54 protein-coding genes (1 of these 54 cut by a window edge) are annotated in these 57,671 nt (G+C 39.2%); 16 read left to right on the plus strand and 38 right to left on the minus strand.

Going from position 1 to position 57,671, the window contains the following annotated elements:
* The 28 genes from BHECKSOX2_RS00250 to grpE all read right to left on the minus strand — a co-directional run.
* On the minus strand, positions 1–1,031 hold a 1,031-nt coding region (locus BHECKSOX2_RS00250), incomplete at its 3' end, for a hypothetical protein (RefSeq protein WP_218973219.1).
* A gap of 114 nt (positions 1,032–1,145) precedes the next feature.
* Positions 1,146–2,753: a hypothetical protein gene (locus BHECKSOX2_RS00255; RefSeq protein WP_139681977.1), complete on the minus strand. Its 1,608-nt coding sequence runs from the start codon at positions 2,751–2,753 to the stop codon at positions 1,146–1,148.
* 180 nt (positions 2,754–2,933) lie between these two features.
* Entirely contained in the window at positions 2,934–7,625 is a 4,692-nt protein-coding gene (locus BHECKSOX2_RS00260) for an FISUMP domain-containing protein (RefSeq protein ID WP_139681978.1), read from the minus strand.
* Positions 7,626–7,812: 187 nt separating this feature from the next.
* Positions 7,813–11,748: a cadherin domain-containing protein gene (locus BHECKSOX2_RS00265; protein ID WP_139681979.1), complete on the minus strand. Its 3,936-nt coding sequence runs from the start codon at positions 11,746–11,748 to the stop codon at positions 7,813–7,815.
* 744 nt (positions 11,749–12,492) lie between these two features.
* Positions 12,493–14,133, minus strand: a complete 1,641-nt coding sequence (locus BHECKSOX2_RS00275) for an autotransporter outer membrane beta-barrel domain-containing protein (protein ID WP_139681980.1) — start codon at positions 14,131–14,133, stop codon at positions 12,493–12,495.
* A 61-nt stretch (positions 14,134–14,194) separates the two neighbouring features.
* Positions 14,195–15,073, minus strand: a complete 879-nt coding sequence (gene tsf, locus BHECKSOX2_RS00280; RefSeq protein ID WP_139681981.1) for a translation elongation factor Ts — start codon at positions 15,071–15,073, stop codon at positions 14,195–14,197.
* A gap of 27 nt (positions 15,074–15,100) precedes the next feature.
* A complete protein-coding gene (rpsB, locus tag BHECKSOX2_RS00285) occupies positions 15,101–16,075 on the minus strand; it encodes a 30S ribosomal protein S2 (protein ID WP_139681982.1) in 975 nt (324 codons plus the stop codon).
* 229 nt (positions 16,076–16,304) lie between these two features.
* Complete coding sequence (gene rpe, locus BHECKSOX2_RS00290) at positions 16,305–16,979, minus strand: ribulose-phosphate 3-epimerase (RefSeq protein ID WP_139681983.1); 675 nt, start codon at positions 16,977–16,979, stop codon at positions 16,305–16,307.
* A gap of 26 nt (positions 16,980–17,005) precedes the next feature.
* Positions 17,006–18,544, minus strand: coding sequence for a 2,3-bisphosphoglycerate-independent phosphoglycerate mutase (gpmI, locus tag BHECKSOX2_RS00295; RefSeq protein WP_139681984.1), 1,539 nt, complete (start codon positions 18,542–18,544; stop codon positions 17,006–17,008).
* A 19-nt stretch (positions 18,545–18,563) separates the two neighbouring features.
* Positions 18,564–19,655 (minus strand): redox-regulated ATPase YchF, encoded by a 1,092-nt coding sequence (ychF, locus tag BHECKSOX2_RS00300; RefSeq protein ID WP_139681985.1) that lies wholly within the window; start codon positions 19,653–19,655, stop codon positions 18,564–18,566.
* A gap of 4 nt (positions 19,656–19,659) precedes the next feature.
* Complete coding sequence (pth, locus tag BHECKSOX2_RS00305) at positions 19,660–20,232, minus strand: aminoacyl-tRNA hydrolase (protein WP_139681986.1); 573 nt, start codon at positions 20,230–20,232, stop codon at positions 19,660–19,662.
* A 17-nt stretch (positions 20,233–20,249) separates the two neighbouring features.
* Positions 20,250–20,924, minus strand: coding sequence for a 50S ribosomal protein L25/general stress protein Ctc (locus BHECKSOX2_RS00310; RefSeq protein WP_139681987.1), 675 nt, complete (start codon positions 20,922–20,924; stop codon positions 20,250–20,252).
* A 119-nt stretch (positions 20,925–21,043) separates the two neighbouring features.
* Positions 21,044–22,639 (minus strand): ubiquinone biosynthesis regulatory protein kinase UbiB, encoded by a 1,596-nt coding sequence (gene ubiB / locus BHECKSOX2_RS00315; protein ID WP_139681988.1) that lies wholly within the window; start codon positions 22,637–22,639, stop codon positions 21,044–21,046.
* A complete protein-coding gene (locus BHECKSOX2_RS00320; RefSeq protein ID WP_090716326.1) occupies positions 22,639–23,118 on the minus strand; it encodes a ubiquinone biosynthesis accessory factor UbiJ in 480 nt (159 codons plus the stop codon). The genes ubiB and BHECKSOX2_RS00320 overlap by 1 nt, the downstream gene beginning before the upstream one ends.
* A 6-nt stretch (positions 23,119–23,124) precedes the next feature.
* The gene (ubiE, locus tag BHECKSOX2_RS00325; protein ID WP_139681989.1) at positions 23,125–23,865 is read right to left on the minus strand and encodes a bifunctional demethylmenaquinone methyltransferase/2-methoxy-6-polyprenyl-1,4-benzoquinol methylase UbiE; all 741 of its coding nucleotides are present in this window, start codon (positions 23,863–23,865) and stop codon (positions 23,125–23,127) included.
* A 17-nt stretch (positions 23,866–23,882) separates the two neighbouring features.
* Complete coding sequence (locus BHECKSOX2_RS00330; RefSeq protein WP_090716331.1) at positions 23,883–25,019, minus strand: citrate synthase; 1,137 nt, start codon at positions 25,017–25,019, stop codon at positions 23,883–23,885.
* A gap of 96 nt (positions 25,020–25,115) precedes the next feature.
* Complete coding sequence (locus BHECKSOX2_RS00335; protein WP_139681990.1) at positions 25,116–25,580, minus strand: PIN domain-containing protein; 465 nt, start codon at positions 25,578–25,580, stop codon at positions 25,116–25,118.
* Positions 25,577–26,734, minus strand: a complete 1,158-nt coding sequence (locus BHECKSOX2_RS00340) for an XRE family transcriptional regulator (RefSeq protein WP_139681991.1) — start codon at positions 26,732–26,734, stop codon at positions 25,577–25,579. The genes BHECKSOX2_RS00335 and BHECKSOX2_RS00340 overlap by 4 nt, the downstream gene beginning before the upstream one ends.
* Before the next feature lie 30 nt (positions 26,735–26,764).
* Entirely contained in the window at positions 26,765–27,127 is a 363-nt protein-coding gene (erpA, locus tag BHECKSOX2_RS00345; protein WP_090718422.1) for an iron-sulfur cluster insertion protein ErpA, read from the minus strand.
* 11 nt (positions 27,128–27,138) lie between these two features.
* Positions 27,139–28,176 carry an N-acetyl-gamma-glutamyl-phosphate reductase gene (gene argC, locus BHECKSOX2_RS00350; RefSeq protein WP_139681992.1) on the minus strand — a complete coding sequence of 346 codons (1,038 nt, stop codon included), beginning with the start codon at positions 28,174–28,176 and terminating at the stop codon, positions 27,139–27,141.
* The gene (locus BHECKSOX2_RS00355; RefSeq protein WP_139681993.1) at positions 28,169–28,633 is read right to left on the minus strand and encodes a hypothetical protein; all 465 of its coding nucleotides are present in this window, start codon (positions 28,631–28,633) and stop codon (positions 28,169–28,171) included. The genes argC and BHECKSOX2_RS00355 overlap by 8 nt, the downstream gene beginning before the upstream one ends.
* The gene (locus tag BHECKSOX2_RS00360) at positions 28,626–29,915 is read right to left on the minus strand and encodes an AAA family ATPase (RefSeq protein WP_180323587.1); all 1,290 of its coding nucleotides are present in this window, start codon (positions 29,913–29,915) and stop codon (positions 28,626–28,628) included. Before BHECKSOX2_RS00360 ends, BHECKSOX2_RS00355 begins: the two co-directional genes overlap by 8 nt.
* Positions 29,905–31,266 carry an acetyl-CoA carboxylase biotin carboxylase subunit gene (gene accC, locus BHECKSOX2_RS00365; protein WP_139681995.1) on the minus strand — a complete coding sequence of 454 codons (1,362 nt, stop codon included), beginning with the start codon at positions 31,264–31,266 and terminating at the stop codon, positions 29,905–29,907. The genes BHECKSOX2_RS00360 and accC overlap by 11 nt, the downstream gene beginning before the upstream one ends.
* A 12-nt stretch (positions 31,267–31,278) precedes the next feature.
* Positions 31,279–31,728, minus strand: coding sequence for an acetyl-CoA carboxylase biotin carboxyl carrier protein (gene accB, locus BHECKSOX2_RS00370; RefSeq protein WP_139681996.1), 450 nt, complete (start codon positions 31,726–31,728; stop codon positions 31,279–31,281).
* Between the two features lie 3 nt (positions 31,729–31,731).
* Positions 31,732–32,172, minus strand: a complete 441-nt coding sequence (gene aroQ, locus BHECKSOX2_RS00375; RefSeq protein WP_090718449.1) for a type II 3-dehydroquinate dehydratase — start codon at positions 32,170–32,172, stop codon at positions 31,732–31,734.
* A 78-nt stretch (positions 32,173–32,250) separates the two neighbouring features.
* Positions 32,251–34,476 carry a protein-disulfide reductase DsbD gene (locus tag BHECKSOX2_RS00380; RefSeq protein ID WP_139681997.1) on the minus strand — a complete coding sequence of 742 codons (2,226 nt, stop codon included), beginning with the start codon at positions 34,474–34,476 and terminating at the stop codon, positions 32,251–32,253.
* A 209-nt stretch (positions 34,477–34,685) separates the two neighbouring features.
* The gene (locus tag BHECKSOX2_RS00385; RefSeq protein WP_139681998.1) at positions 34,686–35,324 is read right to left on the minus strand and encodes an adenylate kinase; all 639 of its coding nucleotides are present in this window, start codon (positions 35,322–35,324) and stop codon (positions 34,686–34,688) included.
* 67 nt (positions 35,325–35,391) lie between these two features.
* Complete coding sequence (gene grpE / locus BHECKSOX2_RS00390; RefSeq protein ID WP_139681999.1) at positions 35,392–35,985, minus strand: nucleotide exchange factor GrpE; 594 nt, start codon at positions 35,983–35,985, stop codon at positions 35,392–35,394.
* A gap of 74 nt (positions 35,986–36,059) precedes the next feature.
* Between grpE and BHECKSOX2_RS00395 the strand changes: the two genes are divergently transcribed.
* Together BHECKSOX2_RS00395 and recN are read left to right on the plus strand one after the other, a co-directional pair.
* A complete protein-coding gene (locus BHECKSOX2_RS00395) occupies positions 36,060–36,878 on the plus strand; it encodes an NAD(+) kinase (protein WP_139682000.1) in 819 nt (272 codons plus the stop codon).
* Positions 36,879–36,887: 9 nt separating this feature from the next.
* Positions 36,888–38,549 carry a DNA repair protein RecN gene (recN, locus tag BHECKSOX2_RS00400; protein ID WP_139682001.1) on the plus strand — a complete coding sequence of 554 codons (1,662 nt, stop codon included), beginning with the start codon at positions 36,888–36,890 and terminating at the stop codon, positions 38,547–38,549.
* Positions 38,550–38,593: 44 nt separating this feature from the next.
* Here recN and BHECKSOX2_RS00405 read toward each other — a convergent pair whose 3' ends face one another.
* Both BHECKSOX2_RS00405 and BHECKSOX2_RS00410 read right to left on the minus strand, forming a co-directional pair.
* The gene (locus tag BHECKSOX2_RS00405) at positions 38,594–39,406 is read right to left on the minus strand and encodes a hypothetical protein (protein ID WP_180323588.1); all 813 of its coding nucleotides are present in this window, start codon (positions 39,404–39,406) and stop codon (positions 38,594–38,596) included.
* Positions 39,407–39,498: 92 nt separating this feature from the next.
* A complete protein-coding gene (locus tag BHECKSOX2_RS00410) occupies positions 39,499–40,785 on the minus strand; it encodes an NAD(P)/FAD-dependent oxidoreductase (RefSeq protein WP_139682003.1) in 1,287 nt (428 codons plus the stop codon).
* A 196-nt stretch (positions 40,786–40,981) separates the two neighbouring features.
* On the opposite strand from BHECKSOX2_RS00410, the gene BHECKSOX2_RS00415 reads away from it, so the two are divergent.
* The 10 genes from BHECKSOX2_RS00415 to BHECKSOX2_RS00460 are packed head-to-tail and all read left to right on the plus strand — an operon-like array spanning position 40,982 to position 48,434.
* The gene (locus tag BHECKSOX2_RS00415; RefSeq protein WP_180323589.1) at positions 40,982–41,323 is read left to right on the plus strand and encodes an ATP synthase subunit I; all 342 of its coding nucleotides are present in this window, start codon (positions 40,982–40,984) and stop codon (positions 41,321–41,323) included.
* Positions 41,323–42,198: a F0F1 ATP synthase subunit A gene (gene atpB / locus BHECKSOX2_RS00420; RefSeq protein WP_139682005.1), complete on the plus strand. Its 876-nt coding sequence runs from the start codon at positions 41,323–41,325 to the stop codon at positions 42,196–42,198. The genes BHECKSOX2_RS00415 and atpB overlap by 1 nt, the downstream gene beginning before the upstream one ends.
* A 25-nt stretch (positions 42,199–42,223) precedes the next feature.
* The gene (gene atpE, locus BHECKSOX2_RS00425) at positions 42,224–42,463 is read left to right on the plus strand and encodes a F0F1 ATP synthase subunit C (protein ID WP_066045805.1); all 240 of its coding nucleotides are present in this window, start codon (positions 42,224–42,226) and stop codon (positions 42,461–42,463) included.
* A gap of 31 nt (positions 42,464–42,494) precedes the next feature.
* Positions 42,495–42,965 carry a F0F1 ATP synthase subunit B gene (locus BHECKSOX2_RS00430; protein ID WP_139682006.1) on the plus strand — a complete coding sequence of 157 codons (471 nt, stop codon included), beginning with the start codon at positions 42,495–42,497 and terminating at the stop codon, positions 42,963–42,965.
* 9 nt (positions 42,966–42,974) lie between these two features.
* Positions 42,975–43,526 (plus strand): F0F1 ATP synthase subunit delta, encoded by a 552-nt coding sequence (locus BHECKSOX2_RS00435; protein WP_139682007.1) that lies wholly within the window; start codon positions 42,975–42,977, stop codon positions 43,524–43,526.
* A gap of 30 nt (positions 43,527–43,556) precedes the next feature.
* Positions 43,557–45,098: a F0F1 ATP synthase subunit alpha gene (gene atpA / locus BHECKSOX2_RS00440; protein ID WP_139682008.1), complete on the plus strand. Its 1,542-nt coding sequence runs from the start codon at positions 43,557–43,559 to the stop codon at positions 45,096–45,098.
* A gap of 6 nt (positions 45,099–45,104) precedes the next feature.
* Positions 45,105–45,968: a F0F1 ATP synthase subunit gamma gene (gene atpG, locus BHECKSOX2_RS00445; protein ID WP_139682009.1), complete on the plus strand. Its 864-nt coding sequence runs from the start codon at positions 45,105–45,107 to the stop codon at positions 45,966–45,968.
* A 36-nt stretch (positions 45,969–46,004) separates the two neighbouring features.
* Complete coding sequence (gene atpD, locus BHECKSOX2_RS00450) at positions 46,005–47,396, plus strand: F0F1 ATP synthase subunit beta (protein WP_090715074.1); 1,392 nt, start codon at positions 46,005–46,007, stop codon at positions 47,394–47,396.
* A gap of 1 nt (position 47,397) precedes the next feature.
* Complete coding sequence (locus tag BHECKSOX2_RS00455) at positions 47,398–47,814, plus strand: F0F1 ATP synthase subunit epsilon (protein WP_139682010.1); 417 nt, start codon at positions 47,398–47,400, stop codon at positions 47,812–47,814.
* A gap of 8 nt (positions 47,815–47,822) precedes the next feature.
* A complete protein-coding gene (locus tag BHECKSOX2_RS00460) occupies positions 47,823–48,434 on the plus strand; it encodes a hypothetical protein (RefSeq protein ID WP_139682011.1) in 612 nt (203 codons plus the stop codon).
* A 23-nt stretch (positions 48,435–48,457) separates the two neighbouring features.
* Here BHECKSOX2_RS00460 and BHECKSOX2_RS00465 read toward each other — a convergent pair whose 3' ends face one another.
* Genes BHECKSOX2_RS00465 through rpmH form a run of 8 tightly spaced genes read right to left on the minus strand, consistent with a single transcriptional unit; the run spans position 48,458 to position 52,998 of the window.
* Complete coding sequence (locus tag BHECKSOX2_RS00465; RefSeq protein WP_139682012.1) at positions 48,458–48,757, minus strand: MGMT family protein; 300 nt, start codon at positions 48,755–48,757, stop codon at positions 48,458–48,460.
* Positions 48,750–49,271 (minus strand): 3-deoxy-manno-octulosonate-8-phosphatase KdsC, encoded by a 522-nt coding sequence (gene kdsC / locus BHECKSOX2_RS00470; protein ID WP_139682013.1) that lies wholly within the window; start codon positions 49,269–49,271, stop codon positions 48,750–48,752. The genes BHECKSOX2_RS00465 and kdsC overlap by 8 nt, the downstream gene beginning before the upstream one ends.
* The gene (ampD, locus tag BHECKSOX2_RS00475) at positions 49,268–49,783 is read right to left on the minus strand and encodes a 1,6-anhydro-N-acetylmuramyl-L-alanine amidase AmpD (protein WP_139682014.1); all 516 of its coding nucleotides are present in this window, start codon (positions 49,781–49,783) and stop codon (positions 49,268–49,270) included. Before ampD ends, kdsC begins: the two co-directional genes overlap by 4 nt.
* Positions 49,776–50,660: a TauD/TfdA family dioxygenase gene (locus tag BHECKSOX2_RS00480; protein ID WP_139682015.1), complete on the minus strand. Its 885-nt coding sequence runs from the start codon at positions 50,658–50,660 to the stop codon at positions 49,776–49,778. Before BHECKSOX2_RS00480 ends, ampD begins: the two co-directional genes overlap by 8 nt.
* The gene (gene yidC / locus BHECKSOX2_RS00485) at positions 50,660–52,270 is read right to left on the minus strand and encodes a membrane protein insertase YidC (protein WP_139682016.1); all 1,611 of its coding nucleotides are present in this window, start codon (positions 52,268–52,270) and stop codon (positions 50,660–50,662) included. The genes BHECKSOX2_RS00480 and yidC overlap by 1 nt, the downstream gene beginning before the upstream one ends.
* Positions 52,271–52,291: 21 nt before the next feature.
* Positions 52,292–52,507 carry a membrane protein insertion efficiency factor YidD gene (yidD, locus tag BHECKSOX2_RS00490; protein WP_090717959.1) on the minus strand — a complete coding sequence of 72 codons (216 nt, stop codon included), beginning with the start codon at positions 52,505–52,507 and terminating at the stop codon, positions 52,292–52,294.
* Positions 52,508–52,516: 9 nt separating this feature from the next.
* Positions 52,517–52,858, minus strand: a complete 342-nt coding sequence (gene rnpA, locus BHECKSOX2_RS00495; RefSeq protein WP_139682017.1) for a ribonuclease P protein component — start codon at positions 52,856–52,858, stop codon at positions 52,517–52,519.
* Positions 52,858–52,998: a 50S ribosomal protein L34 gene (gene rpmH, locus BHECKSOX2_RS00500; RefSeq protein WP_090717975.1), complete on the minus strand. Its 141-nt coding sequence runs from the start codon at positions 52,996–52,998 to the stop codon at positions 52,858–52,860. The genes rnpA and rpmH overlap by 1 nt, the downstream gene beginning before the upstream one ends.
* Positions 52,999–53,069: 71 nt before the next feature.
* On the opposite strand from rpmH, the gene dprA reads away from it, so the two are divergent.
* The 4 genes from dprA to BHECKSOX2_RS00520 all read left to right on the plus strand — a co-directional run.
* Positions 53,070–54,194 carry a DNA-processing protein DprA gene (dprA, locus tag BHECKSOX2_RS00505; RefSeq protein ID WP_245391264.1) on the plus strand — a complete coding sequence of 375 codons (1,125 nt, stop codon included), beginning with the start codon at positions 53,070–53,072 and terminating at the stop codon, positions 54,192–54,194.
* Positions 54,195–54,200: 6 nt separating this feature from the next.
* The gene (locus tag BHECKSOX2_RS00510; RefSeq protein WP_139682018.1) at positions 54,201–54,692 is read left to right on the plus strand and encodes a Smg family protein; all 492 of its coding nucleotides are present in this window, start codon (positions 54,201–54,203) and stop codon (positions 54,690–54,692) included.
* Positions 54,692–57,019 carry a type I DNA topoisomerase gene (gene topA, locus BHECKSOX2_RS00515; protein WP_139682019.1) on the plus strand — a complete coding sequence of 776 codons (2,328 nt, stop codon included), beginning with the start codon at positions 54,692–54,694 and terminating at the stop codon, positions 57,017–57,019. Before BHECKSOX2_RS00510 ends, topA begins: the two co-directional genes overlap by 1 nt.
* 86 nt (positions 57,020–57,105) lie before the next feature.
* Positions 57,106–57,671, plus strand: the beginning of a protein-coding gene (locus tag BHECKSOX2_RS00520; protein WP_139682020.1) for an IS3 family transposase. Its footprint extends 649 nt past the window's final position; only the first 566 of its 1,215 coding nucleotides appear in the window; it begins with the start codon at positions 57,106–57,108; its stop codon lies off the right edge, out of view.

The raw sequence follows: 57,671 nt of genomic DNA on the forward strand, positions 1-57,671 counted from the left end.
ACATTATTTGCAATCTCATTATATTCTCCTTCTACATCAGGGGATACAGTTCTTATTCTAGCATCGGCGGTAGCACTTGATAAATCCCCCGATCCACCAGCTATCTCACTATCAGGCACCATATCCTGTTCATTAATGTCGGCGTAAAGATGTCTATCACTGGTTCCAGAATAAGGACTTTCCTCGATAGCATCCCCGATAGTCTCCTCAACACTTCCCACTTGATCTTCTAGTTCAGGTTGAGTATGAACCGCATCTATATATCTTGGATCAGAGTCGTCTGCTGAAAAATATTCACTGTCTGTAGAACTTGAATCAATTGTCACATTATCTAAATCCACCTGAGGATCTGTATTGGTAATAGGAGTGATATAATTGTTAGCCCCAAAATTCATTTCATCAGGAGTTAGGTACCCACCATCCATGGATGTTTCAATTGTTCCTGTGTTTGGGTTAATGGGAGCAAGATATCCATCTTCATTCACTTCGATTACATGTGGGTTTGAGTTGGCGGGAGCAAGATATCCATCTTCATTCATTTCGATTGTATCTGTATTTGAAGTGTTGCCCGATGGATCTCTTTTAAATCTTTTAAATACAAAATAGCCAATCGGTGTACCAATAGCCACTACAGAAAGCACGCTAACAGGTATTGCCCATTCAGCTACCGATAGTTTTGTGTCGTCTTTTGATATGACGCACTGCAACCGAAATTCTGGGTCTTTTTTTGCTAAACTTGGAAATGGCTCGGCAAAACCATTATGACTAGTATCATGATCTGGAGGGTCTACTATTTTTCCCGTAGGGATAGAGGGGCTAAACTCATACCCTGATCTACATTTACAGGTTGCAGTATTACTTTCAGGTATATACGAAAAAACTGATGAACTGACAGGATAGGAGGGTATTCGTGATGATGTCTTCCCATCTTGGCTAAAAATGCTGAGATCAATAATATTACAAGTAACTCCTAGCACATTAAAACTACTGATCAGCAACAAACCTAAAGCATACAATTTTATTATTTTCATTTTTTCCAATTATAAATTAAACAAACTTAACATCTATAGAGCGCTCTAAAAAACCCAACACAATTTATGTATTCCTCTAAATCGCACTAGGATTTCTGGAGCACCCTATAAAAACTATTTCTTATTACTCTCATTAAACGCTTTCGCCTTTTTCCTAACAGAAAACAAAAGATTTGACTTGACACCAAGAAGTATGCTGGTAAACGATTGAGCAGTATTTGATATATCAAGAAGCGGAGAAATAGGATCTCTGTTTAAGAATTTGGCAAATGCTACATAATCGTCGCTTTTTCCAGCAAGACATTCTTCTATTTGAGTATCTATCAAAGGGGGTAAAGTATCTATGCTTTTAAGGATATTAATAAGAACCATATCTTTGTTTGGGTGGTAAGGAACAACAACACAATCATAAACAGGATAGTTATGACCTGTATAACCTGATTTGTCCCAGCAAAGGGCATTCATGTTTTGCCCTTGATTGTTAAGATTATACCGCTCTCTAAACATTTTTTCTGTCGCTTTGCGTGCTTGTTGTTTTGCTTTTACTAGAAATTTTTCTGCAAAATCTTTTGCTGAACGACATATTTTCTCTCTCCCTTGTTTTCTTTGCTTATAAAAAGCATTGGCATAAGAAATCTTCATATTGCTTAAGAAGAAATTATAAGTTTTTACATAACTGCCTAAAAACTCAGAAAAAGGGTAATTTTTATCGGTTTCTGTATAAGGAGGTTTTTTAGATGAAGTATCTGGTGATTTGATTGTAATTGAATCCTCTAGTTTATAGGCACTAAAATGCGTTTTATAGTCATAAAAAATATTACCTAAACATCCTTTTATTTGCCCGGGATTCATATCTTTAAAGGATAAAACATGGTTACTATCAGTATTAATGCCACATAATTCAAGTGTTGAATTAGACAAAATACTGGGTGGTGTAGTTATCATCCCTTTAATTGAGTGATCCAAGAACTCCTCTAAAGCAACAAACTTTGGAGAGCCTTTCATCCATTGGGCTGAATATACTTTTGTCAATAATGCTTGTAATTTTTTAACAGATGTAAAATATTGCTTCCTGTAGGTGACAAACAAATCCCGTCCATGTTCGGAATAAATTTTTTCTAAACCTTCTGTATTGTTCATTCCTGAGATCAGAAGGTCATGAACTTTTGATGCAAATTTAGTCATATCTTGAACCTCTGCCTTAGGGGATTCATATATATAACCACCATTAACAGTTTTTAATATTTTATTCAATTTTTCCTCTTCTCTGTCTGTTGGAGAAGGTCCAAAATCAGCAATTATATTAAATGGTAATGTCCAATTATAAAAAGATGCTATTTTATCTGCGGTTGTTGCATTGGGATCTTCAAAAACCGTTACAATGTGATAAATTACCATTCCTACTGCTACAACTACACCGATAACCCCGATAACTTCTACTGCTACTTCTGCAGTCAGCATAGCCGTGTCCATTATTGGCGCCTCTAAAGCCCCAGTTGTCTCTGCTGCAGTGCTAGCAATATTCTCAGAAGCAGTGGTACCAATCTCATCTGTTGTAGGGATATCTTCTGTCTGGAGTTCTGGGTTGGTGCTATCTTGATTCGTTATGCGGTCATCAAATTCATCGTTATCTGGGGTGCATAAAGATCCTGCAGCATTGATATTAAATGTTATTAAGGCACTCAAAATTAATGTTAGAAAATTAAATTTTATTAGTTTCATATATACTCCAAATGTTCTTCAAACACATTTTTTGAAAAACTCTCTTTAAAATTAAAAAAATAGACTCTTGTTTTTTAAGGGTGAAAATGTATTTTGTGCTTATGCCATTTTCAAAAAAAATTGTCTTATTAACTACTTATATCTGTCTTAAGGTTTATAAAATAAGCATTTTTATACTCATTATGTTTTAGGAGACCCGAAAATAGTTTTCCAGAAATCCCAAACTGTATTCCAAACTGTATTCCAATCGGGGGTAGTAGGCGCCGGTTCAGATTTTATACAACGCAGAGCAAGACCAAGATTTGGAAGATCATCTTTAAAGCTGACCGAACCTGCTACACTATTAAAAACTAAACTGTTTGCTCTAAGTCCTATTTCTACATGCACTCTTGTACTTTTAGAAAATCCAAAGTAATACCAAGGATGAGTAATTACCGTTTTATACTCGGGCCTAGGAGAAGCAATACGACTTCTAGTCCAATACCGACCAGAATTGGTTTCTACAATATATATATCTTTATCAATACTTATCACTCTTTTACGCATACCTGTTAAAGGCAATTTTAAAGAGTTGTTGAAAGTAGTCGTCTTTAACCCTATTTTTTCATCTATAAACTCCTGCTTACTAGGGACAGAAAAACCAGCTGGGCAGACGCCACTATAATACCTATCAGTGCGTTTAAATCCATAAGTGTCAGTACTCGTCCAATCATAAAACAATTTAGATTGAAATCTAGCTCTTATGGCCATTCCTGATCCAGATCCATAATCTACTTGTTGGGATGAGGATTTTCCATAAAGTGTATCGTTAGATGGGGTTATCGATTTTGATAGACTTTTACCAAGATTATGATTAGAGCGCTTTTGATGCCCATCAGTAAAACGCCCAAACTGATACAAGCCACCAAGACACAATGGGTCTGTGGCATTTTCACAAACCATATCAGCATCCAAATTTCTATCTAGCCAAACTCGCCCTGTTGTTGGAGAGGTAACCGTGTTATAAATCTTGCCATTAAAAACCTTGGCAACCACTTGAATAGTCAAACTAGCAACAACATTGTTCCCATCTAATGAAGTTGCACTCAACACTACTGTGCCCTCACTAACACCTTTAAGTGTTGTGACGCCCTCTTTTGAAATGTGAATGGTTGCATTTTTAGAATTTAGCGACCATGAAACCTTTTGAATAGTAGCGTTGCTAGGGGTAAGTGCAACACTAACCTGAGCAACTTTACCTACTTCAAGAACATTTGTATCGCTTAATCGCTGAATGTCATGATTTATCTGAATACTGGTAACAGGCACGGCAACAGACTTTACGCTGATAGAAATCACTGCTGAACTTGTGCCCAAATCATTAGAAGCAGTAACGGTATAGAGAGCTTTTGGCTGTACTTTGGTCGGCACACCTGAAATTACGCCAGTTGTATAGTTCATTTTTAATCCAGCAGGAAGTCCATCAATTGACCACCTAGTGACATGGGCACCAAAATTAACGAATGTAATTGGGGTAATCTCTTCGCCAAAAGAAGCACTTAACACATCAATATTAGATTTAATAATAGGAGGGCCAACAGTATCTTTTATGCAACGCACTTGGTAACCTCTGGCACGCCCTTCATTTAAAAAATATTGTGCGCCATCTGCTCCAAATACAAGTGCAGTAGATCTGTGGTTCTTACTGTCAATAGATCTTGTCCAATAAGAACCCTTTTTATTTGCTTCCTCTAATATTCCATCAACATCACGATAACCACTTAACGGCAACATTCCATTAAATACTGAGGTGCTGCCCCCGCCTTCATTACTTAATTCCTTAGAGGTTGGTACGCTATAACCTTTCGGACAAATATCATTAACACCTTTATCGATCCAAGCAACTTTTCTGTTGTCGCCTTGATGGTCAACAAGTGCTGTTGTCCAGTCAGTTACGACAGCGGGCATATTAGTTATAAATTTTGCATTATTAGGGGTGATACTGCTTGCTAATTCTGAACTCGTTTTTGAACCTGCAATTTGGTGCCCATCTCTACCTCTGCCCCATTGATAAAAATCACCATAACAATTTGAATCTGTCCTAGTTTTACAAGCCTCAGATGCACCTAAGTTTCTATCTAGCCAAGACCTGCCTGTTTTTTTAGACAATATCTCTTTATAAGATTTATTATCAAAAACAATGGTAGGAACAACAAGTATTTCAAACTCATCTACCGCAGTGCCATTAAGTGCGATAGCTCTGACAGTGGATACGCCATCTTTGATGGCAGTAATTTTGCCTGTTGCTTGGTCAACACTTAGTTTGTCATCAACCTCCCACGACAAAGTTTTGTCGGTTGCATCGTTAGGACTAATCGCTACATGAAGTTGCATGCTTTCACCAATTGCTAAGACACTTTTAGCGCCTGATATTTTAATGCTATCAACCAATACTGGTAAAACTGTAATATAGACAGCAACATTCGTTGACCCTTGGCTGTTGCTAGCAGAAACCATATATATATTTCTGCTTTGAACCTTAGTAGGCGTACCTGAAATAATTCCTTTTTGATTGTCAAACACCAACCCTTTAGGAAGTGGAAATGAAGGAAGGATTGACCATTGATCAACACCGCCTGAGGCATAATTAATAAATTCAATTGGCTTCATTGGCCTACCAACAATAATGTTGTTTTCGACTGTGCTGGGTGCTATTTCTGGTGCAGTGTTATCTTGAAGACAACGCACACTGACATCTATTGTTTTAAGCATATCACCACGCCATAAATCCAACTCTGTTCTGCTCAGTAAAAATTCATGCTCCTTCTCGTTAGAAAACTGTATGGCAGTAATTCCAACAATATTAATGTCAGCATCGTCTCTAAGCTGTTGCAGTGTTTGAGAGGTATTCATTGAATTTTTAGAAAGAAAAACAACCAAACCTATGGCGGGTTTAACAAGTTTTCCTGTTGTTAAGTCTCGGATCTTGATACTGTCAATGATATATTCCGAACCTAAATCAATCAACACCCATCCATTGCCTGAAGGGCTCTTAGCACTGAAACCAAGATCGGTGCCATCAACAATATCAGCTGGATCGTTTTTACTATCAGTCCAAGTACTGCCGCCAGTGGAACTTTTTGCCGTCTTGTGTGATGCAACATCTACGCCATTACTGATTACTCCTACCTTACCTGTCAATAATGCACTCGGATCAGCGCTGAAACCAAGCTTGGTGTCATTAACAATATTAACCGAATTGTTTTCACTATCACTCCAAGTGTTAGTGAAACTTTTTACCGTCTTGTGTAATGCAACATTTACACCATCACTAATTACTTCTACTTCACCTATTGATAATGCACCTGGAAGTGATTGTTTAATTAACACAAAACGCATAGCATCTATTGGTACAGGTGCTATTTTACGGGCAATAAAGTGTTTGTCATTTTTGGTGCTACTAGAGCTACTAGAGCTAACAAAATAAGCCTCCTCTCCTACTTTCTTCATTTTATCGTCTTGGTAAAAACCTAGCAATTTAGCATTAAAGTCACTTTCATGAAGTATTTCGGCTTGTTTTCTGCCTCGATACGCATTATCTTTGTTTTGAAGGGCTTGACTCATGCCAAGATGGCCTTCTAATTTTTTCCAATCTGCATCTGATGGGATGTGCCAGCCAGAGGCACATATTCCTTGTGATCCTGATTTGGATTCGGCGTTCATAGCCCCTTTCCAATTATAAAACTTGAGATCCTCATTTTCGGCATGAACATTTTTTATGTGGGCAACACTTGGGTAATGAAGCATGTTCTCAACAGTCCATAGCTGATCACCAAACATTTTGGTTTTATACTTAGCAAAACCAACTGACATTTCTCTGTGGTAATTATGGGGATTGACAGTATCTTTGTCAGATCCGTCTTGGTCTTTGTCGGAGCCGCCTTTGTTTTTATCAGATCCGCCTTTGTCTTTGTCGGAGTCACCTTTGTTTTTATCAGATCCGTCTTTGTCTTTGTCGGAGTCACCTTTGTTTTTATCAGATCCGCCTTTGTCTTTGCCGAATCCGTCTTTGTTTTTGTCAGTCTTGTCTTTATCAGCCTTAGATTTTGGTGTTAGAATACGAGAAAATCCGGTTATTTTATAGCTTTCTTTCTTCCCTGTAATATTACTCTTAATCTCTAGCGTGCCAGAAAACTTACTACCAATATATACATTGGCAAAAACCCCCATAAAAACAATGTCGCCTTTAGACTGATTAGGTTGTAATGAATCAGTGTCGTAATCCCAAGTCATCCGTCTATCTTTAAAGGTTACATTGTAAACTGGTGTTCCATTGATAAAAACAGATCGGTCGGTTACCTTGCCATTTATGGATTCGGCTGCATTTGTTATGTAAATTTTTATTGATTTTTTGCCATTGTCGTATGTTAAATTAGTGGGGTATCTTCCAACCCAGAAAAATAAATTGTTAGCCTTTCTTTTTTCAAACTCAGTAGCGACTGTTTTTACCTTGCAAAGGCTACATTTACTGGTTAAGAAGCTTTGAAGTGTTTGAAGATTGTCGTTTAATGTTAGCGATATACGCAGATGTTTAACAAACTCCAAAAATAAGGTAGTTTTGCTAAAAACTTCATCTACAAACATTTCGGAGGCTTTTAGAACATCAGGGTTTTCGCTTGGTGTTACCTTGGAATCAGGGGCAAAAACAAGGGGCTTTGAGGAATTAGATTGATTGAGGTTGGCATTCAGGAGGTTGGCATTCAGATTAGGATTCGTTAAATTGGACAAGGAATCTGACTGAGTAGAAAAAGCATCAGGCGGCGTTGCTAGTATATTAACACTAGATAATAAGTAAATCAGTAAACCGATTGTTGATACTTTGATTGTTTGCATACATTAATTCCTAATAAATAAACCTAAATTCAAATTCTAAGTGCAACTTTTTTTTAGTTGGCTAATGATACCTATAATAAGACTCCTGCATAACACCAAAAAAAAGCCCCCTGCATTAACCCAATATATTTTATGGGCTTTATAAATTGTACTGGGAATTTTGGCTGGCCTTTTTTATAAACTCACATTAAAACTTCCATTGAATAGCACCTTCAATACCATCACTATGCGCTTTATTATTGGTAGATTGAATGCGCTCATAACTAACAGAAGCACTGGTGTTGTCTTTTTGATAATCCAGCCCCAGTTTTACGCTCACTTCTTGCTCGGCATTTTTGCTAAGGTAATCGCTAGTATCACGACGAATATCGGATTTGTATTCCACACTAACAAAGCGATTGAGTTGTCCATCTCGATAGTTCACTTGCTTATTAATCTCAATACCAAGGGCAATTGCCTCATTAGTGACAGTCTCGCTGTTGGTAAGTACATCACTCGCCTTCATCTTAATACGACTGATGTCGTAACGAATAAAAGGCGAAAGCTCTACGCCCTTGGTCTGTAAATCCACACGGTAAGCAATGCTGGCAAAAAAGCCATCGCTGTCTTGGTCGGCACTTGATGCATTGTTGACTTTGTGCGTGGCTTGGGCGACGCCTAGTACTGCCTCAATACTGCCTTTGTCATTGAGTTCTAATGCGCCGTAACTAGACAATGTGTATTGCGTGGTATCCACATCGCCTGAGAAATCATTGCCCGTGGCAGTGCGATCTTGCTTGCCTAAGCTAAGGGCAAAGCCAATAATTTTATCTTTGGCTATGCGTCTGTCCATACCCATATTGAGGGATTTAAGATTAAACTTAGTCTTATCTGCCCCTGTCCCGTTGCTTTTACCAATCACCACCTTGGCACTCGTCCAAGTATCCCAACGCTCAATCTTACGGCTGGAGGTGGGGATGACATTACTTAGCCCGTTGGCACTTAGTACATGGTTGATAAGGCTGTTGGTTTGACTATCGGCAAAACTGACCTGAATACCGCTAACAAAACCATTGGCACTAGAGCTGCTCTTTTGTTTGTCTTTATGACGAATATGCGATAAGCGCCCCATCAATGTTTTTCCGACTTTAAAGAGTAAGACTTTACTGGCAGTTTTGCTTTCTTTACGCACAGCTTGGGCAGCCATTCTGATAGCCACCGCCCTAGAAGCGCCGACACCAGCCCTTGTAGACGCTTCTACGGTTACAGTGAGGGTTTTTTCAGTCGTATCATTACCCTTGGTGGCTTTGATATTAACCTGATAAGTGTTATCACCAGGATTTTTAAAGCTGGTGGCTTCAAAGGTAAGTGTGTTGCCACTAAGGCTGAATTTAGCCTGATTTCTGCCACCAGTAATAGAAAAATTTACACCCCTTTGGCTGGCAGTAAGTGTAATTACTTTGGCTACATTTTCTGGCGTAGAAACATTAGCTGTGGTAATGACAAGCTCTTTTGTTTCTTCTGTAACTTTGATAGAAAATTCTTGATTGACGCTCTGGATGCCATCGCTAACAGTGACGGTGATAGTCATATCGCCAATAGCAGTGATGGAACGCTTGGTTTTGAGTTGGTTGCCATTGACGATTTTAAAATCAGTACTGGTGGTGGTAAAAGTAAGGGCATCAGTAGCAGTATCTAGATCGGTAGCACTAAGGGTGCCAACCAAGGTGTCGGCGGGCAGACCTGCGATAAGATTAGTATTGCTGATCTGGATATTGGTCGGGGCTTCATCATTTAGGTCGGTAACCGTAACAGCGATGGTTCTGCTGACGGAGTCTTCGCCTGCTTTGGCAGTAACTACCACCGAGTAGGTGTGATCGCTTCTGGCTTCAAAGTCGGTGGCAGCAAAGGTAAGTGTGTTGCCACTAAGGCTAAATTTAGCCTTATCTGCACCACCGGTAATAGCAAAACTTACATCACTTCTGTTGACAGTAAGCACAATCACTTTATCTGCATTTTCTGGCGTAGCAACATCAGTCGTAGTAATGACAAGTTCCCCTTCATCTTCTAAAGCTATAACTTTGATAGTAAAGTCTTTCCTGGTGTGTTGGACACCATCGCTAACAGTGACGGTGATAGTCATATCACCAATAGCAGCGATGGGACGCTTGGTTTTGAGTTGGTTACGGTTGACGATTTCAAAATCAGCGTTGTTGGTGATGGTAAAAGTGAGGGCATCAGCAGCAGTATCTATATCGGTAGCACTAAGGGTGCCAACCACGGTGCCGGCGGGCTGACCTTTGAGAAGGTTAGTATTGCTGATCTGGATATTGGTTGGGGCAACATCGTTTAGGTCGGTAACCGTAACAGTAATGGTTTTGCTAACGGAGGATTTACCTGCTTCACTGGCAGTAATTATCACCGAGTAGGTATGATCGCTTCTGGCTTCAAAGTCGGTGGCAGCAAAGGTAAGTGTGTTGCCACTAAGGCTAAATTTAGCCTTATCTGCACCACCGGTAATAGCAAAACTTACATCACTTCTGTTGACAGTAAGCACAATCACTTTATCTGCATTTTCTGGCGTAGCAACATCAGTCGTAGTAATGACAAGTTCCCCTTCATCTTCTAAAGCTATAACTTTGATAGTAAAGTCTTTCCTGGTGTGTTGGACACCATCGCTAACAGTGACGGTGATAGTCATATCACCAATAGCAGCGATGGGACGCTTGGTTTTGAGTTGGTTACGGTTGACGATTTCAAAATCAGCGTTGTTGGTGATGGTAAAAGTGAGGGCATCAGCAGCAGTATCTATATCGGTAGCACTAAGGGTGCCAACCACGGTGCCGGCGGGCTGACCTTTGAGAAGGTTAGTATTGCTGATCTGGATATTGGTCGGTGCTTCATCGTCTAGGTCGGTAACTGTAACAGTGATGGTTTTTTCAGCTGTTATGATGGAGGTGAGGACCCCAAAACGTACCGTTCTGATGGCTTGTACCTTAACACGATAAGCGACATCACTTCGGGCTTCAAAATCCGTGGCTTTGAAAGTTAATTTATTACCTGCTAAGGTAAACTTATTGGCATCTGCACCAGGCAAAATAGCAAAATCTATCGAGATAAAACCACTATCGCTATTATTGCCATTAGTGGTAAGATCAATCACCTTGGCTGTGTTTTCAGGCGTAGAAAAAGCATCAGCTGTGGTAATACGATAGACATTCTCTCTTGATAATGTCCTATCAAGTTCAAGTACGGTTACAGTAATGGTTTTAGCGATATGGGCTTCGCCTGTTTTACTGGCAATAATTACCACCGAGTAGGTGTTATCGCTTCCGACTTCAAAGTCGGTGGCAGCAAAGGTAAGTTTGTTACTGCCCTCAGGAAGGCTAAATTTATCCCGATCTGAACCACTGCCAATAACAAAACTTACATTATCTTTGTTGGCAGTAAGATCAATTACTTTAGCTACTTTTTCTGGCGTAGAAACATCAACTGTAGTAATGGCAAACTTAGGAATTGCGTCAGTTACTGTTATATGAAAATCTTTATTTTTAGATTTGTTACCTTGTGGATCAGAGACAGAAACCGAAAAATAATAATCGCCTTTTTGTTTTTTATCAACCTTTGCCTTAATGCTTAACTCACCCTTTGAATTGATTGAAAAATCTTTGTTACTAGTGCTACCTTCGAGATGGTAACTAAGTTTTGTGCTGTCGGTACCGGCATCCTCATCAGTGGCAGTCACTGTACCAATCACGGTACCACTGGCGCTACCATCTTCAATAGTTTTATTACTGAGTTGAATATTTTTAGGTGCTTCAGCTACATCCAAAATTGTGTATATCAATATAACAGCAGACATATTGTCTTGACCAGTAAACTTCATGCGAGTTTCAAGACGAATTGTTTTATTTTCAAGAGCCTCATAATTTTGTTTCTTCAATGTTATTCCACTCGGCTTTATTATAAATTGATCTGCATCAATATTACTTTCGAAAAATGATATGCTATCAATACGCCACTTAGAAGCGAATGTTGCATTCTCATTCTCATACACGTTCAGGTAACTCGTATAACGACCAGCCAACGCTTGGAATGATGACAACAACAGTACACTTATAATAAATAGTTTTATAGTTTTCATAGAAAATCCCCTTAATAATTATTTTACTTCGCTGTTTCTAAGTAACAGCGCATAATTGGCAAAATGTTTTTTACACTTTGTCCATCAGCATGGATCCTAGATATTCTCTAGTTCTGTATTAAAAATAAAATGTACTTTATATTGTATAAAACTAACTACTTTTTTATAAAGCATTATGATCCGCTCCCCATATGTATTTTTACCTTAAAAATAGATAATTGTGTAAGTTTTTTTTGTTGTGTAATTTTAGACTCCTACATCAAACCCTGCAAAAGCCCAAGAAGTAGCAGAAAAACTAAGAAGATTTTACAAGCCAATAAAACCTCCGATGCTAGCGCAGTTGCTAAACTTGATATGACCTAGGGCTTTTAAAACAGGGAAATACACTGATCACTTGGCAAACGCTAAATACCCCTCATTAGAAAAATTGCCAGCGAGTAATCTTAAGGCTATTGCCGACAATCTAACCGGAGCGACGAATACCGACAAGAGTCTAGTGATAACTTAGGGATGATGGTGTCTTGCTTAACAAAAATACAAAGCAAAAAAGATTAGTCTTTAACCTGAGCCATTACTTTATCAGCAAAATTCTCTTCCTTTTTCTCAATACCCTCGCCCATTTCAAAGCAAACAAACGACATTATTATAGCAACTTTTCTCTTTCAAGAATATCTGCAGAAATACATTCAGGCTTGTTGGTTAATTTATGCTGGGGTTTTTTAGGCGTCCTTTTTTATAGGCTCATTAAAACTTCCATCGAACAGCACCTTCAATACCATTACTATGCGCTTTATTATTGGTAGATTGAATACGCTCATAACTAACAGAAGCGGTGGTGTCGTCTTTCTGATAATCCAGCCCCAGTTTCACGCTCACTTCTTGCTCCGTATTTTTGCTACGGTAATCACTGTCATCACGACGAATATCGGATTTGTATTCCACGCTCACAAAGCGAGTGAGTTGTCCATCTTGGTAGTTCGCTGTCTTACTGATGTCAATACCAAGAGCAATTGCCTCGTCGGTGGCAGTCTCGCTGTTGGCAAGTATGTCATCGGCTTTCATCTTGATACGGCTGATATCGTAGCGAATGAAAGGCGATAAGTCTACGCCCTGAGCCTGTAAATCTGTACGGTAAGCAATGCTGGCAAAAAAGCCATCGCTGTCTTGGTCGGCACTTGGCGTGTTGCTATTGCTGATTTTGTGCGTGGCTTGGGCGACGCCTAGTACTGCTTCAATATTGCCTTTGTCACTGAGTTCTAACGCACCGTAACTAGACAGTATGTATTGCGTGGTATCTATATCACCTGAGAAATTATTGCCCGTAGCAGTGTGCTTTTGCTTGCCTAAGCCAAGAGAAAAGCCGATAATTTTATCTTTGGCTATGCGTCTGTCCATACCTATATTAAGGGATTTAAGATTAAACTTAGTCTTATTTGCCCCTTCCCCGTTGTTTTTACCAATCACCACCTTGGCACTCGTCCAAGTATCCCAACGCTCAATCTTACGGCTGGAGGTGGGAATGACATTACTCAGCCCGTTGGCACTTAGTACACGATTGATAAAGCTGTTGGTTTGGCTATCGGCAAAACTGACCTGAATGCCGTTAACAAAATCATTGGCACTAAAACTACTTTTTTGCTTGTTTTTATGACGAATATGCGATAAACGCCCCATCAATGTTCTTCCGACTTTAGAGAGTAAGAGTTTACTGTCAGATTTGCTTTCTTTTCGCACAGCTTGGGCAGTCACCACTAACCCATCTACGACTACTTTGATAGAAAATTCTTGATTGGCGCTCTGGGTGCCATCGATAACAGTGACGGTGATAGTCATATCACCAATAGCAGTGATGGAACGCTTGGTTTTGAGTTGGTTGCCATTGACGATTTTAAAATCAGTGCTGGTGGTGGTAAAAGTAAGGGCATCAGTAGCAGTATCTGGATCGGTAGCACTGAGGGTGCCAACCAAGGTGTCGGCGGGCAGACCTGCGATAAGATTAGTATTGCTGATCTGAATATTGGTCGGTGCTTCATCGTCTAGGTCGGTAACTGTAACAGTGATGGTTTTTTCAGCTATATCGGTTTGTATGGTTGCCTTTCTGGTGGCGCGTACCTTAACACGATAAGTGGCATCACTTTGGGCTTCAAAATCCGTGGCTTCGAAAGTTAAATCATTACCTACTAAGGTAAACTTGTCGGCATCTTCACCAGGCAAAATAGCAAAATTTATCGAGAAAAAACCAACACCGCCATCAGTGGTAAGATCAATCACCTTGGCTGTGTTTTCAGGCGTAGAAAAATTAGCCCCCGTGGTAATAGAAAATGCAAATGCCTGAAACGATGATAACAACAGTATGTGTATAACAAATAGTTTAATAATTTTCATGGTAAACCCTCTTAATATTTAAGAACCCAAAATTGTATAGTAAATCTCAAGACGAGAAGAATTAACCTTTAATCTGAGCCATTACTTCATCAGCAAAATTTTCTTCTTTTTTCTCAATGCCCTCGCCCACTTCAAAACGAACAAATGACTTGATTGTGGCGCCTTTTGATTTAACCAATGCACCCACTGTTGTATCTGGGTCTTTAACAAAAGCTTGACCAGAAAGTGTGACTTCGTTGATAAATTTCTTCATGCGACCACCAATCATTTTCTCAATGATGTTGTCTGGTTTGCCAGATTCTCTTGCTTGCTCTACAAAAATCGCTTTTTCTCTTTCAAGAATATCTGCAGATAATTCATCTTCAAAAATACACTCTGGCTTAGAAGCTGCAATATGCATGGCAATGTCTTTTGCCAAGTCTTCATCACCACCCTCTAATACGCTTAATACCGCAATACGATCACCGTGTTTATAAACACCGATAACACCATCATTTGCATTCACAGTTACTACACGACGAATGGTTACATTTTCACCAGTACTAGCAACGATATCTTCGCGTGCTTTTTCTAATGAATCACCATTTTCCATGGTTTGCGCTAAAAACGCTTCAATATTAGCAGGGGTTGTTTTAAGTGCCAATTCACCTAATGCATCAACAAAACCAATAAAGACATCGCCTTTAGTAACAAAGTCTGTTTCAGAATTAACCTCTAAAATAGTTGCTGTTTTTCCATCAGTACTAACATTAACTTTAACCAAACCTTCTGCAGCAATACGCCCTGACTTCTTAGCGGCCTTAGCGGCGCCTGAGGTGCGCATTAAATCAATCGCTGCTTCCATATCACCATTGGTTTCACTTAATGCTTTTTTGCAGTCCATCATGCCTGCGCCTGTTCTTTCTCTTAATTCTTTAACCATTAATGCTGTAATAGCCATAACTATCTCCTAATCTATCTGTATTGTTTATGCAAGAATTTTCTCAATCATTACGCCTTTAGTATCGCTGGCATTAACCTGAACACCTTGCTCTTGTGCATAACGCCCTAATTCTGCTTTTTTCATAGCGGTTAGTGCTGTTTTGTTGAGCTTGCTGGTTTTCTTTGCTGTTTTTTCAGCAACTGGTTTTTTAGTCGCTTCCTTCTCAACAGGTTTTTTCTCTTCTTTAACAGCCTCTTCTTTAACAACTGCTTTCTTAATCACAGGCTCTTTAACAACAGTTTTCTTTATGGTAGTTGGTTTTTTAGTTTGTTGTATTGGCATTGAAGCTTTTGCCTCTAAAACTGCATTTGCAATTTCTCTTGCGTAGAAGCCAATCGCTCTGATTGAATCGTCATTACCTGGGATCACATAGTCGATGCCTTCTGGATTGTGGTTAGTGTCCACAATGCCGATTAGTGGCAAGCTTAATTTTTGTGCTTCTTTGACGGCGTTCTTCTCATGACCGATATCAATAACGAACACCACATCAGGAATACCGCCTAAATCTTTAATACCGCCTAAACTACGCTCTAGTTTTTCCATTTCGCGTGTCATCATTAACGCTTCTTTTTTGCCGAATTGAGCAAAGTTTTCTTCTGCTAAAAATTCTAAATCTTTTAGACGCTTAATTGAGGCTTTGATGGTTTTGTAGTTTGTCATCATGCCACCCAACCAACGGTGGTTCACATATGGCATACCACAACGGATTGCCTCTTCTTTCATGATGTCACTTGCTGCACGCTTTGTGCCAACAAACAAAATAGAGCCGCCAGCTGCTGCTGTTTTTGATGCGAAATTAAGCACATCGTTAAACATTGGTAGTGATTTTTCTAGGTTGATGATATGCACACCATTACGAGTGCCATAAATGTAGCGCTCCATTTTTGGGTGCCAAAAACGACTGCGGTGACCAAAATGAACACCAGCCTCTAACATTTTCTTCATGGATGTCTTTGCCATATTATTTCTCCGGGGTTATTAAAAAGACCTCTTGTCTTTTCCTTCCACAACTTCTATTAGTCAACCCTTCTTTCTCAAAGAGCACCCTGACTAATATGCCAAGCTGTGTGATACATTAAAATAAATTGGGCGCTCAATAAACGCCCAATTCAACTGTTGATTTTTAAAAATCAAAAATCGTAAAACGCAGTATTATACCTAAGCCTTACGGTATAAGTAATAATTAGCTCTAGTTAGCTTTGGCTAATTCAGCGCGCATCTCATCAATGGTTGCTTTATAATCGTTAGTATTGAAGATGGCTGAACCTGCAACAAAGGTATCTGCGCCTGCAGCTGCAACTTCACGAATATTATCAATTTTCACACCGCCATCAATTTCTAAGCGAATATCCTTGCCACTCACATCAATCAATTGTCGTACTTGCTTACACTTTTCTAGCGTGTGTGGAATGAAAGATTGACCACCAAAACCAGGGTTGACCGACATTAACAAAATCATATCTAACTTATCCATAATATTTTCTAGTACATGTAAAGGTGTTGCTGGATTAAACACCAGCCCTGCTTTACAACCCGCCTCTTGAATCATACCAAGCGTCCTGTCAACATGCTCAGAAGCTTCTGGGTGAAAAGTAATATATGATGCACCTGCAGCAACAAAGTCAGGAATAATTCTGTCTACTGGTTTAACCATTAAATGCACATCAATCGGTGCAGTTACACCATGATTCCGTAATGCTTCACAAACCAATGGACCAATTGTTAAGTTTGGCACATAGTGATTATCCATCACATCAAAATGCACAATATCAGCGCCAGCGCTTAATACATTATCAACTTCTTCACCCAACTTGGCGAAGTCTGCTGCCAAGATTGACGGGGCAATAAAATTAGATTGTTTCATTTTTTCTCCTGTTTTTAAAAAGTAATTTATTTAAATGTGAGCAGACTAGAGCCTGTCATTTCATCGGGCTGTTCAACACCCATCATTAATAGCAATGTTGGTGCAACATCAGATAATGCACCCTCTTTAGGTTCGGCAATTGCTGCTTCACGCCCACTCACAAAGATAAGTGGCACTGGATTATTTGTATGTGCGGTATGCACTTCGCCCGTTTCAGGGTTAACCATTTGTTCGGCGTTGCCATGGTCGGCAGTAATTAGCATTTCTCCATCAATAGAAAATATAGACTGATAAATGATACCAAGGCATTTATCAACTGCCTCAACCGCTTTAATAGTCGCCTCTAATTTCCCAGAATGCCCAACCATATCAGTATTAGCAAAGTTACAAATAATCAAATCATATTTCTGACTTTCAATATTCTCAGCCAAATCATCCGTTAACTCAAAGGCGCTCATTTCTGGCTTCAGGTCATAAGTTGCTACATCTGGCGATGGAATCAGTACGCGGTCTTCTCCATAAAATGGACGCTCAATACCGCCATTTAAAAAGAAAGTGACATGTGCATATTTTTCAGTCTCAGCAATCCTAAGTTGTGTCATGCCTAAGTTAGACAGATATTTACCCAGCACATTGTTAAGCTTTGCAGGTGGATAAGCCACTGGTAAGTTAAAGTCTTTTTTGTATTCTGTCAAGCAAATAAATTGCGTGGGTACAAAATTACCACGCGAAAAACCTTGAAAATTTTCATCAGTTAATGCCTGAGTAATTTGCCTGGCACGGTCGGCGCGATAATTCATAAAAATCATCACATCGCCTTTATTAATTTTTGTTGGCGATTTGATGACACTTGACTGAACAAACTCATCTGTTTCGCCACGCGCATATGCCATATTAATAGCTTCAACTGCACTTTGCGCTAAAAACTTGCCCTTACCTTTGACAATTAATTCATAAGCAGAACGCACGCGATCCCAGCGATTATCCCTATCCAAAGAGAAATACCGACCAATCACACTAGCAATTTCACCCACGCCCACTTCAATAATTTTCTCTTCTAATTTTTGAATGTAGCCTTTTGCACTCTTTTGTGCACAGTCTCGACCATCAGAAAATATATGCAAGTAGACTTCCTTACAATCATGTTTCTTAGTCATTTCCAACATGGCATGAATTTGCTCTTCGTGTGAATGTACGCCACCGTCAGATAACAAACCCATAATGTGGACTGCCTTATTGTTGTCATTAGCATATTCAAGGGAATTTTTTAAGACAGGGTTTCTAAAGAAGTCACCTTCTTGAATGTCATTATGAATTCGGGTGAAATCCTGCTTAACCACACGCCCAGCACCAAGGTTAAGATGCCCTACTTCAGAATTACCCATTTGCTCACCAGGTAATCCAACTTTTTTACCGCTAGTAAGAATCAGAGTGTTAGGGTGTTTGTTATTAAGTCTATCCCAAACAGGCGTTTTTGCTAGGGCAATAGCGTTATTCTCTTCAACTTCTGAATGCCCCCAGCCATCTAGGATAATTAGTACTTTGGTTTGTTTTTTTGCTATCATTGATTGTTATCCTAAAGCATTAAACATTAAATAAGAAGTGTACCACATCGCCATCTTGCATAATATATTCCTTTCCTTCTGCACGCAATTTCCCCGCTTCCTTTGCGCCTTTTTCACCCCTACATTCGATAAAATCATCAAAAGCAACCGTTTCCGCACGAATAAAACCCTTCTCAAAGTCACCGTGAATTTTCCCTGCTGCTTGTGGCGCACTATCACCAATATTAATCGTCCAAGCACGCACTTCTTGCACGCCTGCAGTAAAATAAGTTTGCAAGCCAAGCAAGTGATAACCTGCTTTAATCAAACGATCAAGCCCAGCTTCATCTTGACCCATTTCAGATAAAAATTCTTGCTTTTCATCCTCTTCCATGTCGGCAATATCCGCTTCAATATTCGCACAAATTGCAACCACTTCTGCACCCTCAGCATCTGCAAATTTCCGAATAACATCTAGGTGTGGATTGTCATTAAAACCATTTTCACTAACATTAGCTGTGTAAAGCACAGGCTTGATAGTCAGCAATTGAAAACCTTTTAACAAATTAGTTTCTTCTTCATTAAAATCTAAAGCGCGAACAGGTTTTCCTTCTTCTAACGCAGGTAAAATTCTTTCTAGTAACTCTCTAAGAGGGATGCCGTCTTTTTGTCCCGACTTGGTATTCTTTAGCGCTCTATCGTAAAGTTTTTCAACCGCGGCTAAGTCTGCTAAGATTAATTCTGTATTGATAATTTCAATGTCGTCTAATGGTGATACCTTGCCAGATACATGGATAATATCATCGTTATCAAAAGCACGAACCACATGCACAATCGCATCGGTTTCACGAATGTTGGTTAAAAATTGATTGCCCAACCCTTCACCTTTTGATGCGCCTTCAACCAAGCCTGCAATATCCACAAACTCCATTGTCGTTGGTAAGATTTTCTCGGGACTAACAATTTCAGCCAATTGCTCTAAACGCTTATCGTTCATCGGCACAATGCCAACATTTGGCTCAATGGTGCAAAATGGATAGTTTGCCGATTCAATGCCTGCTTGCGTCAATGCATTAAATAAAGTTGATTTTCCTACATTGGGTAGCCCAACGATGCCACATTTAAATCCCATATTTCTATTCCGTGTGTAGTGTTTGCATAGCCAATTCGACTTTGTCTTTAACAACCTGTTCAATAACATTCAACGAATCGCTCAAAACATCTTCAATCACTCTAATTTCTGATTTGTTAGGTGCGTGTAGCACAAAATCTGCCACCTTAGATTTATCACCTGGATGACCAATACCAATTCTTAAGCGATAAAAATCCTTATTACCTAACGCCTTAATCGTATCACGAAGTCCGTTATGTCCACCATGACCGCCACTAAATTTAATCTTTACTGTGCCAGGGTCAATATCCAGTTCATCGTGTACAATCAGAATTTCCTTTGCATCAATTTGATAAAAGTTAGCAATACTTTGAATTGACTTCCCAGAAGCATTCATATAAGTATTTGGTTTTAGTAACCGTACAGACACACCTGCAATATTAACCTGCGCCACTTCGCCAAAGAACTTAGATTCTTTCTTAAAAGCACCCGTATATAAGCGCGCAAGCGCATCACAAAACCAAAAGCCCACATTATGACGATGCGTCTGATAGTCCTTACCTGGGTTGCCCAAGCCAACAATCAGTTTAATCGTCACAACTGCAAATCAAGGTTTTATTCTGAATCGCCTTCAGATTTGTCGTCACTACCTTCAACTTTATCACCGGCAACTTCTTCACCTTCGCTATCAACAACTTCTTTTTCAACCATTAATCTAGGCTCTTGAACAGCAACAACACTTTGGTCGTGTGCTTCAATATCGCCGTGTGTTAATGCAGTGATAGTAACGCCTTTTGGCATTACTAACCCTGTCAAGCTGATATGCTCATCCATGGCAAGATTGCTAATATCAACTTCAATAGTATGTGGCAAGTTTGCCGGCAAACAAGAAACCTCAATCGCAGTAACAAATTGGTTAAGAATCGCACCAAGACGCATTGCCTCGTTGTCTTCCTCACCCATAAAGTGCAATGGAATACTGGTAGTAATCTCTTTCTTCATATCAACACGCAAGAAGTCTACATGGGTAACAAGATTTTTAGCTGGATGACGCTGCAGGTCTTTAATAATAACCGACTCAACTTTTGTATCAATCGCCAAATCTAGCACTGAAGTATAGGCTTCTTCGTTTTCTAAAAGATGTCCTATTTCGTGGACATTTAGCGTAATTGCGCTTGGCTCTTTACCTGCACCGTAAACAATGGCAGGAACTTGTTCTTGATGACGCAGGCGGCGGCTCGCACCTTTCCCCTGATCTTTGCGCATTATAGCGTTAATTGTAATACTCATTTTTCTTATCCTTTTTTAAAAAGTAAAAAACACTCTTGATAGAGTGTTATCAGATGATATATTTTGCGACCAAACATATCAAGCGTGTAATTTTACCCGAAAACGTATAGGAAAAGTCATTATCTAGACTTAACCCAGAACACTAAAGCGACTACGACACTAACACCAGCAGCAACCAACAAATTATTAAGTGCTAAAATACCTGAGAGAATAAGCAAAGCACCTGAGAAAATAGCTGAAGTTTGTCGATTAGAATTGTCTTTTAGTTGGTCAATAATTGCCTTGGTTTGCTCACTTTGGATATTGCTGATATTGTTCATCTGCTTGAGTGCGTTTGATATCAAACTTGGTAATTCAGGAATTTCTTTTAAAAGTTCTGGTGCTTTTTCTTTAAGTTTTTCAATCGCACTTTTCATACTGTATTTTTCCTTAACTAAATCCTCTAAAAAAGGTTTTGCCGTTGCCCATAAATCCAATTGTGGATAAAGTTGCCTACCCAAACCCTCAATATTTAATAATGTCTTGTCCAATAACAACAGTTGTGGCTGAACAGTGATATCAAAATTTTTCGCTTCAGCCATCAAGTCCAACAACACCTGCCCAAATGAGATTTCATCCAGAGATTTCTCAAACATCGGCTCACATATTCTACCAATTGCTTGCTCAAAAGCACGCACATCGGTACTGGCGCTTGCCCAACCCGATTCAATATAGGCCTTAGCAACGCCGTGATAATCTTGGTTAAAAAATGCCAAAAACATATTAGCTAAAAAATCCTTGTCCGACTCATCCAACACACCCATAATGCCAAAATCAACGCCAATATAACGACCTTCTAGGCCAACAAAAATATTACCAGGATGCATATCTGCGTGAAAAAAATTATGCTTAAATACTTGTGTGAAGAAAATAATCACGCCTTCTTCTGCCAACCTTTTAAGGTCAACACCATCTGCCTTTAGTTGAGCAATATCACCCACTGGCGTGCCATAAATACGCTCAGTCGTCAGCACTTCCTCACTACACAAATCCCAATGCACCTTAGGCACATACAACAAATCAGAATCTTGAAAATTTTCTCGCAATTGTGTGGCGTTTTTCGCCTCTCTCAACATATTGAGTTCATTTAAGATAATGCCTTCAAACTCAGCAACAATCTCAGTTGGGCGTACTTTTTTACTAATCGGATACTTGCCAATGAATTTTGCAAAGATGTACATCAGTGCAATATCACGCTTAATAATTTTCTCAATATCAGGTCGCACAATTTTAACCACCACTTCGTCACCTTGATGAGTAACGGCAGTGTGCACCTGTGCAATAGAAGCACTTGCCAATGGCTCAATATCAAACTTGCTAAATAATTGCTCTGTACTGCCGTCCAATGATGCTTCAATCATTGCTTTTGCTTGCATGCTATCAAAGGCAGGGCAGGCGTCTTGCAACTTAGCAAGCTCATTGCCAATATCTTCAGGTAGTAAGTCACGGCGCGTAGATAGCGTTTGCCCAAACTTAATAAAAATTGGCCCTAATGCTTCAAGCGCCAAACGAATGCGCTCGCCTCTAGTAAATTTTTTTCTGGGAATATAATGCCAAGGTGTCAGATATAGCAGTGGCTTAAAACGCTTTAAAAAAGATGCTGACAATATCAAAGCGTCTATTCGATAGCGCATCAAAATACGCATAATAGCAATAAATCGAGCCAAATTGCGCATCAGTGAAACCGTTTTGGTGTAATAAGGAAATTAGTAATTTTATCCTTAATAGATGCCAAAGAGTTATCAGATGATTTGAATTTTTTTGCGATTTTACCTACTTGGTGCGCAACAATATCACCTGTGAATTTAGACAACGCTTCTTCAAAATCAAACTCAACTTGTTGTAATAAATCAACCAATAATTGCGCTGTTTTAACATCACCATGAATCATGATTTTATCTTGTCTTAACAACTCAGTCAAATCCTCGCCTTGAATTAATTTCAAAAATACATTGGACTTAAGTTTGATGTCAACATCAGCGTTAATAGTGGCGTCAGTAGTCACGAAAATACGATCGTTAGTGCAAATAAAATTAACCGCTATCGGTAAATCTTGCAAAGAAAAATACACGGTTTTGCCGTCTAATGGACGGATATCAATTTGATGCGCTTCAAGCAAATGGTTTAGCGCACTCTGTAAAATCATAGACTGCATAAGGTTTTAGACCTTAATACCTTTATGTAATGCTACGATTCCACCGGAGAGATTGTGATATTCACAAGTACCGAATCCCGCATCTAACACCATTTGCTTTAGTGTTTCTTGGTCAGGGTGTTTGCGAATAGACTCAGCTAAATATTGATAAGACTCTTCATCATTAGCAATGATTTTACCAAGCTGTGGCATCACATTAAACGAATAGAAGTCGTAGAATTTTTCCAATAAGGCAATGTCTGTTTTAGAAAATTCTAAGATTAGCAGACAACCACCTGGCTTTAAAACACGATACATCTCACCAATGCACCGATCTTTGTCCGTTACATTGCGCAAACCAAAAGCAATCGATACGCAATCAAAAGTGTTGTCTGAAAATGGTATTTGCTCGCCGCTCAACTGCACGAACGCCACGCCCGGAACACCTCTGTTGATTAAGTTTTTACGCCCTTCACCCAACATCGCAGCGTTAATATCAGAAAGTACAACTTGACCTGTATCACCCACTTTCATCGCAAAGGCGCGTGCTAAATCTCCCGTACCGCCAGCAATATCTAAGACTTTATCACCTGCTTTGACATTTGAAGTGGCAATGGTGTAATGCTTCCAGAGTCGATGCGCACCAAATGATAGTACATCATTCATCAAGTCATATTTATTAGCGACTGAGTCAAAAACACTACGCACCATGCCTTGTTTGTCTTGCGTAGCAACATCTTTAAAGCCAAAATGTGTCGTGTTTTCCATAAGAGTCCTTGATGTGATTATTTTTTAGGGTACTTCCTGAAATCTGCACCCGTGTAAATCTGTGTTGGTCTGAAAATTCGGTTATGCCCAACCTGTTCATGCCAATGTGCAACCCAACCACTCGAGCGTGCCATTGCAAAAATCGGGGTAAAATGCTTGCGTGGAATTTTGAAAATCTCAGAATATAAAATACCTGAATAGAAGTCAACATTCGGATAAACGCCTTTAGCGCCAAGTAGTTCTTCACAAACGCGCTCTACCTCTAGTGCTGTTTCAAAGCGTTTAGAAAGCACCATATTACTCTTCTTAATATAAGCTTCAATCATGCCTTGTAAAATTGTGGCACGAGGATCTTTAACACTATACTCTCTATGTCCCAACCCCCAAATTACTTCTTTATTTTTGAGGCGATTTTTGATATAGGCACGAACATTTTTAGCATCACCAATCTCATCCAACATATTTAAAACATCTTCATTGGCACCACCATGCAAAGAACCCGCCAAAGTGCCAACCGCTGCTGATACCGAGGAAAACGGGTTGGCAAGTGTAGAAGCGGTTACCATTGCCGAGAAAGTACTGGCATTAATCGTGTGTTCAGCGTGCAAAATCAAACAAGCATCAAATAATTTAACAATATCATCGTCTGGTTCTTCATCAAATGACATGGCTAAGAAGTTTTTAGCATATGACATTTCCTTACTCGGTGGAATCGGATCATAGCCTGTTGAAATACGCGCCCACATTGCCACCAGCGTACTCATATTGGCAATAATTTTTGTAAGTGCGCTCTGCGTATAAGCTGAATTTGGATCCTGCGCACCCGCATCAGGATAAAAAGTCGCCATTGATGCAATTGCTGTTTGTAAAACATCCATCGGATGCCCATTCGCCGGCAATGCCCACATCATTTCACGAATACCACGCTTAACTTCATAACGCTGATGCAATGCCTCTTTAAAATCATATAAAGCATCAGCACTTGGCAATTCACCATCTCTAAGCAACATTGCCACTTCTTCAAACGATGCGTATTTCACCAAATCCTCAATCGAATAACCACGATACGCCAAAATACCGTTTTTGCCATCAATTGAAGAAATAGAGGATTCTGTTGCTGGAACGCCTGCTAAACCTGGGATATATTCAATCATAATTAATCACAATCACAAAACTAAAAATTTTACCCTGAATAGTCTTGTATTTAACTGATAAAGTTGATTGTTCTTTTTGTTTAGTGCACCTTGTTATCAAAAAGACCACCCCTCTTTTTGCATAAATTGCTCTAAATTCATACAACAGACATCAAAATTTTGACACACATTGGGAATTTTTGCGCCATTATCCTTGAGTTTTTCTTCGGTTACAGCGCAAATATTTAATACTTTTGCCTTAGCTATTAAATAAGGGTCTGCAACTTCTTTTCCTTGCAGTCTAGCCTTCTTATTAATTAAACCCTGAAAATGCTTAACTTTAAATATTTCTGTTATAAAGTCAGTCTCATCATCGGTTGGCATATCAAAAATACCGTTTGACTTAACAAAGTCAGCCAACATGTCCCTGCCATCTTGTAATTCTGTTTTAACCGTCCTAACGGAAATTATTTTCCCATTAGCCACATACTTGTCAAATTTTTCCCAAAAAGAAGGAAATTGGTTTCGATAATAATGATTAAAAATTTTAATCAGCGTATTAGAATCAAAAACATAAGTCATAAACGACCGCCATCTTCAAAAATCAAGGACTCCATTGTTGGGATACGCCAAGGCTTAACATCTAAATAATCAGCTAACTGCTGGGTAGATATATTGTTATTATAATATTGAGAAAATGCTAATTCCATATAGTTGTCACCCAAATATACTCTTTTAGTATAGTTAGAATTGCCACTTGATGATTCATCTTGACTCTGCCTTTTATACTCATCTTTCCATTGTTTAACTTTTTCGTTATAAAAATCGGTTTTTATTTTTTGATTGTCTAAAAATTTTCTTAAAATAACTTCACGGCTAACTGCAAATTGTTTGGCAAACCTCTCTAGGACAGCATCATTTACTTTTTTGTCAAGATACCGATCAAATGCAGCATCAGGCACTAAAAACTTGCCAGAAAAAGCGTTACAGAATACTTCTATTCTCTTATTGGTTTCAGATAATTTATTAAGGTAATCTTGATTATCAGATCGCATTTCAATCCCATTAATGCCAAACAAAAGATGCGCTAATTCATGAAACAAAGTAAAGACTTGTCTAGAAGGTGGCAAACTATTATTAATGTAAATAACAGGAAAAACTTCATCATACAAACAAAATCCAGAAAAACCGTCGTCTTTAAAAGCGTCCTTAAAAACAAATATCCCGAATTTCTCTAGAGCATTACGCCAAGCCTTAAAAGCAACTTCGGGTTTTTTGTATGTTCTTTGCTTTTCTAAATCAATCTCTATCAATAGCCTAAGCTCCTTTGCAACATCGTCAATTGATTTGTTACGGACATTAATTGAATGTAACAGTAATTTTTCAGCAGGATTAATGCCATTATTCAACTCAAACAAGTTCATTTGCATTACCTTTGCTTTTCTAATGATATGGCGTAAAGATGGCTGAATATAGCTCTCCTCTTGTTCTGGTAAAGTCCTAAATGATTGGCTAATTAACATCTCTTCTGGAGGCTCTGGAAAGAAAAATAATGCTGTAGGGCGTTTATATTTATTAGCTAACTTTTCTAATTGTGGAAATGAGGGGCTGGATATGCCATTCTCCCAGTCTCGTATAAACTGAGGTTCTTTTTTAAAATGTGTAGCAATATCATCAAGTGAGAAGCCTGACTGTTCTCTCGCCCAAGTTAAAATTGTAGGATTAACGCCTTTCATAATTTAATTATGACTTGTTAAGACTTGTTCTTACACCGAAAAAGACGATCCACAGCCACAGGTGGTTTTAGCGTTGGGGTTGTGAATGATAAAACGAGAGCCTTGCAGGTCTTCTAAATAATCAACGGTTGCGCCAATTAAATATTGATAACTCATTGGGTCAACAACCAACTGTACGCCATTTTTCTCAACGCCAGAGTCTCCTTCTTTGGACTTATCATCAAAAGTAAATCCATAGGAAAAACCAGAACAACCGCCACCTGTGATATATACACGCAATTTTAAATTGTCGTTTTTTTCCTCTTGAATAAGATCGGATACTTTTTTAGCGGCGCTATCACTAAAAACAATATCTGCTGGCTCTAAGTTTTCTAAAGTTTGTACTGCTTCCATATTTTTCTCCCTTAAGGTGTCAATCCAATTTGCTCTAATCCTAACCACTCATCCATTCCAAATAATATGTTCATATTTTGGATAGCTTGCCCTGAGGCGCCTTTAACTAAGTTATCAATCACTGACATCACAACTAATTTATTACCATCAGGTGCTTTTTGCACGGCGATTTGACAAAAATTAGAACCTTTCACACTATGCGTCTCAGGCGAGTTTCCAGCACCTAACACGGTAATAAAATGCTCATCTTTGTAAGCATCTTCAAATACGGATTGTACATCAACCTCACTATTTAATAGGTCTACATAAAGTGTGGCTTGCATACCGCGAATCATTGGCACAAGGTGTGGTACGAATGTCAAGCTCACGCTCTTGCCTGCTAATAGTGATAATTCTTGTTTAATCTCTGGATAATGACGATGCCCGCCAACGCCATAGGCTTTAAATGACTCGCTAACTTCGCACAATAAATTGGCTTGATTGGCGCCTCGTCCAGCACCACTCACTCCTGATTTACAATCAGCAATAATATGGGGCAAATCAATTAATTTATTGTCAATTAGAGGCTTGAGTGCTAGTTGGATGGCGGTTGGATAGCAACCTGGATTGGCAATTAAAGCGGCATTTTTAATTTGCTCACGATTAATCTCACACAGTCCATAAACTGCCGATGACAATAAATTATCTTGCGTATGTTCTAAACCATACCATTTTTGATATTCGTCTTTATCATTTAGGCGAAAATCTGCACCCAAATCAATCACTTTGATACCTTTTTCAATGAATGCACCCGCGCCTTCCATTGCCACGCCATGTGGTGTGGCAAAAAATATCACATCGCACTCATCTAAGATTGCAGCATCTGGCAAAGAAAAAACCAAATCACAATGTCCAACCAAAGACGGAAACATCCTGTCTGCCCGTCGCCCAACCTCTGAACGAGAACTAATGGCAATCACTTCTGCCTTTGGGTGGTTGTGTAATAAACGCAACAATTCAATGCCTGTATAGCCTGTGCCGCCGATGATGCCTACTTTTATTTTATTCATAACTTAAACTGTTGAATTTAAAACCTTTTTTACTCGTCTCTAAATACTCGTGTGTTTGAGTTTCCTTAGTCCGTATTCTTCCTTTATCCATGCTCCTTTTAGTCAATGTTAACAAGGCATATGAATAGGTATCTTTCTTCAAAATATTTAAAAATAAATTAACAATATGTTTTGAATGATCTAATTGTTTCCTTGCTGATGAAATTGTAGCATTACCCCTTGAATTTTTCAATTCACAAAGTAACACCTTCTTTTTGTCATGGTCAACCAAAACATAATCACAGGCTTTCAGGTTTTGGACTTTCCAGGGTTGAATGAGCTCGTCTAACTTAAAATACTCAATTTCTTGACCTTCATTTTTATCAAGTAAAACTGAATGTTTCTGCTGTCTTTCCCCAAAAATAGTTACAGTTTCTTTGGTAATTTGTGTATCAAAAAAATTCTTAAATTTAGTCATTAATTATTGCTTCCAATCCATCTCTAATAGTATTCAGGTCATCAATCGCCTTATCCATACTTTCAACTTCTATGCCATATTGATCAATTGTGCATTCACTAACACCACCATCTTTAGCAATATAGGCGCTAACCTTTTCAGGGTCAATAATATGTGCCTGTTGATATTTATGTTTTTTCATAAATGAATCTTTGTCATCAAATTCATTACTTAACATAATTAAATTATTAATCTCTAAAACCAAAGTATCACTATGCGTGGTAAGCAATATTTTTAAACCGTTGTTGATGCAATCGGCAATCAATTTGGCTAGCAACCTTTGTTTTGCTAAACTCAAATGACTTTCTGGCTCATCAATAATAATTAAATCACCTTTTTTTGCTTTATGCTTGAGAAAGAAATATAAATTAGACAAAGCACGCACTGAGGCAGAAGCAAGGTGTAATGGAATATCCATTTTATTGTCTTTTCTTTTGTTGTTTAAAAATCTAATCTCAGTGCCATTGTGTTTTAATTTGCCATCAAACATATGTTCTATATGTGTTGACAAGTCCACCGTTAACTCTGATTTTGATTTTTGATGTCTTTCAATTGCACGCATAAAATCAATATTATCTTTAACAGGTAATGCATATCTTGATGTATGATCAAATAATATTTGAAAAGGATCTAAATCTTTATTTTTTTTGAGCCGTTCCATAATATTTGCTGTATTTTCATCTAAATCTTTTTGAAATAAACTAATGCCCAATCTTTCAGAAACAGAAATAAAAATATTGGGAACACTGAAAATTTCTTTTAATATTAGATGGTTAACCATCCTAAAATCAATTTCATATTCGCTGTCTATTTGAATTTCAATAGATTCTTCGTTTATAGTTAGATAAAGCCAATCATCTTGACCAATTTGTCTTTTAATTTTTTTGTTTTTAACGAAGTCAATATTTAACAGTTGTATTTTTGGAGATAGTTCAGACTGACTTAGAAAAACTTCAGATGCCATCGTTTTAGCATAAGCGAGAGCAAGGCTGTTTAAAATTTCCTCCTTGTTCAAATCCCTTTTATTGATTTTTATTTGCTTATTACCCAAAAAAGATTTTCGTTGCTCTTTGTCTAAAAATTCTATCCCCAGTGCAATATTCCCCCATTTGGATAGCAATCCATATAAAGCATAAGCAAGATAGGTTTTTCCCGTGTTATTATCGCCAAAAATTAGCGTTAAATCATTTACTTTGATTTCTGCCGATTTTATGGGTTTAAAATTGTCTAATTTAAAGTGCACTGCAATGCTCCCCTAGCATTTTCTCAAGATAATGGATATTCATCCCACCCTTGCGGAAAGTTTCATCTGCCATAATGCGCGCTTGCAACGGGATATTGGTTTTAATACCGTCAATTACCATTTCGTCCAAAGCATTTTGCATTTTGATAATCGCACCCAATCGAGTATCAGAAAAGGTAATCAGTTTGCCAATCATCGAATCATAATGCGGTGGCACGCTGTAACCGTTGTACACATGTGAATCAACACGCACACCTAAGCCACCCGCAGCATGGAATTGTGTAATTTTTCCAGGTGATGGCATAAAGTTATTTGGGTCTTCTGCGTTAATACGGCATTCAACTGCAAAGCCTTTAATTTTTACATCATCTTGCGTGAATGAAAGTTCTTGCCCGTCTGCAATCAAGATTTGCTCACGCACAATATCAATCCCCGTAATCATTTCGGTCACTGGATGTTCAACTTGCACGCGTGTATTCATCTCAATAAAATAAAATTTATCGTTCTCAAATAAAAACTCAAAAGTACCTGCACCACGATAGTTAATTGCCTTACAAGCATCAGCGCAAACATTGCCAATTTTGTGTCGCAACTCAGGTGTTATACCGGGTGCGGGTGCTTCTTCCACTACTTTTTGATGACGGCGCTGCATCGAACAATCTCGTTCACCTAAATGCACTGTATTGCCATGCTCATCAGCCAATATTTGTATCTCAATATGGCGTGGTGTGGTTAGGAATTTTTCCATATACACCTCTGGATTACCGAAAAAGCTCTGCCCTTCAGTTTTGGCAAGTTCAATAGCAGCAAGCAAATCAGATTCTTTTTCTACCACTTGCATGCCACGACCGCCGCCACCGCCAGAAGCTTTAATGATGATTGGAAAGCCAATTTTATTAGCAGTCGCAATATTTTGCTTATCATCTGTGCCAAGCCCGCCATCAGAACCAGGAACACAAGGAACGCCTGAACCTTGCATAGCCTCAATCGCTGCTACTTTATCACCCATTACACGGATATTTTGCGCACGCGGACCAATAAAGATAAACCCGCTTTCTTCTACTCGTTGTGCAAAGTCTGCACTTTCAGATAAAAAACCATAGCCGGGATGAATGGCATCTGCATGCGTTATCTCAGCCGCTGCAATCAATGCTGGAATATTGAGATAACTATCTGCTGATGGATGCGGACCAATACACACGGCTTCATCTGCCAAACGCACATGCTTGAGGCTTTTATCGGCCGTTGAATACACGGCAACCGTCTTAATGCTCAGCTCTTTACAGGCACGCAAAATACGCAATGCAATTTCGCCACGATTGGCGATTAAAATTTTATTAATTTTATTCATTGAGCAACAACCTTATTGGATAACAACCAAGATTTGGGCAAACTCAACTGCATCGCCATCACTGCACAAAATTTCAGTCACTGTACCGGATTGGTCTGCTTCAATTTGGTTCATAATCTTCATCGCCTCAACAATGCAAATAGTCTCGCCTTGATTAACATGCTGTCCAATTTTAACAAATGCTTCAGAAGTGGGTGATGCGGCGCCATAGAATGTACCTACCATTGGTGAAGTAATTGGATGTCCATCAACAGTGGCTGGTGCGTCTGACGCTTCAGCAGTAGGCATGGCAACTGGCGCAGGCGCCATAGCCACAGGAGCAGCCATTTGTACAGGTGCGGCTACTGGTGCATCACCGTAGCGAGAGATGCGAACTGATTCCTCACCTTCTACAATTTCGATTTCTGCCATGCCAGATTCTTCTAGCAGTTCCATGAGTTTTTTTACTTTACGAATGTCCATTTTTTAATGCTCCTTGATATATGTAATTGCGGCATCAAGTGCAAATTCATAGCCTTGTGCACCAAAACCCGAAATTACACCTTCTGCGATGTCTGAAAAATAAGATTGCTTGCGAAATGCCTCTCGTTTATAAACATTAGACAAATGCACTTCTGTAAAAGCAATGTCTGTTGCTAACATTGCATCGCGCAAAGCAACAGAAGTATGCGTGAATGCCGCAGGATTAATAATGATATATTTTGTGCCGTTCTTACTGGCAGCGTGAACCTTGTCAATCAACCCAGCCTCTGAATTGTCCTGATGATGCTCAATTGATAGTCCTGCATCAGTAGCCAACGCACTTATACGAGCAACAATATCATCCAAGGTTTGCACACCGTATTGCTCTGGTTCACGCGTACCAAGCATATTTAGGTTGGGACCATTCAGCAATAAAATATCCATCTTTACGGTTTATAAAACATAAACGACCAATTTTACCACCAATATCGCCGATGTTAGGCATATTTATAGGTGTTTTAACTACTTTGAATTATTCAAATGTTTAAGGAAATCTTGTGCATTAATTTCACCGACGATACGCTGTGAACGATTTTCAACACCCGCTTTGAAAAATAAAATTCCTGGCGGGCCGATAATACTAAAACGCGCCATTAAAGCCTTATCAGTCGCATCATTGGCAGTAACATCCGCTTGCAAGGCAATAACATTTTTCATCTCGCTAACTACTTTAACATTTGAAAACACAAAGCGCTCTAATTCTTTACAAGAAATACACCAGTCTGCATAAAAATCCAACATCACAATTTGATTGTTGCCCTGTGCTTTGGCAAGCACACGGTCTAAATCATCACTTGATTTGATTTTTTCAAAAGCAATATGTGCTTTTTCTGCTTGAACGCTCGTGCCATAACCCGATAATGGTGCTAACATATCGCCGCCACCACGAGCCACTAAGCCCCATAACAATACACCATAAATTACTATCAATAAACCGATACCTTTAAGAATGCGTTGCCACGCAACAGTTGTGCTGGTAAAAGAATTTAGCGCACCCATTGCAATTGGCGACAAAGTAAACAGTGATGCCCACAATATCAACGACACATACGGCGTGATAATTCTATCAAGCAAATAAATTGCCACTGCCAACATTAAGATACCAAATACATATTTAACATTATCCATCCAGCCACCGGCCTTAGGCAGTTTACTGACACCAGCGCCCACTAACAACAACGGTGCACCCATACCCAAACTCAAAACAAATAAAGACAGCCCACCCAGTACAGCGTCACCTGTTTGCCCGATATAAATCAATGCACCTGCTAATGGTGGCGCCACACAAGGGCCAACAATCAGTGCTGATAAAAAGCCCATAATTGCCACACCAATTAAGTTACCGCCTTCTTGCTTGTTACTGATGTTGGTAATCTTATTTTGTAGACCAGACGGCAATTGAATCTCATAATAGCCAAACATTGAAAATGCCAGCGCCACAAAAATCGCACTAAATACCATCAGCACCCAAGGTGTTTGGAACAACACTTGCAAATTCTCACCAAAATAGCCGGCCAACACACCTGCCATTGAATAAGTAACACTCATAGCAAGCACAAATACAATCGACATAATAAGCGCTTTTCTGGTGGTTATCTCACCTTTTTGCCCAACAATAATGCCTGATAAAATCGGTATCATCGGGAACACGCAAGGAGTTAATGAAAGCAATAAGCCAAAACCAAAGAAACTTACCAATATCCATAAAATATTATCTTGTTGCAATAAAGCGGTAATTTTGTCAGTTTCATTTAATGACTCGCTGTTTGTGTTTGTAGCGCTCAGCACTGATTTTGGCAGTGTTTTAACAGAATCAGTTGCACTGCTTTCTGTTGCTTTAGATAGTACAATATCTGTGCTTTTTTCCACTGGTGGATAGCAAATACCGCCCAACCAACAACCTTGGAACTTGGCAATAAAGGTAACTTGTGATGATTGAATATTGGTTAATGGAATATCAACACTGAACTCACCTTTGTGCACTTCAACTTTGCCAAAAAATTCATCTTCTTTAATTTCTCCCTTTGGAAAATTAACATCATCAAATTCTGCACCCTTGATATCAATGAAGAATTTGTCATGATAAAGATAATATTCTGGATGTATTTTCCAGCTAGCGCGCAAAGTATTAGTATCAATTGCGCTCACTGAATAGGAGAATGCCCTATCTGCAGGTAGTGGCTCGTCAGAGATTTCTATCGTCTTATCAACGATTGATTGCATGGCAGACTTAGTTTTAGATAGTACATCAAACGCACTATCAATCAGCGATTTATTGCTACTGCCAACCTTAAGTGTAGCCGACCTGGTCATGGGTGGATAGCACACACCTAAATCTGCACAACCTTGAAATTCAACATTGACAACAATAAGCTTTGACTCTCCCTCAAGTACAGGAACGCTAACCAAAACATTATCACGATAAACACCAACTTTGCCAAAAAACTCATCATTTTTGATTTTTGCAATAGGAAACTGTGCTTCACCTAAACGCTGTGAATGGTCTGAGACAATCTTGATTTTTTCCTTATAAAGGTAATAACCCTTGGCAATATCCCAGTTCAATAAGATTTTGTCATCAACAATCTCAGCCTTAAAAGCAAATGCCTTATCCGCAGGTAGTAGCTCATCCTGCGCATTGACAAACAAAGATGTTAATAAAAATAAAGATAATAAAATGTGTTTCATTCTCTCCCCTTTAGTATCGTAATATTTGTATATGTTATACGCTTAAGCATAGCAAGTAAACATTATTGACTAATATCAATCCCTTGCGCAAGTAATGCCTTTTTGTCTATTATGCAAGATAAGCGTTATAAGTTACAAAATCTTGATAAAAACCATAAAAAAACCCCGAATACGAGCGGGGTTTTTGAGTTTCACAAAAAGTGATTTAATTAGCCAATTTTTGCTTTAATAGCATTGATAACTGAATCAGATGAAGTCGCATCAACGCTAAGTAATAAACCTTCTTCTTTATAAAAACCAACCAAAGGAGCTGTTTGGTCATTATAAACATTTAAACGATTGCTGATGGCTTCTTCAGTTTCATCATCGCGTTGAACTACGCTCTCGCCGCACTTGTCACAAATGCCTTCAACCTTAGTTGGATTAGACTTTATATTATAGATTGCACCACAACCAGTACAAGTACGACGCGTGGTTAAACGATCAAGAATAACATCGCGAGGAACATCAATCTCAACAGCGGCGTCTAATTTTTCACCCATTTTATCAAGCAATTTTTTTAAAGCTTCTGCTTGTGGAATCGTGCGCGGAAAACCATCTAATAAATAACCAGATTTACAATCATCTTCCTGCAGCCTCTCTTCCATAATGCCCATAATTAAGTCATCAGACACCAAATCGCCAGCCTTCATCGCTGCTTGAGCTTGCTTGCCAAGTTCCGTACCAGCAGCAACTGCCGCGCGTAGAATATCACCAGTAGAGATTTGAACCGAGCCATCAATTTTGGTTAGTAATTTTGCAACAGTGCCCTTGCCAGCACCTGGCGCACCTAAAAGAATTAGTTTCATATGTTTCCTTAATAAAATAAAAAATGAGCGAGAATTATACCATAACCGCAAAGAAGTCTCTAAAAAACTACTGAACCACGACCACCATCGCTGGACGCACTAGACGGCCATTCAGTGTAAAGCCAACTTGCACGACATCCAAAACAGTATTAGATTCTTTATCAGGCATCGCTAACATGGTAATAGCTTCATGTAATTCGGGATTGAAGGGCTCTCCTTCTGGGTGGATAGCCTCAACGCCAAACTTTACCATGGTAGAAAGAAAAACTTTATCCGTCATTTCTAGCCCTTCAATAATACTTTCAATTGTGGCTGTTTCTTCCTTGGCAGTTTTAAGTCCCATACTTAAAGAATCTTTTACCTCAAGCAAGGCTTTAACAAAACCGTCAAGTGCAAACTTGTGCGCGTTTTCTAAATCTTTGGCATTACGGCGTTTTAGGTTCTCCATTTCAGCCTGAGCGCGCACCACCTTGTCCCAATTATCTTTGGCAGATTGCTGTGCTTCTGCTAATTGCGCTTGCAAGTCATCGCTTTCAGGTAAGCTTGAAGCGTTTTTGATTGCCGCTTCAATATCTGCAGTTGTTGCTTCTTTTTTATTTTTAGTTTCTTTCTTTACTGGGGTTGTTGTCTTTTTTTTGCTTTGTGTTTGCTTTTTTGTCATTTTTTAGTACTCAACTCGTGTATATTTTTGTCTATGTAGTGTCTATTATAAATAAATCAACAACAATAATTAATATGTTTAACACAATTGGAATTATCACCAAGCCTAATGACCCACGCAGCGATGATAAAGCAAGAGAATTAATCACCTTGCTTAAAGATAAAAATGTAGCCGTAGTACAGGATGATAAGCAAATTACCGAACAAGCAGACTTGATTATTGTTGTGGGTGGTGATGGCTCTTTATTAAACACTGCTCGCACTTTTGTTGATAAAAAAATCCCAATATTGGGTATTAACTTAGGCAGACTCGGATTTTTAGCAGATGTGCCTGTCACTAATATGGAAGAGATTGTGAGCGAAGTATTAAATGGCGACTTCACCAAAGAAGAGCGTCGCCTGCTATCGTGCCAAGTCGAACAAGATGGCAAAATATTAGGGCAATTCTTGGCACTCAATGATGCGGTTGTTCATAGAACAGAAACTTTAAAAATGATTGAATTTGATTTATTTATTGACGATAAATTTGTCAGCAATCAGCGTGCTGATGGATTGATTATCACCACACCAACTGGCTCAACTGCTTATGCTTTGTCAAGTGGCGGGCCTATTATGCACCCCGGTGTAGATGCTATTGGCTTGGTGTCTATTTGTCCGCACACCATGAGTCACCGCCCTTTGCTGGTACCAGGTGATAGTGAAATAGTTATTAAAGTAAAGAACTCAGAAGATGGGGCAATTGTTAGTTTTGATGGGCAAACCTCGGTTCCCATTAAGACAGGGCAAGACATTCGTCTGCACCAATACAGCAGTGCCATTGACTTGTTGCACCCAAAAAATTATGATTACTTTGAGATCATTCGCTCCAAATTACATTGGGGCACCAAACTCTAGTGTAAGGCTATGTTATCTCAATTATCGGTTAAAAATTTAGCGGTTGTCGAGGCGCTTGATTTATCTTTTGAACCTGGCATGAGCACCGTAACTGGTGAGACGGGTGCTGGCAAATCTATTCTTCTGCAAGCCTTAAATTTAGCATTGGGTCATCGTAGTGATTCCACACTTGTGCGTCACGGGCAAGACAAGGCTGAAGTAAGTGCCGCCTTTGATGTGGCAGGTCAAAAAAAGATACAAAACTATTTACAAGAACAATCGTTAGAGGAAGATGGGGAGTGTATTCTGCGTCGTATTATTAGTAGCGATGGTCGCTCAAAAGCCTTTGTGAATGGTGTCAATGTGCCACTTTCAATCATGAAGGCTGTGGGTGAATTATTGATTGATATGCACGGTCAAAACGAACACCAACTCTTATTGCGCAACAATCAGCAGCGTGACTTATTAGACGCTTATACACAAAGCTCTGAGTTATGCGATACACTTAATACGATTGTGTCTGAATACAATACAATTAACAGTCAAATTAACGAACTAAGCAACAACCAAGACCTCAAACAGCAACAGCAAGAATTATTACAACACCAATTGCAAGAATTAAAAGACTCTGCCCTTACCCAAGATGAGCTTGACACAATTGAGCATAGTTTTAAAACTAGCGCAAATGCCAGTAGTTTGCTTGAAAAAACCACACAGGTGTTAAACCAACTCGAACAAGAGTCAGGCGCTAACGCACAGTTGCTAAATTTAAGCCATGTGCTCAATCAAGCACTTGAAACTGATGAAAAACTCGCGCCAATTGCACAAATGCTTTCCAGTGCACAAGTACAAACTCAAGAAACCATTTATGAGCTCAATCATTATTTGAGCAGTCTGTCATTTGACGAGCAGACCACTGCTGAGCTGGAAGCGCGTTTAAGTGAACTACACGATTTAGCACGCAAACATACCTGTCAAATCACCGAATTAATCACCACTCAAGACAACATTGCACAGTCCCTACAAGACATTGGCGGTGCTAGTGCATCACTAGATGGTCTACAACAACAAAAAGAAACTTTGGCGCAACAATATCACCAACAAGCTAAAGCCCTAAGCAAAGTTAGACTTGAAAAAGCCAGCTTATTATCAAACTTAGTCACTGAGGCGATGCAAGTCTTAGGCATGCCAGGCAGTGTGTTTAAAGTTGATCTGCCAAAAAAAGCACTCGGAGTGCATTACAACGGCGATGAAAGCGTTGATTTCTTAGTCCAAACCAATATGGGCAGTGATTTTAAAGCCTTAAAAAAAGTCGCCTCAGGCGGTGAATTATCGCGCATCTCTTTAGCAATTTCAGTCGTCAGTAGCGATAGTGAATATACCCCAACTTTGATTTTTGATGAAGTTGATGTCGGCATTAGTGGCGCAGTCGCTGAAGTGGTTGGACAAAAACTCAAACAACTCAGCCAACATTATCAAATCATTTGCATCACCCACTTAGCGCAAGTCGCTGCCTTTGGTCATCAACACTTGCGCGTGCAAAAAGCACAAGAACAGAGTGGCGCACAAACTACAGTTGCGCAATTGTCTGATGATCAGCGCGTGGATGAAATTGCCCGTATTTTAGGAGGTTCAATGATTACTGATAAAACACGCACTGCTGCTGCAGAAATGATTAGTTTGAGTGTTTAGCAGACAACGCACTAGCGGTTGGCTGGAATGATTTGTTAGACTTTTTATGGCCATTTTCTCTTTCTCAAAACATATTGACGATCATCATATATCCATTCAAGAAACTCTTGCATTTGAGGAAATGGCGCTACATCAAAGCCATAAGCCAACCGACTGAGCTCTGAAATTAAATCCCGAATTGGTGAAAATATATTCATTAGATGTAAAACCGCATACCCAACCGCTTGATCATGTAATCCTGGTAACGCCAATGCTTCCTCTGTTGTAAGAGGTTGCTTATTCAGTCCCTGCATTATAGTCATCGTCATATCGTCAATATTACTTGCAACCATTCTTGCTGTCTTTAAGATTTTACCTCTTTGTTGTTTGGTTACATCTTGCTCGAGAATTAATAACATTATTTTACCCCAATGTTCTAAGGGGTCTTTTCCTGCTTGTTGAGTGCTAAGAGCATCAAGGTTATGGTATCTCGTAGTTTGCGCGAAATCACTCAGTAGCTCCAAAAGTTTTTGGTTTATATTATTTAATGATCTTCTATTCGGCAATTTAACCTTGTTGCTAATTGATATTTTTACACACTCATCATATAGTTCTATTATATTGTGTCCATAGTTTTTTAGCTGATTTTTTGTGGGTGCTAATAAATCATTATTTAGCATGTGCTGCATTATTATAATTGCCTTCATCAACCTCTCCATGCCAACTGAGATATTTAGAAGAGAAGAATAAAATGCACCCTTGTTATGAACATTTGCAGCCCGAAGCTCAGTAAGTCCCAAAGCAAGACACGAACTAATTAAGTGCCCTTCCTGTTGTAACAATAGAAACGATGGTGGATAATTGGCATTATGATTCATTTGGCTTTAAGCATAACTATTTAGCATAAGGCGTTATAGCCTTAATACACTGTACTGTATTATAAACAAAATCAGATATATTTACCTGAGCCCTATTTTTTCTTCAGGCGTTCAATGCCCAGCATTTTAAAAATATATTTTTGATAGGCTGGCTCTGAGTTACCCGTTTTCATATTGCGAATAAAGAACTTCTCAAAGGCAATTTTCGCTAAGTGCATTATCTTGCCTTTCTTTGCCCAAGTGACATTTCTAGGTGGAATTTGTGGCATGGCAACAAAAGCTGCACCTGTATCACCCATATCGGCAATACAAACAGCATTCCAAGTTGGGATATTTGATGGTGGCTTGTCATTAATCATATCTTCAATGTTATGCACCACTGCAGTTACCATTGACTCAATCATATAACCTGTTTTTGGCGTTCCGCACATAATAGGCGTAGCTTCAACGGGTGGAATAGCAATATTAACACCGAGTGAGAAGATGTTATCCTGCACAGGGGATTGTTGGTATTCGTTGACCATAACAAACCCACGCGGATTAACAAAGCCAGAAGCCACATCTGCTAAATTGGCAACGGTATCAACACCCTTAAAGGCTGGTAACAACATGGTGTGTTTACTGGCAATCTCAACCCTTTTAACCACTTCGCCATTACCATCACATTCACTAATACTCACTTTGTCGGCTTCAACCTTGTCAACTTTAGAATTGGTATGCCATTTAATATGGCGGTGTCTAAATTCAGATTCTAACAAACCTTTAGAGTCACCAACACCACCCAAACCCAAATGTCCAATATAAGGCTCAGGGGTAACAAAGGTTATGGGGCATTTATCACGAAGTCCGCGTTTTTTCAAATCGGTATCCATGATGGTGGCAAATTCATAGGCAGGACCAAAACAAGAGGCACCTTGTACCGCACCCACAACAATTGGACCACCACCATTGGCACAAAAATTTTCCCAATCATGACGCGCAGTCTCAGCGTGTGCTGTGGTACAAATAGAAACACTGTATCCGTCCGGACCCAGGCCTTGGACTTCATCAAATGCCAATTTAGGGCCAGTGGCCAATACTAAGTAATCATAATCAACAACTTTGTCACTAACCATTACTTGGTTTTCGTTCGGTTTAATTTGGGTTGCTTCGCCAACAATCAAGTGGATATTCTTACGCTTTAATCTCGGTGCAAGCTCAAAACTAATGTCATCTGCACTGCGCCAACCAACTGCCAACCATGGATTTGATGGAATAAAGTTAAAATTTGGGTTGTTCGAGATAACCGTTACTTCGTGATCTTTACCTAATGTTTTCTTTATATCGTAAGCAAATGGCAATCCGCCTGTGCTTGCGCCAATAACAACAATATGTGCCATATCATTTCCTTAACTATTATTTAATAGTTCTATATTATTGGTTGTGTTATGTTTATTGTCAAATGTATAAGAATATTATTGTATTTTAATGCAGATAATATAAGGCACAACTCAATAAAATTACTTTCAATCTTTATCATTTAAACTGTATAATTTGCATTTTTTGTGGATGTGTAACATTTTTGAGGTTTTGGCAATGAATACTAAAGTGCCGAAAATTCAATTAACCATCTTATTAGCATCTGTTGCTTATTTCTCCACAGCAAGTGCAGGTCTTTCTGCGCTTTACGGGGGGTTGATTAGCTTGGCTAATACAGTGTTGGTTAATAGACACATAAATAAACAAGAAAATGATGTTACCATCAGCGCCCAAACAGGTGTTGGAATGATGATCATTAGCGTAGCGATGCGTATGGCGATGATAGTGAGCTTAACTTTAATAGGGAAGTTTATTTTAGGACTAAATGCAGACGCTTTAATTATTAGTTTGGTTTTAGGAATATGTGGTTTTTTAATGGATAAGGCTTTGGGGGAATAATGTCAGCAGGAAATGAACTTATCGCTTCAAGTGATTATATCAAACACCACCTACAGAACTTAACCTATGGTCAGTTCCCTGACGGTCATTGGGGTTTAGCACACAGTGCCGCAGAAGCTAAAGAAATGGGCTTTATGGCATTGCATTTAGACACACTAGGGGTTTCATTCTTATTAGGTGCAATATTCTTATTCTTTTTCTACCGTGTTGGCAAAAAAATGACCACTGACACGCCTTCAGGTGCTCAAAATTTTGTTGAAAGTATTATCGACTTTATTGATGAAAATGTTCGTGGCTCATTTAACGGTAAAAACCCATTGGTTGCGCCTTTAGCATTAACAGTATTTATTTGGATTGTGCTAATGAATACCATGGACTTGGTGCCTGTTGATTGGCTACCATATGTGGCTCAACAAATTGGCGTAGCCTTTGGTACTGACCCGCATCATGTATTCTTTAAAGTAGTACCAACCACAGACCCAAATGCGACCTTTGGTCTGGCGATTGGCGTATTCTTATTGATGCTGTTTTACAGTATTAAAATAAAAGGCTTTGGTGGCTTTACTGCTGAATTAACCTTGCATCCATTTTCATCTAAAAACCCTTTTCTTAAAGTTTTATTAATTCCGGCTAATTTTTTCTTAGAATTTGTCTCTCTAATTGCAAAACCAGTATCACACTCATTACGTTTATTCGGTAATATGTACGCAGGAGAGATGATTTTCATCTTAATCGCATTATTACCGTGGTGGACTCAGTGGACGCTATCATTGCCATGGGCAATTTTCCACATTTTAATCGTATTACTACAAGCCTTTATCTTTATGACTTTGGTTATTGTGTATATGGATATGGCGCACGATAAAGGCCATTAATTTTAAAAAAAATAGGAGTAAGAAAATGACAGAAGTACAAGCAACATTATTTTTAGCGGGTTCGATTTTAATGGGTTTAGGTGCATTAGGTGCAGCAGTAGGTATCGGCATTTTAGGCGCAAGATTCTTAGAAGGTGCAGCGCGTCAACCAGAGCTTATCCCCATGCTTAGAACACAAATGTTCATCGTAATGGGTCTAGTTGATGCGGTTCCAATGATTGCAGTAGGTATCTCAATGTATATCTTATTTGCAGTAGCTGGTTAATAAATACTTTTTTTAAAGCAGGGTTTAAGCTATGAATATTAATATGACGATGCTCGGACAATTACTCATGTTCGCCATGTTTACATGGTTCTGCATGAGGTTCGTATGGCCGCCAATTGTTGCTGCCATGGAGGAGCGTAAAAAGCGTATTGAAAGTGGTTTAATTGCAGCAGAGCGTGGATTATCAGAACACAAAGAGGCGCAGAAAAAAGCTCAGGAATTGCTTGAGAAGTCTAAGAACCAAGCATCTGAAATTATTGCCAATGCAACCAAACAAGCATCAAGCGTAGTTGAAGATGCCAAGAATATCGCTTCTCAAGAGGCACAACGCATCAAAACGCAAGCGCATGGGGAAATTGAACAAGAATCTCAGCGAGTGCGTAACGAGTTAAAAGACCAAGTGTCTGACTTAGTTATGCAGGGTGTGAATGCTATCTTGGATAAAGAAGTAGATACTAAAACACATCAAAGCATGTTAAAGAAATTGTCACAGACACTATAGGACTGAGAAGTGGAGCTAACAACAATTGCCAAACCTTATGCTAATGCAGTTTTTGAGATTGCTCAGCACAATAAATCTCATGCGCACTGGAGAGGGGTTTTAGAGGTGGGCGCATCTGTAGCAAATGATGCAACAATGCGTGCGTTTGTTGCATCACCTAACTCGACTAAAGCCAACAAAGCAAAAACAATTGTCGCAATATTTACCTCGGCGCTAGACAGGGCATTAAGTAAACAAGAAAAGACATTTATTGACTTATTGTTAGAAAATGACCGCATTAATGCGTTGCCGAGTATTCTGGAATTATTTGATGCAATGTCTAATTTAAGCAGTGATGCTAAAGCATTTCATGTGATTAGCGCTTATAAATTAAACAAGAAAGAAGAAGATCAAATCGTTAAAGATTTGTCTGATAAATACAAAACAACGATCAGCATTGATACCGAAATAGATGAGGATTTAGTCGGTGGCGTGGTGATTAAAGAAGGCGATAAGGTAATTGATTTGTCAATCAAAGCGCGTGTAAACGAACTTGGTTCACGGTTGTCGGTTACACATTAATTTTATATAAACAATAAAAGAGGAATAGTTATGCAATTAAACGCAAGCGAAATTAGTGATTTAATTAAAAAACAAATAGAAGGTTTTGATTTTGCAACTGAAGCACGCACAGAAGGCACCATAATCAGTGTGAGTGACGGCATTGTTCGTATTCACGGCTTGGCTGATGTTCAATTTGGTGAAATGCTTGAGTTCCCTGGCAATACATTTGGTATGGCGCTTAACTTGGAGCAAGATTCAGTTGGTGCAGTAGTACTAGGTGACTATTTACACCTTTGTGAAGGTGATACCGTTAAATGTACCAAGCGTCTAGTGGAAGTACCCGTTGGCGAAGCCATGATGGGTCGTGTTGTTAATCCACTGGGTAAGGCAATTGACGGTAAAGGCGATATTGACAGCAAAGAGTCATATCCATTAGAGATTATTGCACCCGGTGTTATTGACCGTCAATCAGTTGACCAGCCGATTCAAACAGGTATTAAGGCAATTGACGCAATGGTACCTGTTGGTCGTGGACAACGAGAGTTGATTATTGGTGACAGACAAACTGGCAAAACTGCAGTTGCAATCGATGCGATTATTAACCAGAAAAATACAGGTGTTAAATGTGTTTATGTCGCGATTGGTCAAAAAGACTCTTCAGTAGCGGCAGTTGTGCGTAAGTTAGAAGAGCATGGTGCATTAGAAAACACAATTATCGTTTCAGCAGGTGCTGCTAACTCACCAGCATTGCAATATATTGCACCTTATGCAGGTTGTGCGATGGGCGAATACTTCCGTGACCGTGGCGAAGATGCATTAATTGTTTACGATGACCTTACTAAACAGGCATGGGCATACCGTGAAGTATCACTACTACTCAAGCGTCCACCAGGGCGTGAAGCGTATCCAGGTGATGTATTCTACTTGCACTCTCGCTTACTTGAACGAGCGTCGCGCGTAAACGCAGAGTATGTTGAAAAGTACACTAATGGTGAAGTTAAGGGTCAAACAGGCTCGCTAACTGCGTTGCCAATTATTGAAACTCAAGGTGGTGATGTATCAGCATTCGTACCAACCAATGTAATTTCTATTACGGATGGTCAGATTTTCTTAGAAACTGACTTATTCAACTCAGGTATTCGCCCAGCGATTAATGCAGGACTATCAGTATCACGAGTGGGTGGTGCAGCGCAAACTAATATCATTAAGAAATTAGGTGGCGGTATTCGTCTAGACCTTGCACAGTACCGTGAATTAGCAGCATTTGCACAGTTTGCATCAGATCTTGATGCAGAGACTAAGGCTCAAATTGACCGTGGTCAGCGTGTTACAGAATTGATGAAGCAAAATCAATATACACCATTGTCAGTGGCTGAAATGGCAACTTCACTCTTCGCTGCAAACTCAGGATCATTAGATGACATTGAGGTAAACAAAGTGGTTGATTTTGAGGTAGCATTGATTACTTATATGAATGCAAACCAAACTGCATTGATAAACAAAATCAATGAAAATGGCGACTACAACGACGATATTGCTAGCGAGTTACAAGCGGCAATTGATGATTTTAAGGCAAACCACACTTGGTAAAATAATATGGCAGGCGGAAAGGAAATTAGAGCGCAGATTTTGAGTATTAAAAATACTCAGAAAATCACATCGGCCATGGAAATGGTGGCAGCCTCTAAAATGAAAAAAGCACAAGACAGAATGATGGCATCACGCCCTTATTCTGAGAAGATTGCCAAAGTTATTGGTCATTTGGCTTATGCACATTCGGAGTTTGAGCATCCTTACATGAAGGAAGTAGGTGATGTTAAGCGTATTGGCATTATCATTGTTTCTAGCGACAGAGGCTTGTGTGGTGGTTTGAATACAAACTTATTTAGAAGTGTGCTAAAAACAATCGTTGATTATCAGGCACAAGGTATTGAGGTTGAACTTTGCACTATTGGTAAAAAGGCCACCTCGTTTTTCAAAAATACAGGCTTAGCCATTAAATCAGTATTAACAGATTTAGGCGATGCGCCACAATTTGATGACTTACTAGGCACAGTTAAGGTTATGTTAGACGCCTATGATGCTGGTGAAATTCAACAGTTATCAGTGGCTTATAACAAGTTCGAAAATACCATGACACAAGTACCCACAGTATCTCAGTTAGTACCCATGGTTGCTGGAGAAGTGCAGGGCATGGATTATCACTGGGACTATATCTATGAACCAGATGCTCAAGAAGCATTGAGTGCATTATTGGTGCGTTATATTGAGGCTTTGGTTTATCAGGGCTTGGTTGAAAATATCGCTTGTGAGCAATCATCTCGTATGGTTGCAATGAAGAGTGCGACTGACAATGCGGGCGATATGGTGAAGGATTTAGAGTTGGTTTACAATAAGGCGAGGCAAGCGGCAATTACTCAGGAAATTTCTGAAATTGTTAGTGGCGCCGCTGCAGTATAAGTTTAATAATAAGAATTTAAAAAGAGGAAAAGTAAAATGAGCAACGGAAAAATTACACAAATTATTGGCGCGGTTATCGATGTTGAATTTCCAGAGAATAATATTCCAAATATTTATGACGCCCTAATAGTTATTGAAACAGGGTTAACACTAGAAGTGCAACAGCAATTAGGTGATAATGTGGTTCGTGCCATTGCAATGGGTAGTTCAGAAGGCTTAAAAAGAAGTTTGGAAGTTTCTAACACTGGTTCAGCAATTAAAGTTCCAGTAGGCACTAAGACACTTGGACGCATTATGAATGTATTGGGTGAGCCTATTGATAACGCAGGTGATATTGCTCCAGAGGCCGAATGGGAAATTCATCGTAGCGCCCCTGCTTATGATGAATTAGCACCTGCAGCAGAATTATTAGAAACAGGCATTAAGGTAATTGACCTAGTTTGTCCGTTTGCTAAGGGTGGTAAAGTTGGCTTATTCGGTGGTGCAGGCGTCGGTAAAACCGTTAACATGATGGAGCTTATTCGTAACATTGCGATTGAACACTCAGGTTACTCTGTATTTGCTGGTGTTGGTGAGCGTACTCGTGAGGGTAACGACTTCTACCACGAGATGAAAGAATCAAATGTATTAGATAAAGTATCCCTTGTTTATGGTCAAATGAATGAGCCACCGGGTAACCGTCTTCGTGTTGCCTTAACGGGTTTAACCATGGCTGAATACTTTCGTGATGAAGGTCGCGATGTCTTATTATTTATTGATAACATTTATCGTTATACACTTGCGGGTACTGAAGTATCGGCATTGTTAGGTCGTATGCCTTCAGCAGTAGGTTACCAGCCAACACTAGCAAGTGAGATGGGCGCTCTACAAGAACGCATTACCTCAACTAAGAAAGGTTCAATTACTTCAATCCAAGCGGTATATGTACCAGCAGATGACTTAACTGACCCATCACCAGCAACAACATTCGCACACTTAGATGCAACGGTTGTGTTATCGCGTCAAGTAGCAGAATTAGGTATTTACCCTGCAGTAGACCCACTAGATTCTACTTCACGCCAACTAGACCCACTCATCGTTGGCGAAGAACACTACAATGTGGCACGAGGTGTACAAGGCGTACTACAACGCTACAAAGAGCTTAAAGACATTATTGCAATTTTAGGTATGGACGAATTATCTGAAGAAGACAAGCAGTCTGTTTCTCGTGCTCGTAAAATTCAACGCTTCCTCTCTCAGCCATTTTTCGTGGCAGAAGTATTCACGGGTGCAACTGGTAAATATGTATCCTTGAAAGATACAATTTCTGGCTTCAAAGCAATTCTTGAAGGTGAATTGGACGACTTACCAGAGCAAGCATTCTATATGATGGGCTCTATTGATGAAGTTCGTGCAAAAGCGGCGGAAGCGTCTGCAGAGAAGGCTTAAAATGTCAAGTATGCAAGTTGATGTCGTAAGCGCTACTGAATCACTCTATTCGGGTGAAGCAAGGTGTGTATTTGCGCCTGCATCAACAGGTGAATTGGGCATCTATCCAAAACACACTGCATTATTGTCAACTTTAAAGCCAGGCGAAGTTCGCATTGAAACCGACAAAGGCGTTGAATCTATTTATGTTTCTGGCGGTATCGTTGAAATACAACCCGATGTGGTTACTATTTTTTCTGACACTGCTATTCGTGCAAGTGATCTAAATGAAGCCAAGGCATTAGAGGCTAAGCAGCGTGCAGAAGCAGCAATGGAAGGTGCGACTGAAAATCAAGATATTTCAGCAACCCAAGCTGCGCTTGCTGAGTCAATGGCGCAACTACAAATGATTAGCAAAATGCGCGGTAAAAAAGCATAAAGGCAAGTATGAAAAAAAATATTATTTTAATGTTGACACTTATTGCTTTATTGGCAGGTTGTAACTCAATGCCTTTAACCAAACAGCAGGTAAACAAAGTTCAAAGTATCGCTATTATTAACAATTTTCCCCAATATCCTAGTTTTTCATTTATTGGAACAACAACCTTTCAAAACAGTTACGACCATATAATAAACAAAAATTATCAAGAAAAATTGTCCAATATATTCGCCAAGTATTTTAGTCAAAAAGGCTATAAAAATGTTGCCGTTTATAATAAAACAAAAGAATATAAGGGCGAAGTTGATTTAATTATAACACTTGAACCTTCAGGGTTAGATCTTCCTGCGGCTCCAAATAATGCAGGTTATGGAATTTATCAAAGATCATTTTTTGGTTTACGAGATAAAGCATCTACCTATATAGAGATGAATGCTCTTGTAAAATTAAAATCTGGTGAAGAATTCAATACACATTTTCATGATTTTGCCGCCGTCTCATTTAAAAATTTACCTAAAAAATGGAGTTATTTATCCAGTGCTCAAAAAAATGAAATTGAAAGAAAACTTGAACAAAATATAAAAAAGTCTATAAAAACTATGCATGATCTGGGTTTGTAATTAAAAACTATAGACCAACTACTTTAAACAGATATTTTCTTAAAATCTATAATCTTTCCATTCTTCACTAAAACACCTTCTTTTTGAAGGCGTTTTATTTTTACAGATAGGTCATCTGCAAAACCCCCTAGCTCTCCATTTGATTTCACCACACGATGACAAGGCACTTCAGGTGCAAAAGGGTTTTTATTCATCGCCGAGCCAACCGCACGATGTGCTTTTGGGCGATTAATGAGTTTTGCTAAACCACCGTAAGTAATAACACGCCCAGCCGGCACCTTGGCTTTCAATGTTTGATAGCAGAGATTTTGAAAATCAGTCAAGGTAAAGCTTCATTGCATCATCAAACTTGCCCTGTGCTTTGAGAATAAAATCACATACTTCACGCACCGCACCATGTCCACCGGATTTTTCAGTGATTAAATTTGCGTATTGTTTGACCGTGTCATGTGCATTGGCAACAGCAATAGCAAAACCAACCTTAGTCATCACTGGCAAATCAATCACATCATCGCCCACATAAGCTACTTCATCAGCGTTCAGATTAAGTTTTTGCAATAGGTCGCTAAACGCCACCACTTTATCTGATTGTCCTTGATAGAAATGCGTAATACCGAGGTTTTTCATACGATATGCAACTGCCTTGCTATCTCGTGCAGTAATCACAGCCACCTCAACACCATTGTCTTTAAGCATTTTAATGCCGTGTCCATCAAGTGAATTAAAACGCTTAAATTCTGCACCATCCTCAGTGAAATATAGTCCGCCATCAGTTAATACACCATCAACATCAAAGATAATCAGTTGAATTTTATTTGCTAACTCAGTTGTGTTCATTTTATTTTGCTCCAGTTAAATGCATCACCTGGGTCAGTTTTCCTACCTGGGGCGATATCACTGTGCCCAACAACATCTGTTATTGGGTAGTGTGATTTTAATTGCTCTAATATTGTTTTTAACACTTGATATTGTAGCGCTTCATAGGCGATATTATCACTGCCTTCTAATTCAATACCAATAGAAAAATCGTTACAGTTTTCTCGTCCTACAAAATTCGATTGTCCTGCGTGCCAAGCGCGTTTGTCAAATGGTACAAATTGGACAATCTCGCCGTCGCGTTTAATAAATAAATGCGTGGAAACTTCAATACCAATCAATGTTTGAAAATAAGGGTGTGCACCAAAATCCAATTTATTGGTAAAAAATTGTTCAATATAATCATTGCCAAACTCTTTTGGTGGCAAAGAAATATTATGAATAACCACCAATAAAACCTCTCCATTAGGGCGCTCGTTGTAATTTGGCGATGGAACTTGCTTTGCCAAAGCAAGCAAATGGTTTTCAATCATGCTTAGAATTATAACAACAAACCCTATTAGAATAACGCCCTCTTAGTAAGAGGCGTGGATGTTCAGGATCATCAACAAATGCTGAACGATTGTGCAATACATTATTACAAATCAGTCCTTGATTGGCATTCATCGTATATTCAAAATGATGTGGGGTTGTAGTTTTTAATAAATCATCTAACAAAGTAACTGCCTGTTTAACCTCTAAGGAGTCTAAGAATTCAATATTTTTCTTCCGTTGCGTGTAGCGCATATAAAGCTCAACACTCGGCTCATCAATGAAAAAAATAGCCCCCGTTGATTTAGTGCGTCTAACTTGTCCATCCATCTTATGCTCTGGAATACTCATTGCCTGTGGATGACTCAACGCTTTAACGACATCTATATTGTCTTCCCTTAATAGCAAATAAACCATCTGTGGGTCAATCCATTGATTAACGCCACCAGTGGCACTGGGCGAGACACAAAATAATGAGAAGGCACGCACTTGATTGTTTTGTGCATTGTAATAACCATCAGTATGCCACCCAATTGCCTTGTTGGTATAAGGAATAAATTCTGAGCGTTGTTCTTGCTTATTACTTTGCGTGACATATGCCAGCCCATCATTTTGTGCATACAGGTGTTGGTCATAATCAATCAAACCTACTTGACGATTGATTTGCACTATGGCTTGCGCATAGTCATCCTGCGCTTTGATTTCAAATAAGGCAAAGTTGTTAGTGCGACAAAGATACTGGATTTTATCTTTTTCAGCTGTACTTAGCACACTTGGGTTTGCAATTTCAAGCAGACACTGTTCAATGCTATTTACTGCATTAGCAAGTTTTTCATCCCGCCAATATTGATATTTATCAAAATTGTCTAGGATAGACATTAGCCATTAATTCGCTTATTAATTGTCCACTGTTGTGTTATAGATAAGATATTGTTGAACACCCAATAAAGCACAAGTCCTGACGGAAACCACAAAAACATAATGGTAAACACAAAAGGCAGTGTCATCATAATCTTCGCCTGCATTGGGTCAGGTGGTGGTGGATTAAGTTTTTGCTGGATAAACATTGAAACACCCATAATAACCGGCAAGATATAATATGGATCCATCACTGATAAATCTGACATCCACCAAAATGCCGTTTGACGCAACTCAACTGTATCGAGTAGCATCCAGTAAAAAGCAATAAACACGGGTATTTGCACCAAAATAGGCAAGCAGCCAGAAGCTGGATTGATCTTCTCTTTTCTATACAACTCCATGGTTTTTTGACCCATTTTCTGTCTATCATCACCATAAGCTTCTTTTAATTGTGCAAGCCTTGGAGACAGTTTTCTCATTTTTGCCATTGAACGATAAGACTTTTCGCTGAGTGGATAGAAAACTAACTTAATTAACATAGTAATAAGAATAATTGACCAACCCCAACTACCAACAACATCATTAATTTTATGAATCAACCAAGACAACGGGTCAGCTAAAATATCTAACCAACCATAATCCAGTGTATAGTGTAAACCAGTTGCCACTTTTTCAATCTTACCATACTCTTTAGGTCCAATATACAACTGGTTAGTACTGAGTGTTACGCTACTTCCAGCGGCAATATTAGTTTGTTGATTAGCATTGGTTAGTTTGTACACACCACTAGTTGTGCTTGCAGAAAAATTCTGTTGCTCATCTTGGTTTGGAATCCACGCGGTCATAAAATATTGCTGTGCCATTGCCATCCATCCACCAATAGAATTTTGCTTATCAAAATCACCCCAATCTTCAAAATCATTTTTTTGTATGGTGTTGTTTTTCTTGTCATATATTAGACCACCAGTAAAAGTTGGCATCATCATATTCGACTGGTCGATAGCATTACGGCTCAAGCGCACATATGGCTTAACTGGCAAGATCTGATTAGAATTGTTGAGAATTTGATAATCAACCCCAACAACATAACTACCCCTCTTAAAATGGAAATTCTTAATCACTTTTATGCCGTCTTTGCCTTGCCATACAAGTGGCACAACCAATTCATCAGCAAACAATTGATAATTGGTATTGACCGAACTAAAATCAGACAAATGTGTTGGCAATGCATCGTCACGCGATGCTAAACCACTTTGCGCTTGGAACAACGCACCCGTTTCATCATTTAATAATTGAAATTTTTCATCACCTTCCAACTCTACAGGGTAAGTATTTAGAAAAGCATTCTGAATTGTGCCGCCTTTGTGGCTAATTTCAACCGTAAGAAAATCAGTAGTTACTGTAGTAAAACCTCCTTTTTGGGCAACACTCGGTATTGATACATCAATTTCTAAACCCTGCGTATTGATTGTTGGTATGTCAATATTTTGCGCTGGTGCGTCTGAGGTGATTTCAGATTTGTGTACAACATTGCCATTGGTATCAACCGTTTGTGTAATTTGCCACTTATCCCATAATAGGAAAACTGTAAAAAAAATAGCAACACTTAATAATAATTTTTGATTCATAATGATTGGTATGTAATGTATTTATTTTTTGGGCACTGGGTCGAAACCACCTTCGTGCCAAGGGTGGCATTTGCTAATGCGTTTAACACTTAAACTAAGTCCTTTGAAAAAGCCATGGGCTTTCACAGCGTCATATGCATACTGAGAGCAAGTTGGATCAAAACGACAGTTAGAACCTAACAGCGGACTGATAAATAACTGATAAAATTTAATAGGGATAAGCAATAAATAACGCATAATTCGAAATTATTTTTTTGTTACCTTTTTAAATAAATCAAGCAATTCTGCCGATAAAACAGGATTTTTGACTGGCTTTGATTTTCTTGCCATTACCACAAAATCCCAACTATCTAAATACTGTCTCTGCAATCTAAAAGTTTCTCTAGCAATGCGTTTAAATCGATTCCTATCAATCGCTAAGCGATGGACTTTTTTCGATATAGCCAAACCCAAGCGTGGTTTTGATGCCTTAAGTGGTCTTGCAATAACTTGCCAGTGTTTGCCCCTTGCCAGTGTGCCACCCTTAAAAACATGGGTGTACTCATTGGCTTTAAGAATTCTAGCCGCGCGCGCCAACTCGAAAGACACTAGGCAGCTAAACGCTTACGCCCTTTTCTTCTACGAGCATTGATTACTGCACGACCTGCTTTGGTGCTCATTCTTGCTCTAAAACCATGTGTGCGCTTACGCTTAATAACACTCGGTTGAAAGGTTCTTTTTTGTTTCATAATGTTAATACAGTCAAATAAAAGGCGCAATTTTACCATAATATCCACCCAAATACCATATTGATGTTACAATGAAAAGTGGCAATTCTTTGAATAGTGTGGGACACAAAATGGATTTGGTTTATTGGTTAATGTTATTAAGAGCACCGAATGTTGGCACGCGCACCTTTTATAAGGCTCTCAAAGTTTTCGAATCACCTGAGCAAGTGTTTTTAGCCTCTACAACCCAGCGCAAAGCCTGTGGCGTATTTCGCCAAGAGACGCTTGACTTTATAGAACAAAACGATACTTCGTTGGTGCAAGCAGACCTTGATTGGGTCAAAGCCGATGACTGCCATATTCTCACTTTAATTGATAACGGCTATCCTGAACAACTCAAAACCATTTCCGACCCGCCACCCTTGCTTTATGTCAGAGGCGATGTGTCATGCTTAACCTTGCCACAACTCGCTATTGTAGGTAGTCGCAATCCAAGCTCTGGTGGCAAGCAAAATGCACATGAATTTGCCAAGTCTCTATCAAACTTAGGTATTGTGATAACTTCTGGTATGGCGAGTGGTATCGATGCCAGTGCACACATTGGTGCTTTAGAAGCCGACAAACCAACCATTGCCGTTTGTGGCACAGGACTTGATAGAATCTATCCAGCAAAACACAAGTCTTTGGCACATCAGATTTCAACCAAAGGCGCTCTGGTATCTGAATTTTATATTGGCACCGCGCCCACTGCCACTAATTTTCCAAGACGCAATCGTATTATCAGCGGGTTGAGTTTAGGCACTTTAGTGGTTGAAGCCAGTATCAAAAGTGGCACAATGATTACTGCCAAACTAGCCGCCGAACAAGGCAAAGAAGTATTTGCTATTCCTAGTTCAATCCACAATCCATTGTCGCAAGGGTGTCATCACCTTATCAAACAAGGCGCTAAATTGGTTGAAAGCGTTGAGGACATCCTTGATGAATTACAAATCGACTTGCCAGAGCCAGATCAAGAAAATAATTCAACCACTTCTGAAAAATACACGCACAATAATTCTTCTGTGCTATTAAAATACTTGAGTTACGATGCTATAAATATTGATGAAATAGTTGAAAAAAGTGGTTTGAGCCCCCAAATAGTCACACAAGAGTTGCTTTTATTAGAGCTCAAGGACGCAGTAGAAAAAGTTGATGGCTTTGGTTATATATTAAAGTGAGGTTTTATGACAAATAATAATATTCTTGATGTGCTAACTTATATGTTTGATTATCTGTTTGAAGTAGCAGAGCAAGATTCGTCTCAAGAAATTGACGATACCGCCTTAAAGGCACACCTTTCAGATGCTGGATTTGAGATTACACGCATTGACAAAGCACTCAGCTGGTTAGAGAACATTGCCGCTTTGCAAGATGGCGAAACCCAACCATTTGGCAGTGCTAATGGCAGTATGCGCATTTATAGCGAAGCGGAAAAATTAAAACTTGACACAAAATCTCGTGGCTTTCTATTATTTATGGAGAACATGGGTCAAATTGACGCTAACCAGCGTGAAATGATTATTGACCAAATTATGTCACTGGGCGACTCCACCATATCTTTAGACGACCTCAAATGGGTGGTAATGATGATACTTGGCAATAGCGACGATGAAGAAGTATCACCACAATGGTTAGAGTCCATTATGTTTCTTGATGACAATCACACGGTTCAATAATGGCAAAAAATCTTGTCATTGTTGAGTCCCCCGCCAAAGCCAAAACCATTGAAAAATTCTTAGGCAAAGACTATACCGTTAAATCAAGTATCGGTCATATTCGTGATATGCCTAAAAAAGGCATGGGCATTGATATTGAAAATAACTTTAAACCTACCTACGAAGTCACCGCAGACAAAAAAAAAGTCGTTACACAATTACGCAAGGATGTAAAAGCCGCTGATAAAATTTATCTCGCAACGGATGAGGACCGCGAAGGAGAAGCCATTGCTTGGCATTTGCTAGAGGCACTCAACCTGCCAAAAAACACGCCAAGAATTGTTTTCCATGAAATTACCAAAGGTGCGATCACCCGTGCAATCACCGAGCCACGAATAGTGGACTACAACTTAGTTGATGCACAGCAAGCCAGACGCATTATTGATAGATTAGTAGGTTTTGAGATCTCACCAGTTCTATGGCGCAAAATCTCAGGTGCCCGTTCAGCCGGCCGAGTACAATCCCCAGTAGTGCGTTTAGTGGTAGAAAGAGAAAGAGAAATTATCGACCATACCTGTGAAAACACTTATAAGGTTAAAGCAGATTTAGTCAATGATGCAGGCGAACTCATTGAAGTAAAACTGAGTGCGGATTTCAACAAAAAAGATGAGGCATTGGCATTTGCCACAGCGCTTTTAGATGCCAAACTCAGCGTCGCATCAATTGAGAAAAAACCTTCAAAGCGCACACCCAAGCCCCCTTTTATCACTTCTACACTACAACAAGAAGCCTCGCAAAAATTAGGCTTTTCAGTCAAGCAAACCATGACATTGGCACAAGGTCTCTACCGCGAAGGTGCGATTACTTATATGAGAACAGACTCATTCACGCTTTCTGAAACAGCCATCGAAGCCGCTGGTAAAGTGATTGAAAAAGAATTTGGTCGTGATTATCACCAAGAAAGAAGGTTTAAAACCAAAGATGCAGGCGCACAAGAGGCGCACGAAGCCATTCGCCCAACTGACCTTACCAAGTCAGAGATTTTTGGCTTAGAAGGTCAAGCGGCAAAACTTTACACACTTATTTATAAGCGCACATTAGCTTGCCAAATGAGTGATGCCCAGTTGCAAAAAACACAAATTAAAATTAACATCTCTAATCGCTCTGAGAATTTTATTGCCAATGGTGAAATCTTAATATTCCCTGGATTTTTAAGTGTGTATGATTATCTGTCTTCAGATGACAAGCTGTTGCCAAATTTAAACAAAGGCGACGCATTAAGCATTGCTAATTTTAGCGCTAGAGAGAGTTTTTCTCGTGCCAAGCCACGCTATACTGAAGCCTCATTGGTGAAGAAAATTGAAGAAATGGGCATCGGTAGGCCGTCAACTTTTGCCACGATGGTATCTACCGTGCAAGACAGAGGTTATGTTTCTAAAGAAACGCGCGAAGGTGTAGAGCGTGAATACCACAAAATTGAAATTATAGATGGTGCAATTTCTGAATCAACCCCTGTTGAGAGGACGGGTGCTGAAAAAAACAAACTATTCCCAACCAGTGTTGCCTATTTACTAAATGACTTCTTAGTTAAATATTTCAGTGAGATTGTTGATTATCAATTTACTGCAAAACTAGAGTCTGATTTTGACACCATTGCCACACAAAATGTCCCATGGCAGGGCGTGGTCAAAAATTTTTACCAGCCCTTCCACCAAAAAGTCGAAGATGCTGCTGATATTTCCCGAGAGGAAACACACGGTATGCGCGAACTCGGTACCGACCCAAAAAGTGGCAAACCCGTTAGTGTACGCTTTGGCAGATACGGCGCCTTTGCACAAATCGGACACAAAGATGATGAAGAAAAACCCATCTTTGCTTCACTCAGAGGCTCATTAGACATTGAAACCATCAAACTAGAAGAGGCACTAGAATTATTCAATATGCCTCGTACTGTTGGTGAAACTGACGACTTTGGCATTATCAAAGCCAACTACGGTCGCTTCGGTCCTTACATCCAATACGGCAAAAAATATGTCTCTCTTAAAGAAATCACTCCTGAAGAAGTCACCCTTGATGAGGCGCTAATACTCATCAAAGCCAAAGAAAAATTTGACGCCGAACGCATCATAAAAACTTTCAACGATTCTGACATCCAAGTCCTCAACGGTCGTTTTGGTCCCTACATCTGGAACGGCAAGAAAAAAGGCAAAGGACAAAAAAACATCACCATCAAAAAAGTCTTCGGCGATAAAATCCCAGCAGATTTAACGCTTGAAGAATGTAAAAAAGCAATCGCTGGAAAAATCAAAGCTAAAACTAAGCCTAAGAAGAAAACTGCTAAAAAATAGGTTTATAATACAACTATAAAACCCCAACAATTTAAACTTTCTTATTTCGAACGAGTTAAACTAAACAAAAAAATCGGAGTAAAAAAATGAGTAAAAAACGAACAAAATATACCTCAGCATTCAAGACTAAATTAGTACTTGAATTACTACAAAATGAAAGCGCCATAGTGCAGATTGCCAGCAAGCATAATATTTTGCCTCAGAATCTACAAAATTGGAAGAAGACTTTCCTTGCTAACGCAGAGATTGCCATGGAGCCATCCAAGGCAGTCAAAGAATACAAAGACGAACTTATCAAAGCACAAATGCGAAATGAGCGTTTAACTACACTAGTAGGCAAGGTAACCGTAGAGAAGGAGTGGTTAGCAAAAAAGCTAAAAAGCTTGGGCTCATCTAACCGCAAACAGTTAGTTGATCTCAAGCCTTCCCTATTGCACGCCTCATATTCTTTGTCAGTTAATCATCAATGTCAATTGTTAGGTGTTAACAGAAGTGGGATTTATTACAAGCCAAAAGTAAATAACACCAAGCAATCTATCAAAAACCACATCACCAAGGTGTTTGAAAAAATACCCATCTATGGTGAGAAAAAAGTCCATCAACAATTACTTGAAGACGGCTACAAGGTGAGTTTACACACCGTAGCACGCTA

The organism is thiotrophic endosymbiont of Bathymodiolus puteoserpentis (Logatchev), assembly GCF_900127505.1.
Classification (GTDB): domain Bacteria; phylum Pseudomonadota; class Gammaproteobacteria; order PS1; family Pseudothioglobaceae; genus Thiodubiliella.

What these genes read in the sequence shown, in the direction of transcription:
- BHECKSOX2_RS00255 (WP_139681977.1), bottom strand. Translation starts at nt 2,753, where the DNA reads ATGAAACTAATAAAATTTAATTTTCTAACATTAATTTTGAGTGCCTTA.
- BHECKSOX2_RS00260 (WP_139681978.1), bottom strand. Translation starts at nt 7,625, where the DNA reads ATGCAAACAATCAAAGTATCAACAATCGGTTTACTGATTTACTTATTA.
- BHECKSOX2_RS00265 (WP_139681979.1), bottom strand. Translation starts at nt 11,748, where the DNA reads ATGAAAACTATAAAACTATTTATTATAAGTGTACTGTTGTTGTCATCA.
- BHECKSOX2_RS00275 (WP_139681980.1), bottom strand. Translation starts at nt 14,133, where the DNA reads ATGAAAATTATTAAACTATTTGTTATACACATACTGTTGTTATCATCG.
- tsf (WP_139681981.1), bottom strand. Translation starts at nt 15,073, where the DNA reads ATGGCTATTACAGCATTAATGGTTAAAGAATTAAGAGAAAGAACAGGC.
- rpsB (WP_139681982.1), bottom strand. Translation starts at nt 16,075, where the DNA reads ATGGCAAAGACATCCATGAAGAAAATGTTAGAGGCTGGTGTTCATTTT.
- rpe (WP_139681983.1), bottom strand. Translation starts at nt 16,979, where the DNA reads ATGAAACAATCTAATTTTATTGCCCCGTCAATCTTGGCAGCAGACTTC.
- gpmI (WP_139681984.1), bottom strand. Translation starts at nt 18,544, where the DNA reads ATGATAGCAAAAAAACAAACCAAAGTACTAATTATCCTAGATGGCTGG.
- ychF (WP_139681985.1), bottom strand. Translation starts at nt 19,655, where the DNA reads ATGGGATTTAAATGTGGCATCGTTGGGCTACCCAATGTAGGAAAATCA.
- BHECKSOX2_RS00310 (WP_139681987.1), bottom strand. Translation starts at nt 20,924, where the DNA reads ATGAGTATTACAATTAACGCTATAATGCGCAAAGATCAGGGGAAAGGT.
- ubiB (WP_139681988.1), bottom strand. Translation starts at nt 22,639, where the DNA reads ATGCGCAATTTGGCTCGATTTATTGCTATTATGCGTATTTTGATGCGC.
- BHECKSOX2_RS00320 (WP_090716326.1), bottom strand. Translation starts at nt 23,118, where the DNA reads ATGCAGTCTATGATTTTACAGAGTGCGCTAAACCATTTGCTTGAAGCG.
- ubiE (WP_139681989.1), bottom strand. Translation starts at nt 23,865, where the DNA reads ATGGAAAACACGACACATTTTGGCTTTAAAGATGTTGCTACGCAAGAC.
- BHECKSOX2_RS00330 (WP_090716331.1), bottom strand. Translation starts at nt 25,019, where the DNA reads ATGATTGAATATATCCCAGGTTTAGCAGGCGTTCCAGCAACAGAATCC.
- BHECKSOX2_RS00335 (WP_139681990.1), bottom strand. Translation starts at nt 25,580, where the DNA reads ATGACTTATGTTTTTGATTCTAATACGCTGATTAAAATTTTTAATCAT.
- BHECKSOX2_RS00340 (WP_139681991.1), bottom strand. Translation starts at nt 26,734, where the DNA reads ATGAAAGGCGTTAATCCTACAATTTTAACTTGGGCGAGAGAACAGTCA.
- erpA (WP_090718422.1), bottom strand. Translation starts at nt 27,127, where the DNA reads ATGGAAGCAGTACAAACTTTAGAAAACTTAGAGCCAGCAGATATTGTT.
- argC (WP_139681992.1), bottom strand. Translation starts at nt 28,176, where the DNA reads ATGAATAAAATAAAAGTAGGCATCATCGGCGGCACAGGCTATACAGGC.
- BHECKSOX2_RS00355 (WP_139681993.1), bottom strand. Translation starts at nt 28,633, where the DNA reads ATGACTAAATTTAAGAATTTTTTTGATACACAAATTACCAAAGAAACT.
- accC (WP_139681995.1), bottom strand. Translation starts at nt 31,266, where the DNA reads ATGAATAAAATTAATAAAATTTTAATCGCCAATCGTGGCGAAATTGCA.
- accB (WP_139681996.1), bottom strand. Translation starts at nt 31,728, where the DNA reads ATGGACATTCGTAAAGTAAAAAAACTCATGGAACTGCTAGAAGAATCT.
- aroQ (WP_090718449.1), bottom strand. Translation starts at nt 32,172, where the DNA reads ATGGATATTTTATTGCTGAATGGTCCCAACCTAAATATGCTTGGTACG.
- BHECKSOX2_RS00380 (WP_139681997.1), bottom strand. Translation starts at nt 34,476, where the DNA reads ATGAAACACATTTTATTATCTTTATTTTTATTAACATCTTTGTTTGTC.
- BHECKSOX2_RS00385 (WP_139681998.1), bottom strand. Translation starts at nt 35,324, where the DNA reads ATGAAACTAATTCTTTTAGGTGCGCCAGGTGCTGGCAAGGGCACTGTT.
- grpE (WP_139681999.1), bottom strand. Translation starts at nt 35,985, where the DNA reads ATGACAAAAAAGCAAACACAAAGCAAAAAAAAGACAACAACCCCAGTA.
- BHECKSOX2_RS00395 (WP_139682000.1), top strand. Translation starts at nt 36,060, where the DNA reads ATGTTTAACACAATTGGAATTATCACCAAGCCTAATGACCCACGCAGC.
- recN (WP_139682001.1), top strand. Translation starts at nt 36,888, where the DNA reads ATGTTATCTCAATTATCGGTTAAAAATTTAGCGGTTGTCGAGGCGCTT.
- BHECKSOX2_RS00405 (WP_180323588.1), bottom strand. Translation starts at nt 39,406, where the DNA reads ATGAATCATAATGCCAATTATCCACCATCGTTTCTATTGTTACAACAG.
- BHECKSOX2_RS00410 (WP_139682003.1), bottom strand. Translation starts at nt 40,785, where the DNA reads ATGGCACATATTGTTGTTATTGGCGCAAGCACAGGCGGATTGCCATTT.
- BHECKSOX2_RS00415 (WP_180323589.1), top strand. Translation starts at nt 40,982, where the DNA reads ATGAATACTAAAGTGCCGAAAATTCAATTAACCATCTTATTAGCATCT.
- atpB (WP_139682005.1), top strand. Translation starts at nt 41,323, where the DNA reads ATGTCAGCAGGAAATGAACTTATCGCTTCAAGTGATTATATCAAACAC.
- atpE (WP_066045805.1), top strand. Translation starts at nt 42,224, where the DNA reads ATGACAGAAGTACAAGCAACATTATTTTTAGCGGGTTCGATTTTAATG.
- BHECKSOX2_RS00430 (WP_139682006.1), top strand. Translation starts at nt 42,495, where the DNA reads ATGAATATTAATATGACGATGCTCGGACAATTACTCATGTTCGCCATG.
- atpA (WP_139682008.1), top strand. Translation starts at nt 43,557, where the DNA reads ATGCAATTAAACGCAAGCGAAATTAGTGATTTAATTAAAAAACAAATA.
- atpG (WP_139682009.1), top strand. Translation starts at nt 45,105, where the DNA reads ATGGCAGGCGGAAAGGAAATTAGAGCGCAGATTTTGAGTATTAAAAAT.
- atpD (WP_090715074.1), top strand. Translation starts at nt 46,005, where the DNA reads ATGAGCAACGGAAAAATTACACAAATTATTGGCGCGGTTATCGATGTT.
- BHECKSOX2_RS00455 (WP_139682010.1), top strand. Translation starts at nt 47,398, where the DNA reads ATGTCAAGTATGCAAGTTGATGTCGTAAGCGCTACTGAATCACTCTAT.
- BHECKSOX2_RS00460 (WP_139682011.1), top strand. Translation starts at nt 47,823, where the DNA reads ATGAAAAAAAATATTATTTTAATGTTGACACTTATTGCTTTATTGGCA.
- kdsC (WP_139682013.1), bottom strand. Translation starts at nt 49,271, where the DNA reads ATGAACACAACTGAGTTAGCAAATAAAATTCAACTGATTATCTTTGAT.
- ampD (WP_139682014.1), bottom strand. Translation starts at nt 49,783, where the DNA reads ATGATTGAAAACCATTTGCTTGCTTTGGCAAAGCAAGTTCCATCGCCA.
- BHECKSOX2_RS00480 (WP_139682015.1), bottom strand. Translation starts at nt 50,660, where the DNA reads ATGTCTATCCTAGACAATTTTGATAAATATCAATATTGGCGGGATGAA.
- yidC (WP_139682016.1), bottom strand. Translation starts at nt 52,270, where the DNA reads ATGAATCAAAAATTATTATTAAGTGTTGCTATTTTTTTTACAGTTTTC.
- yidD (WP_090717959.1), bottom strand. Translation starts at nt 52,507, where the DNA reads ATGCGTTATTTATTGCTTATCCCTATTAAATTTTATCAGTTATTTATC.
- rpmH (WP_090717975.1), bottom strand. Translation starts at nt 52,998, where the DNA reads ATGAAACAAAAAAGAACCTTTCAACCGAGTGTTATTAAGCGTAAGCGC.
- dprA (WP_245391264.1), top strand. Translation starts at nt 53,070, where the DNA reads ATGAAAAGTGGCAATTCTTTGAATAGTGTGGGACACAAAATGGATTTG.
- BHECKSOX2_RS00510 (WP_139682018.1), top strand. Translation starts at nt 54,201, where the DNA reads ATGACAAATAATAATATTCTTGATGTGCTAACTTATATGTTTGATTAT.
- topA (WP_139682019.1), top strand. Translation starts at nt 54,692, where the DNA reads ATGGCAAAAAATCTTGTCATTGTTGAGTCCCCCGCCAAAGCCAAAACC.